General features: G+C 50.1%; 46 protein-coding genes. 24 read left to right on the forward strand and 22 right to left on the reverse strand.

Annotated elements, in window-relative coordinates; all coding sequences use genetic code 11:
* Window positions 1-233 precede the first annotated feature (233 nt).
* The 6 genes from BN1044_RS18995 (at window position 234) to BN1044_RS19020 (ending at window position 6,670) form a co-directional block, all read left to right on the forward strand.
* Window positions 234-890, forward strand: a complete 657-nt coding sequence (locus tag BN1044_RS18995; RefSeq protein WP_072309993.1) for an HAD family hydrolase — start codon at window positions 234-236, stop codon at window positions 888-890.
* Window positions 887-1,474 (forward strand): molybdopterin adenylyltransferase, encoded by a 588-nt coding sequence (gene mog / locus BN1044_RS19000; RefSeq protein ID WP_072309994.1) that lies wholly within the window; start codon window positions 887-889, stop codon window positions 1,472-1,474. The genes BN1044_RS18995 and mog overlap by 4 nt, the downstream gene beginning before the upstream one ends.
* Window positions 1,475-1,639: 165 nt before the next feature.
* Window positions 1,640-2,974, forward strand: coding sequence for an MFS transporter (locus BN1044_RS19005; RefSeq protein ID WP_072309995.1), 1,335 nt, complete (start codon window positions 1,640-1,642; stop codon window positions 2,972-2,974).
* Window positions 2,975-3,186: 212 nt separating this feature from the next.
* Window positions 3,187-3,951 (forward strand): transcriptional regulator NanR, encoded by a 765-nt coding sequence (locus BN1044_RS19010; RefSeq protein ID WP_072309996.1) that lies wholly within the window; start codon window positions 3,187-3,189, stop codon window positions 3,949-3,951.
* Between the two features lie 172 nt (window positions 3,952-4,123).
* The gene (gene nanA / locus BN1044_RS19015; protein WP_072309997.1) at window positions 4,124-5,023 is read left to right on the forward strand and encodes an N-acetylneuraminate lyase; all 900 of its coding nucleotides are present in this window, start codon (window positions 4,124-4,126) and stop codon (window positions 5,021-5,023) included.
* Window positions 5,024-5,176: 153 nt separating this feature from the next.
* Complete coding sequence (locus tag BN1044_RS19020; RefSeq protein ID WP_072309998.1) at window positions 5,177-6,670, forward strand: MFS transporter; 1,494 nt, start codon at window positions 5,177-5,179, stop codon at window positions 6,668-6,670.
* 94 nt (window positions 6,671-6,764) lie between these two features.
* Here the strand turns inward: BN1044_RS19020 and satP are convergent, their stop codons facing one another.
* Entirely contained in the window at window positions 6,765-7,364 is a 600-nt protein-coding gene (gene satP, locus BN1044_RS19025; protein ID WP_072309999.1) for an acetate uptake transporter, read from the reverse strand.
* A gap of 448 nt (window positions 7,365-7,812) precedes the next feature.
* Here satP and dnaK point away from each other — a divergent pair, with 448 nt between their 5' ends.
* The 4 genes from dnaK (at window position 7,813) to nhaR (ending at window position 13,515) form a co-directional block, all read left to right on the forward strand.
* A complete protein-coding gene (gene dnaK / locus BN1044_RS19030; protein WP_040045422.1) occupies window positions 7,813-9,723 on the forward strand; it encodes a molecular chaperone DnaK in 1,911 nt (636 codons plus the stop codon).
* A gap of 121 nt (window positions 9,724-9,844) precedes the next feature.
* Window positions 9,845-10,987 (forward strand): molecular chaperone DnaJ, encoded by a 1,143-nt coding sequence (dnaJ, locus tag BN1044_RS19035; protein ID WP_072310000.1) that lies wholly within the window; start codon window positions 9,845-9,847, stop codon window positions 10,985-10,987.
* Between the two features lie 222 nt (window positions 10,988-11,209).
* Window positions 11,210-12,394: a Na+/H+ antiporter NhaA gene (gene nhaA, locus BN1044_RS19040; protein WP_072310001.1), complete on the forward strand. Its 1,185-nt coding sequence runs from the start codon at window positions 11,210-11,212 to the stop codon at window positions 12,392-12,394.
* Between the two features lie 218 nt (window positions 12,395-12,612).
* Window positions 12,613-13,515, forward strand: a complete 903-nt coding sequence (gene nhaR, locus BN1044_RS19045) for a transcriptional activator NhaR (protein WP_025801416.1) — start codon at window positions 12,613-12,615, stop codon at window positions 13,513-13,515.
* A gap of 81 nt (window positions 13,516-13,596) precedes the next feature.
* Here the strand turns inward: nhaR and rpsT are convergent, their stop codons facing one another.
* Window positions 13,597-13,860 (reverse strand): 30S ribosomal protein S20, encoded by a 264-nt coding sequence (gene rpsT, locus BN1044_RS19050; protein ID WP_008814663.1) that lies wholly within the window; start codon window positions 13,858-13,860, stop codon window positions 13,597-13,599.
* 441 nt (window positions 13,861-14,301) lie between these two features.
* Here rpsT and ribF point away from each other — a divergent pair, with 441 nt between their 5' ends.
* From ribF to ispH, 5 genes are all read left to right on the forward strand, one after another.
* Window positions 14,302-15,240 carry a bifunctional riboflavin kinase/FAD synthetase gene (ribF, locus tag BN1044_RS19055; RefSeq protein ID WP_025801417.1) on the forward strand — a complete coding sequence of 313 codons (939 nt, stop codon included), beginning with the start codon at window positions 14,302-14,304 and terminating at the stop codon, window positions 15,238-15,240.
* 86 nt (window positions 15,241-15,326) lie between these two features.
* Window positions 15,327-18,176: an isoleucine--tRNA ligase gene (gene ileS, locus BN1044_RS19060; protein WP_072310002.1), complete on the forward strand. Its 2,850-nt coding sequence runs from the start codon at window positions 15,327-15,329 to the stop codon at window positions 18,174-18,176.
* An 11-nt stretch (window positions 18,177-18,187) separates the two neighbouring features.
* Window positions 18,188-18,679: a signal peptidase II gene (gene lspA, locus BN1044_RS19065; protein ID WP_072310086.1), complete on the forward strand. Its 492-nt coding sequence runs from the start codon at window positions 18,188-18,190 to the stop codon at window positions 18,677-18,679.
* A 5-nt stretch (window positions 18,680-18,684) separates the two neighbouring features.
* Window positions 18,685-19,155, forward strand: a complete 471-nt coding sequence (gene fkpB / locus BN1044_RS19070) for an FKBP-type peptidyl-prolyl cis-trans isomerase (RefSeq protein ID WP_038502460.1) — start codon at window positions 18,685-18,687, stop codon at window positions 19,153-19,155.
* Window positions 19,136-20,089: a 4-hydroxy-3-methylbut-2-enyl diphosphate reductase gene (ispH, locus tag BN1044_RS19075; RefSeq protein ID WP_072310003.1), complete on the forward strand. Its 954-nt coding sequence runs from the start codon at window positions 19,136-19,138 to the stop codon at window positions 20,087-20,089. Before fkpB ends, ispH begins: the two co-directional genes overlap by 20 nt.
* A gap of 189 nt (window positions 20,090-20,278) precedes the next feature.
* Here ispH and BN1044_RS19080 read toward each other — a convergent pair whose 3' ends face one another.
* From BN1044_RS19080 to xdhA, 7 genes are all read right to left on the reverse strand, one after another.
* Window positions 20,279-22,036, reverse strand: coding sequence for a putative frv operon regulatory protein (locus tag BN1044_RS19080; protein ID WP_072310004.1), 1,758 nt, complete (start codon window positions 22,034-22,036; stop codon window positions 20,279-20,281).
* A gap of 82 nt (window positions 22,037-22,118) precedes the next feature.
* Window positions 22,119-23,195 carry a zinc-binding metallopeptidase family protein gene (locus BN1044_RS19085; RefSeq protein ID WP_072310005.1) on the reverse strand — a complete coding sequence of 359 codons (1,077 nt, stop codon included), beginning with the start codon at window positions 23,193-23,195 and terminating at the stop codon, window positions 22,119-22,121.
* A 1-nt stretch (window position 23,196) separates the two neighbouring features.
* Window positions 23,197-24,642 (reverse strand): PTS fructose-like transporter subunit IIBC, encoded by a 1,446-nt coding sequence (locus BN1044_RS19090; protein ID WP_072310006.1) that lies wholly within the window; start codon window positions 24,640-24,642, stop codon window positions 23,197-23,199.
* A 25-nt stretch (window positions 24,643-24,667) separates the two neighbouring features.
* On the reverse strand, window positions 24,668-25,111 hold the full coding sequence (locus BN1044_RS19095; protein ID WP_072310007.1) for a PTS fructose transporter subunit IIA: 444 nt from the start codon (window positions 25,109-25,111) through the stop codon (window positions 24,668-24,670).
* A gap of 167 nt (window positions 25,112-25,278) precedes the next feature.
* Complete coding sequence (gene xdhC / locus BN1044_RS19100; RefSeq protein WP_072310008.1) at window positions 25,279-25,755, reverse strand: xanthine dehydrogenase iron sulfur-binding subunit XdhC; 477 nt, start codon at window positions 25,753-25,755, stop codon at window positions 25,279-25,281.
* Window positions 25,752-26,630, reverse strand: a complete 879-nt coding sequence (xdhB, locus tag BN1044_RS19105; protein ID WP_072310009.1) for a xanthine dehydrogenase FAD-binding subunit XdhB — start codon at window positions 26,628-26,630, stop codon at window positions 25,752-25,754. Before xdhB ends, xdhC begins: the two co-directional genes overlap by 4 nt.
* 2 nt (window positions 26,631-26,632) lie before the next feature.
* Window positions 26,633-28,918: a xanthine dehydrogenase molybdenum-binding subunit XdhA gene (gene xdhA, locus BN1044_RS19110; RefSeq protein ID WP_072310010.1), complete on the reverse strand. Its 2,286-nt coding sequence runs from the start codon at window positions 28,916-28,918 to the stop codon at window positions 26,633-26,635.
* A gap of 524 nt (window positions 28,919-29,442) precedes the next feature.
* Here xdhA and dapB point away from each other — a divergent pair.
* The 5 genes from dapB to kefC all read left to right on the forward strand — a co-directional run bounded on the left by dapB (window position 29,443) and on the right by kefC (window position 37,878).
* Entirely contained in the window at window positions 29,443-30,264 is an 822-nt protein-coding gene (gene dapB / locus BN1044_RS19115) for a 4-hydroxy-tetrahydrodipicolinate reductase (RefSeq protein WP_072310011.1), read from the forward strand.
* Between the two features lie 470 nt (window positions 30,265-30,734).
* Window positions 30,735-31,907 (forward strand): glutamine-hydrolyzing carbamoyl-phosphate synthase small subunit, encoded by a 1,173-nt coding sequence (gene carA, locus BN1044_RS19120; RefSeq protein ID WP_072310012.1) that lies wholly within the window; start codon window positions 30,735-30,737, stop codon window positions 31,905-31,907.
* Window positions 31,908-31,925: 18 nt separating this feature from the next.
* Window positions 31,926-35,150 (forward strand): carbamoyl-phosphate synthase large subunit, encoded by a 3,225-nt coding sequence (carB, locus tag BN1044_RS19125; protein WP_072310013.1) that lies wholly within the window; start codon window positions 31,926-31,928, stop codon window positions 35,148-35,150.
* 276 nt (window positions 35,151-35,426) lie between these two features.
* Window positions 35,427-35,999, forward strand: coding sequence for a glutathione-regulated potassium-efflux system oxidoreductase KefF (gene kefF / locus BN1044_RS19130; RefSeq protein WP_072310014.1), 573 nt, complete (start codon window positions 35,427-35,429; stop codon window positions 35,997-35,999).
* Entirely contained in the window at window positions 35,992-37,878 is a 1,887-nt protein-coding gene (gene kefC, locus BN1044_RS19135) for a glutathione-regulated potassium-efflux system protein KefC (protein ID WP_043495419.1), read from the forward strand. The genes kefF and kefC overlap by 8 nt, the downstream gene beginning before the upstream one ends.
* Before the next feature lie 42 nt (window positions 37,879-37,920).
* Here the strand turns inward: kefC and BN1044_RS19140 are convergent, their stop codons facing one another.
* A complete protein-coding gene (locus BN1044_RS19140) occupies window positions 37,921-38,535 on the reverse strand; it encodes a LysE family translocator (RefSeq protein ID WP_072310015.1) in 615 nt (204 codons plus the stop codon).
* 152 nt (window positions 38,536-38,687) lie between these two features.
* Here BN1044_RS19140 and BN1044_RS19145 point away from each other — a divergent pair, with 152 nt between their 5' ends.
* The 3 genes from BN1044_RS19145 to folA all read left to right on the forward strand — a co-directional run bounded on the left by BN1044_RS19145 (window position 38,688) and on the right by folA (window position 40,567).
* Window positions 38,688-39,464, forward strand: a complete 777-nt coding sequence (locus BN1044_RS19145) for a threonine/serine exporter family protein (protein ID WP_072310016.1) — start codon at window positions 38,688-38,690, stop codon at window positions 39,462-39,464.
* A complete protein-coding gene (locus BN1044_RS19150) occupies window positions 39,464-39,928 on the forward strand; it encodes a threonine/serine exporter (protein WP_175421628.1) in 465 nt (154 codons plus the stop codon). Before BN1044_RS19145 ends, BN1044_RS19150 begins: the two co-directional genes overlap by 1 nt.
* A 156-nt stretch (window positions 39,929-40,084) precedes the next feature.
* Window positions 40,085-40,567, forward strand: coding sequence for a type 3 dihydrofolate reductase (gene folA, locus BN1044_RS19155; protein WP_072310018.1), 483 nt, complete (start codon window positions 40,085-40,087; stop codon window positions 40,565-40,567).
* Between the two features lie 69 nt (window positions 40,568-40,636).
* Here the strand turns inward: folA and apaH are convergent, their stop codons facing one another.
* The 6 genes from apaH to lptD form a co-directional block, all read right to left on the reverse strand.
* The gene (gene apaH / locus BN1044_RS19160; protein ID WP_072310019.1) at window positions 40,637-41,476 is read right to left on the reverse strand and encodes a bis(5'-nucleosyl)-tetraphosphatase (symmetrical) ApaH; all 840 of its coding nucleotides are present in this window, start codon (window positions 41,474-41,476) and stop codon (window positions 40,637-40,639) included.
* Between the two features lie 17 nt (window positions 41,477-41,493).
* A complete protein-coding gene (apaG, locus tag BN1044_RS19165; protein WP_025801435.1) occupies window positions 41,494-41,871 on the reverse strand; it encodes a Co2+/Mg2+ efflux protein ApaG in 378 nt (125 codons plus the stop codon).
* Window positions 41,872-41,947: 76 nt separating this feature from the next.
* The gene (rsmA, locus tag BN1044_RS19170) at window positions 41,948-42,760 is read right to left on the reverse strand and encodes a 16S rRNA (adenine(1518)-N(6)/adenine(1519)-N(6))-dimethyltransferase RsmA (protein ID WP_072310020.1); all 813 of its coding nucleotides are present in this window, start codon (window positions 42,758-42,760) and stop codon (window positions 41,948-41,950) included.
* Entirely contained in the window at window positions 42,753-43,769 is a 1,017-nt protein-coding gene (gene pdxA / locus BN1044_RS19175) for a 4-hydroxythreonine-4-phosphate dehydrogenase PdxA (RefSeq protein WP_072310021.1), read from the reverse strand. The genes rsmA and pdxA overlap by 8 nt, the downstream gene beginning before the upstream one ends.
* Window positions 43,750-45,048: a peptidylprolyl isomerase SurA gene (gene surA / locus BN1044_RS19180; RefSeq protein WP_072310022.1), complete on the reverse strand. Its 1,299-nt coding sequence runs from the start codon at window positions 45,046-45,048 to the stop codon at window positions 43,750-43,752. The genes pdxA and surA overlap by 20 nt, the downstream gene beginning before the upstream one ends.
* 108 nt (window positions 45,049-45,156) lie before the next feature.
* Window positions 45,157-47,547, reverse strand: a complete 2,391-nt coding sequence (gene lptD, locus BN1044_RS19185) for an LPS assembly protein LptD (protein ID WP_072310023.1) — start codon at window positions 47,545-47,547, stop codon at window positions 45,157-45,159.
* A gap of 159 nt (window positions 47,548-47,706) precedes the next feature.
* Here lptD and djlA point away from each other — a divergent pair, with 159 nt between their 5' ends.
* Complete coding sequence (djlA, locus tag BN1044_RS19190; protein ID WP_072310024.1) at window positions 47,707-48,543, forward strand: co-chaperone DjlA; 837 nt, start codon at window positions 47,707-47,709, stop codon at window positions 48,541-48,543.
* Between the two features lie 55 nt (window positions 48,544-48,598).
* Here djlA and BN1044_RS19195 read toward each other — a convergent pair whose 3' ends face one another.
* The 6 genes from BN1044_RS19195 to BN1044_RS19220 all read right to left on the reverse strand — a co-directional run bounded on the left by BN1044_RS19195 (window position 48,599) and on the right by BN1044_RS19220 (window position 57,180).
* The gene (locus tag BN1044_RS19195; RefSeq protein ID WP_072310025.1) at window positions 48,599-48,847 is read right to left on the reverse strand and encodes a putative Se/S carrier protein; all 249 of its coding nucleotides are present in this window, start codon (window positions 48,845-48,847) and stop codon (window positions 48,599-48,601) included.
* Window positions 48,837-49,625, reverse strand: coding sequence for an acyl-CoA dehydratase activase (locus BN1044_RS19200; RefSeq protein WP_072310026.1), 789 nt, complete (start codon window positions 49,623-49,625; stop codon window positions 48,837-48,839). The genes BN1044_RS19195 and BN1044_RS19200 overlap by 11 nt, the downstream gene beginning before the upstream one ends.
* A gap of 10 nt (window positions 49,626-49,635) precedes the next feature.
* Window positions 49,636-50,787, reverse strand: a complete 1,152-nt coding sequence (locus BN1044_RS19205) for a double-cubane-cluster-containing anaerobic reductase (RefSeq protein ID WP_072310027.1) — start codon at window positions 50,785-50,787, stop codon at window positions 49,636-49,638.
* A gap of 165 nt (window positions 50,788-50,952) precedes the next feature.
* The gene (rluA, locus tag BN1044_RS19210; protein ID WP_072310087.1) at window positions 50,953-51,606 is read right to left on the reverse strand and encodes a bifunctional tRNA pseudouridine(32) synthase/23S rRNA pseudouridine(746) synthase RluA; all 654 of its coding nucleotides are present in this window, start codon (window positions 51,604-51,606) and stop codon (window positions 50,953-50,955) included.
* 83 nt (window positions 51,607-51,689) lie between these two features.
* On the reverse strand, window positions 51,690-54,596 hold the full coding sequence (gene rapA / locus BN1044_RS19215) for an RNA polymerase-associated protein RapA (protein ID WP_072310028.1): 2,907 nt from the start codon (window positions 54,594-54,596) through the stop codon (window positions 51,690-51,692).
* A 229-nt stretch (window positions 54,597-54,825) separates the two neighbouring features.
* On the reverse strand, window positions 54,826-57,180 hold the full coding sequence (locus BN1044_RS19220; protein WP_072310029.1) for a DNA polymerase II: 2,355 nt from the start codon (window positions 57,178-57,180) through the stop codon (window positions 54,826-54,828).
* Window positions 57,181-57,671 lie beyond the last annotated feature (491 nt).

Consider the following 57,671-nt stretch of genomic DNA (forward strand, 5'->3'; position numbering starts at 1 on the left):
TCGCTCACGCCAGTAATTTCATGAAAATGTAGATGCTAACCGGCGAACGAAACCTTACTCCGCGGTGCATATATTTGTGACCGAAACCTGACATTTATGTAATCCAGATAACTCCTGTCACCAGTGCTTGCCACTAACCCCCCCACAGTTTATTCCGAATCTTTGATTCACAAACCAGACAGATCTACCGTAACTCTTATACTTGGTTAATCGTTCTCTAAGAGGAATTCGCTATGTGGAAAAAACAATTTGCCGCCGTTTTTCTAGATATGGATGGCGCTCTTTTGGATTCAGGTAACCATGCTCAGCAGGTGTGGATGCAGTGGGCGCAGCAACACGGCATTGATGGGGCATTGCTGGGAGAACAGGTTCATAGCCAACGCGTGCAGGAAATTGTGCGCCGTTTAGCCCCTCACCTAGATACCCAGCAAGAGGTGAATGCGTTGGAGGCGGCGTTGTTGCAAATGACCCAGCGTCATCGAAGCCAATTACAGCAAGGTGCTTCTGAGCTGCTACAGGCGCTAGGCGAAACGCCGTGGGGCGTGGTGACGCAGTCCCATCGCGCACGCGCTGAAGCACAGTTGCAGCAGGCCGGTATGCAGCGTCCACCGTTGATGGTGGGAGCCGAACAGGTATCGAGCGGTCGGCCCGATCCAGAACCTTACTTACTCGCCGCCAGTTTTTACGGCGTAGATCCGCGTGATTGTCTCGTTTTTGAAAGCGATGAGGCCGGAATTAAAGCCGCGCAGGCCGCAGGAATGACGGTTATTGCCATCACCAATCGCCATCAACGACATCATTTACAGCGTGCAGATGTGATTATTAGCGGCTGGCGTAGTATTATTCTGCATCCCCAGCGTCAAGGAATAGTCATAGAGGTAGTTGCATGAATGCATTGCGTATAGGTCTGGTCTCGATTTCCGATCGTGCTTCCAGCGGTGTTTATCAGGATAAAGGTATTCCAGCTTTACAAGAGTGGTTGGAGCAGGCGCTCACCACAGAGTTTATGCTGGAAACGCGGTTAATTCCCGATGAACAAGTCATGATCGAGCAGACTTTGTGCGAGCTGGTTGATGAAATGGGCTGTCACTTGGTGCTGACCACCGGTGGCACCGGCCCTGCTCGCCGCGATGTAACGCCGGATGCAACGTTAGCAGTCGCCGACCGTGAAATGCCGGGCTTTGGCGAACAGATGCGCCAAATCAGTTTGCACTATGTACCGACGGCGATTTTGTCGCGCCAGGTGGGCGTGATCCGCAAGCAGGCGTTGATCATCAATTTGCCGGGGCAGCCTAAGTCGATCAAGGAAACGCTGGAAGGCGTTAAGGATGAAAGCGGAAAGCCGATTGTGCACGGGATTTTCGCTAGCGTGCCTTATTGCATTCAGCTATTAGACGGGCCGTATGTAGAAACCGATCCGCGCGTAATAGCAGCTTTTCGTCCTAAAAGTGCGCGTCGCGAAACAATCGACTGAAATTGAACTCATTGCGGCATAAGATTCAGTACGACTAGCCAGTCACCCAGTAACGTTATATTAATTATTTTGCATTACAACTTTGTAACACTAAGCCGTGATGCCGGTTTATAACCACACAACATCGCAAAATAATATGAAAAATAACGTACTGGGCTGGATCTTATGGAACAAAATCATAATCGCCGTTTAAATCGGCAGGACTACAAGACTTTGACGTTGGCAGCCTTGGGCGGCGCGTTAGAGTTCTACGATTTCATCATTTTTGTGTTCTTCGCGGCGGTTGTCAGCGATCTCTTCTTCCCAGTCGATATGCCTGAGTGGCTGCGTCAAGTGCAGACCTTCGGGATTTTTGCCGCCGGTTATCTGGCTCGTCCGCTTGGTGGGATCATCATGGCGCATTTTGGTGACAAGGTCGGGCGCAAAAAAATGTTCTCCCTGAGTATCTTGCTGATGGCATTGCCAACGTTGGCGATGGGGATGCTGCCGACTTATCAAAGTATTGGTATTGCCGCACCGCTATTGCTGCTGCTGATGCGCGTGCTGCAGGGCGCGGCGATTGGCGGTGAAGTGCCGGGCGCTTGGGTATTTGTGGCCGAGCATGTGCCGCGCAAACGCGTTGGATTTGCCTGCGGCACCTTAACCGCGGGATTAACCGCCGGTATTTTGTTGGGATCGCTGGTGGCCACCTTGCTCAATACGGTAATGAGCCAAGACGCTATTTTGGCCGGTGGCTGGCGTATTCCGTTCTTCTTAGGTGGGATCTTTGGCCTGTTTGCCATGTACCTGCGTCGCTGGTTACAAGAAACGCCGATTTTTATCGAAATGCAGGCGCGTAAGGCGTTAGCCGAAGAGATGCCGTTGAAAACGGTGGTGAAAAATCATCGCACCGAAGTGGCTATTTCAATGCTGCTCACGTGGCTGTTGTCGGCCGGTATTGTGGTGGTGATCCTGATGACGCCAACCTATTTGCAAAAACAGTTTGGCATTTCACCGGCGCTGGCATTACAGGCTAACTGCTTGGCGACGATAGCGCTGACGATTGGCTGCGTGATTGCTGGGCGTTTAATTGATCGCTTTGGCGCGAGCAAAACCTTTATCGTTGGCAGCCTATTTTTAGCCGTGTGTAGCTGGACGTTTTACCACTCGGTAGCCGCTGGCGTCAGCGCCGAGCAGTTATTCTTGGGCTATGCGCTTGCCGGATTCAGCGTGGGTATTGTGGGCGCGGTGCCTTATGTCATGGTAAGAGCGTTCCCCGCCGAGGTACGTTTCAGCGGAATTTCATTCTCCTATAACGTGGCCTACGCCATCTTCGGGGGATTAACGCCAATTTTTGTTACGCTAATTATGAAAGTGACGCCGATGGCTCCGGCATATTACGTGTTGGCGCTGTCACTGGTTGGATTGCTGCTGGGGCTTTATTTACAGCGTGATTTAAATAGTGAGGCTCATGCTGAAAATAAGCCGTTAGTGCCATCGGGGCACCAAGAACACAGCTAAATCATTATCGTAAACGCTCTGCCGCCTTGGCAGGGCGTTTTTGCTTAGGGTAAACATCACGCTTTCAACATTCCTGCTTGCTTAGCCGTCTCTCTTTTCCTATGTTATGCTTCAAGCGAACTTTCTCTTATCAGCCCAGTGGGTTTATTGAAATATCATAGACTTCCTGCGATTGGATTTATCACTGACGGAACCAGCCAGAACGTTAATTTATGAGCACATCAGACGATCGTCCTGTTGAAAATTCTGAAGCCATCGGGCATGCAATGCGCCGACGCCCAGTACCTCGTAAAAAGCTGTCTGATGTGGTTGAAGAAGAGTTAGAGCAAATGATCCGTCGGCGTGAGTTTGCAGAAGGTGAGCAGTTGCCTTCAGAGCGTGAACTGATGGCCTTTTTTAATGTGGGTCGACCCTCCGTGCGAGAGGCGCTGGCCGCGCTAAAGCGCAAAGGGCTGGTGCAGATTAATAACGGCGAACGCGCTCGTGTTTGTCGCCCATCCGCAGATACCATCATTTCTGAACTTTCAGGCATGGCCAAAGACTTTCTCACCAAGCCTGACGGTATCGCTCATTTTGAGCAGCTGCGTTTGTTCTTTGAGTCCAGCTTAGTGCGCTATGCCGCTGAATTTGCCACCGATGAGCAGATTGCGCGCTTGGGCAAAGCGTTGGAAATGAACAGCCAGTCGCTTGACGATAACGATCTGTTCATTCGATCCGATATCGAATTTCATCGCGAGCTTGCGGAGATCCCCGGTAATTCGATCTTCATGGTTATCCATGTGGCGCTGTTGGATTGGCTAATTGCCGCACGCCCCACGGTGTCGCTGGCAGAATTACACGCCCACAATAATATAAGCTATCAGCAGCATATCGAAATTTATCAAGCGATCTGTAAGCGAGATCCTGACGCTGCGGATAAGGCTCTCAAATCCCATCTCAATAGCGTTTTTGCTGCCTATTACCCTGCCAAAAAATAACGATCTTTTTATTTCTTGTCGAGAATGGTCGAAACGAGATCTTCTTCACCCTGCTTTATCTGAGATTGATCACATATCAAAGCGAATATCGCCTTAGTTCGTTTTTTAGTCTGGTATAACAGGTATAAAGGTATATCTTTGTGTTTATCAAATAAACAAATCAGAGGGTCTTATGTCGAAAAATCTCCATGGGGTGATGCCTGCGTTACTGACGCCGTTTAATCCACAACAGCGGTTGGATATCCCCAGCCTGCGTCGATTGGTACAGTTCAATATTGCTCAGGGCGTAGATGGCCTCTATGTGGGAGGGTCTACCGGCGAAGCATTTATCCAAAACTTGCAGGAGCGTGAGCAGGTATTAGAAGCCGTGGCGCAGGAAGCCAAAGGTAAGCTGACGCTGATTGCCCACGTGGGTGGGATCAGCACGCATGAAAGCCAGATCTTGGCGGGCGCGGCAAAACGCTATGGCTTTGACGCCGTATCTGCCGTGACGCCGTTCTATTATCCGTTCAGTTTTGGCGAACACTGCGATCACTACCGCGCCATTATTGATGCGGCTGAAGGGTTGCCGATGGTGGTGTATAACATCCCGGCATTAAGCGGCGTGAAGCTTTCACTCGATCAAATCTCAACCCTGATTACCTTGCCTGGCGTTGCGGCGTTGAAACAAACTTCCGGTGATTTATATCAGATGGAGCAAGTCCGTCGGGCGCATCCAGATAAAGTGATTTACAACGGCTATGATGAAATTTTCCTGTCAGGGCTGTTAGCCGGTGCGGATGGTGGGATCGGTAGTACCTATAACGTGATGGGCTGGCGCTATAAGGGCATTATGCAAGCCCTCAAAGAAGGCAATATTTCTCAGGCTCAGTTACTGCAAACCGAGTGTAATAAAGTGATTGATGTGCTGATTAAAGTCGGCGTGTTCCGTGGATTGAAAACGATACTGCATTATATGGATGTTGTTGATACGCCGATTTGTCGTAAACCTTTTGCACCGGTTGAAGAGCAATATTTGCCTGAGCTTCGCCAATTAGCCGCACAGCTGAGTGCAGAAAGAGCAGCACAATAACGCTGAACTTATTCTTATGCCTGTTAATTTCAAGATGTGGGCCATCGGCTTCATCTTGAAATTTCAGGTATATCGAAAAAACTCTTACCCTACGATATAGAGTGCGGGCAATTTATAGACCTTAAATAATTAGACCTGCGCCGGGAGTGCTTTATGAATAACACTACCCAAGATCTTCCGTGGTACCGACATATCAGCAAGTCACAATGGAAAGCGTTTTCAGCCGCGTGGATTGGCTATTTGCTTGATGGTTTTGATTTTGTATTAATCGCTCTAGTATTAACTGAAATCCAAAGCGAATTTGGATTAACCACCGTGGAAGTGGCAAGTCTTATTTCAGCCGCTTTTATATCCCGATGGTTTGGCGGGTTATTATTAGGTGCCATGGGCGATCGCTACGGACGAAAATTAGCGATGATCACCAGCATCGTTTTATTTTCCGTAGGCACATTAGCCTGTGGTTTTGCTCCCGGTTTCACCACCATGTTTATTGCTCGACTCATGATTGGCATGGGCATGGCGGGCGAATATGGTTCTAGCGCAACCTATGTGATCGAGAGTTGGCCAAAACATTTGCGTAATAAAGCCAGCGGCTTTTTGATCTCAGGGTTTTCCATCGGGGCCGTTATTTCAGCGCAGGTATATAGTGTGGTTGTTCCTGAATGGGGGTGGCGTGCGCTGTTCTTTATAGGTATTTTACCGATTATCTTTGCGCTTTGGCTGCGTAAAAATATTCCTGAAGCTGAAGATTGGGAAAAGAAATTTGGTGATAAACAACCAGTGAAAACCATGGTGGATATTTTGTACCGTGGCCCGCGCAAAGTGCTGAACGTCATGATGACCATTACTGCATCGTTAGCGCTCTATTTATGTTTTACCGGAGATATTGGTAATCCATTTATTATCACGGTACTTGGTTTGATTTGCGCGGCTATCTTTATCAGTTTTATGGTGCAAAGCAGCGGCAATCGTTGGCCAACGGGCGTGATGCTCATGGTGGTTGTGCTGTTTGCCTTCCTTTACTCATGGCCGATTCAGGCACTGCTGCCAACCTATTTAAAAACTGAGCTGTTATATGACCCATCCACCGTGGCGCATATCCTGTTCTTTAGCGGATTTGGTGCCGCGGTTGGCTGTTGTGTCGGTGGTTTTCTCGGTGATTGGTTGGGGACGCGTAAAGCCTATGTCTACAGTTTGCTGCTTTCCCAGCTTTTAATTATCCCGGTATTTGCTATCGGTGGCGGAAGTTTGTGGACGCTGGGCATTCTGTTGTTCCTACAACAAATGTTAGGGCAGGGGATTTCTGGGATTTTGCCTAAGCTGATTGGTGGATATTTTGATACTGAACAGCGCGCGGCGGGGCTTGGTTTTACCTATAACGTTGGGGCACTAGGCGGAGCTTTAGCACCGATTCTTGGCGCAACGATAGCTCAGCGTTTGGATCTGGGTACCGCGCTGGCTTCGCTTTCCTTTAGCCTGACCTTTGTCGTTATTCTGCTGATTGGTTTGGATATGCCATCGCGCGTGCAGCGCTGGATTAAGCCGGAAGGAATAAGAACGCATGATACGATTGATGGAAAGCCGTTTAGCGGTGCTATTGGGCGTACGGCAAAGAAAGTTTTAGCTGTGCCGGTTCCGCATAAGTAATTTGATATAAATCATGATGATAAAAAAAAGCCCCGTATTCATTACGGGGCTTTTTGTTTTCTCGCGTTCTTTATATCAAGAAACGCGCTGAAGATTACAGCTCAGCAGGATGTGCGTTGGCTTTCGGGCATTTGCATTCGCCGATTGGTAGCACGGTGCGTCCAGCCTGTTCGTTGATCACTTCAGCCATGGCTAAGTAGATTGCGCTTGCGCCACAAACGATGCCTTCAAAACCAGCAAAATGCAGAACCGCTGCGTTGCCGGTGATGTTGCCGTAGGCCAGCAGGAAGAACAGCACGGTCAGGCTCGCAAATACGAATTGCAGAACGCGGTTAGCACCCAAAGTGCCGCAGAACATGAACAGGGTGAAGATGCCCCACAGCGCCAGATAGGTGCCGAGGAAGCTTGCATCGCTGGCATCGGCCAGACCCATTTTTGGCAATACCAGAATACCGACCAAAGACAGCCAGAAAGCGCCATAGGACGTGAATGCGGTTAAACCGAAAGTATTGCCTTTTTTGTACTCAAGCAGCCCAGCTAAGATCTGAGCAAACCCTCCAAAGAAAATCCCCATAGAGATAATCACGGAAGTTAGAGGGAAAAAGCCTGCGTTGTGCAGGTTCAGCAAGACGGTGGTCATCCCGAAGCCCATCAGGCCTAAAGGACCGGGATTCGCCAACTTGTTGGTGTGCATAGAGCCTCTGTAATAAGAGAAGTTTAATGTAGAAACAAATAATCCAATGAAATTGATGTTGATATTTGTATATTCAGCGTCAATTAATTAAGCATGGAAATTCATTGGTACGTGCTCGAGAACACAATGGGTTATGGCATTGTGGCTGTTTTCAACGATCGAGCGCGCGGCATAATAATGAGGAGTTGGAACATAAACAATGATCTTGTAGGTTAAAAAATCATATTTTTTTTAATCTCCCCCCTTGTTGTCCGCTTGAGCGACCCCATCTTACTTACAACGCAGTTGGTTACCGAGTAACCCTGTTTTAATTCAAGCTGTATGAGCCTTGGCCGCAACTTGAATGATTTAGGGAGTAGGTAGAAAAAAAGGCGGTTGAAAAGCAAAATATCGCCCCCACCTACGGTAGCAACGAGATTAATAACAAAATTCTTAGTGGAGATGTTCGATGGGCAAAATTATTGGTATCGACCTGGGTACAACTAACTCTTGTGTAGCTGTAATGGATGGAACTACCGCACGTGTGCTGGAGAACGCCGAGGGCGACCGCACCACTCCTTCTATTATTGCTTATACTCAGGACGGCGAAATTCTGGTTGGTCAGCCAGCAAAACGTCAGGCTGTGACTAACCCGCAAAACACTTTGTTTGCGATCAAGCGTTTGATTGGTCGTCGTTTCCAGGACGAAGAAGTTCAGCGCGATAAAGGCATCATGCCTTTCGGTATCGTGGGCGCTGACAACGGCGACGCATGGGTCGAAGTTAAAGGTCAGAAAATTGCTCCACCACAGATTTCTGCTGAAGTTCTGAAAAAAATGAAGAAAACAGCAGAAGACTTCTTGGGTGAGCCAGTAACCGAAGCGGTTATTACCGTTCCTGCATACTTCAACGATGCTCAGCGTCAGGCAACGAAAGATGCTGGCCGTATCGCAGGTCTGGAAGTAAAACGTATTATCAACGAACCAACCGCTGCTGCTTTGGCATACGGTTTGGATAAAGAAGTCGGCAACCGCACTATTGCCGTTTACGACTTGGGTGGTGGTACTTTCGATATCTCTATCATTGAGATCGACGAAGTTGACGGTGAAAAAACCTTCGAAGTTCTGGCTACCAACGGTGATACCCATCTGGGTGGTGAAGACTTCGACAGCCGCCTGATCAACTATCTGGTTGACGAATTCAAGAAAGAACAGGGCATGGATCTGCGCAATGATCCCCTGGCGATGCAGCGTCTGAAAGAAGCTGCTGAAAAAGCGAAAATTGAGCTGTCTTCTGCTCAGCAGACCGACGTTAACCTGCCGTACATCACTGCAGATGCGTCTGGTCCAAAACACATGAACATCAAAGTGACCCGTGCAAAACTGGAATCACTGGTTGAAGATCTGGTTAACCGTTCTATGGAACCACTGAAAGTGGCTCTGAAAGACGCAGGCCTGTCTGTTTCTGACGTACAGGACGTTATTCTGGTTGGTGGTCAGACTCGTATGCCTATGGTTCAGAAGAAAGTTGCTGATTTCTTCGGTAAAGAACCACGTAAAGACGTTAACCCAGACGAAGCAGTGGCTATCGGTGCTGCGGTTCAGGGCGGTGTATTGACCGGTGAAGTGAAAGACGTTCTGCTGCTGGACGTTACCCCTCTGTCTCTGGGTATCGAAACCATGGGCGGCGTGATGACTTCTCTGATTTCGAAGAACACCACGATCCCAACTAAGCACAGCCAAGTGTTCTCAACCGCTGAAGACAACCAGTCTGCCGTGACTATTCACGTCATTCAGGGTGAGCGTAAGCGTGCTGCGGATAACAAATCTCTGGGTCAGTTCAACCTAGATGGTATCCAGCCTGCACCACGCGGTATGCCGCAGATCGAAGTCACCTTCGACATCGATGCCGACGGTATCCTGCACGTGTCTGCTAAAGACAAAAACAGCGGTAAAGAGCAGAAGATCACCATCAAGGCTTCTTCTGGTCTGAACGAAGAAGAAATCCAGAAAATGGTTCGTGATGCCGAAGCTAACGCTGAAGCTGACCGTAAGTTTGAAGAGCTGGTACAGACTCGTAACCAAGCCGATCAGCTGGTTCACGGTACTCGCAAACAGTTGGAAGAAGCGGGCGATAAACTGCCAGCAGAAGACAAAACTGCGATCGAAGCTGCTTTGGCTGAGCTGGATACTGCAGCGAAAGGCGAAGATAAAGCTGACATCGAAGCGAAAATCCAGACTCTGGTTCAGGCTTCAAGCAAACTGTTAGAAATGGCTCAGCAGCAGGCTCAGGCCGGTGGTGCTCAGCAGGCAGATACCAGCGCTCAGAAAGATGACGACGTGGTAGATGCTGAATTCGAAGAAGTGAAAGATAAAAAATAATCGCCCTTAGCGGGCTAGGTAAAGACGGTAGTGGTTAACCATTAAGCGTCGTTACTATTAACCGGCACGGGCGTCGAGGAAACTCAACGCCCGTGCAGTTATGTTAAGGGCAGGATAGAAAATGGCGAAAAGAGACTATTACGAGGTTTTGGGCGTATCCCGCGACGCGGAAGAGCGCGAAATCAAAAAGGCTTATAAGCGCCTAGCGATGAAGTTTCACCCTGACCGCAATCAGGAAAAAGACGCTGAAGAAAAGTTTAAAGAGGTTAAAGAAGCCTACGAAATCTTAACCGACGCGCAGAAACGTGCAGCCTACGATCAATATGGTCATGCAGCCTTCGAGCAAGGTGGCATGGGCGGCGGTGGCGGCGGTGGCGGCGGATATGGCGGCGGCGGTGCAGACTTCAGCGACATCTTTGGTGACGTGTTCGGCGACATCTTCGGCGGCGGTCGCCGTCAGCGTGCGACCCGTGGTGCAGATCTCCGTTATAACATGGAGCTGACGCTGGAAGAGGCGGTGCGCGGTGTGACCAAAGAAATTCGCATTCCAACCTTGGTTGAGTGCGAAGTTTGTCACGGCAGCGGCGCGAAAAAAGGCACTGAGCCTGTCACTTGTCCAACCTGTCATGGTGCAGGTCAGGTACAGATGCGTCAGGGCTTCTTTACCGTGCAACAGCCGTGTCCACACTGTCACGGCCGTGGTCAGATTATCAAAGACCCATGCAACAAATGTCATGGACATGGCCGTGTAGAGAAATCTAAAACGCTGTCGGTGAAAATTCCTGCGGGCGTTGATACCGGTGACCGTATCCGTTTAAGCGGCGAAGGTGAAGCCGGTGAGCATGGCGCTCCAGCGGGTGATTTGTACGTACAGGTTCAGGTTAAAGCGCATCCAATCTTCGAACGCGAAGATAATAATCTGTTCTGTGAAGTACCAATCAACTTTGCGATGGCTGCACTCGGCGGTGAGATTGAAGTTCCAACGCTGGATGGTCGCGTTAAGCTGAAAATCCCTGCTGAAACTCAGACCGGCAAGATGTTCCGTATGCGGGGCAAAGGCGTTAAATCTGTACGTGGTGGAAGTCAGGGCGACCTGCTGTGCCGCGTTGTGGTTGAAACACCGGTTAACCTGAACGAGAAACAGAAACAGCTGCTGCGCGAACTGGAAGAAAGCTTCGGTGATTCTTCGAGCGCGAATAACAGCCCGCGATCTAAAAGTTTCCTCGACGGTGTAAAGAAATTCTTCGACGATTTAACCCGTTAAGATTTTCTTTTAAAATAAGCAGTTAATAAAAATCCCCGCCTAATACGTGGGGATTTTTTTACATTATTGTGTGACGAAACTCATAAATAACTCGGTTTTATCTACGTTAATAGCACTTATAAACTACTTTTGCCGAAATAAAGTAATCCGTAAACTAACTGCATTAATTCGTTCTCTCGCCCATTATTAACGAATGTGTGTAAGGAGTTTCTGAGAGTGACTATGGTAACCCGTGCAATCCGCCAGTTTCTGCGCCTTGAGGCCGCTGGCGGTATTATTCTCATCATGGCCGCAATTGTGGCTTTAGTATTGGCAAACAGCCCACTGCACGATCTCTATCAGCAGTTCTTAAACTCACCGGTTCAGTTCCGTTTTATGGCGCTGGATATCAATAAAACGCTGCTGCTATGGGTGAACGATGGCCTGATGGCGATATTCTTTTTAGTGGTAGGGCTAGAGGTTAAGCGCGAGCTGATGTGCGGATCGCTTGCCAGCCGCGAGCAAGCTATTTTCCCAGCTATTGCCGCGTTAGGCGGAATGCTTGCACCCGCGTTGATTTACCTCGCGTTTAACCATGCCGATCCTGTGACGAGCCAAGGCTGGGCAATTCCTGCGGCAACGGACATTGCTTTTGCTTTAGGCGTTATGGCTTTGCTGGGGAATCGCGTTCCAACCAGCTTGAAGGTGTTCTTGCTGGCGCTGGCCATTATCGATGACTTAGGCGTTATCGTTATTATCGCGTTGTTTTATACCCATGAGGTTTCTCTGCCTGCATTGGGGGTTGCCGCAGCATCCATTGCGGTGCTGGGATATCTTAACTGGCGCGGCGTTGGCAAAACCTCGGTCTACCTGCTGGTCGGTGCGGTGCTGTGGACTGCGATTTTAAAATCAGGCGTTCATGCCACCTTGGCCGGCGTTATTGTTGGCTTTATGCTGCCGATTAAAGCGAAAAACGGTAAGCGCCCGGCTGAAAAATTAGAGCACAGCCTGCATCCGTGGGTGGCGTATTTGATTCTGCCATTGTTCGCTTTTGTGAATGCTGGCGTATCTCTACAGGGCGTTTCGCTGGAAAATCTGACGGGCATTCTGCCTTCCGGAATTATGCTGGGCCTGTTTATTGGGAAGCCGCTTGGGATCTTCCTGTTTAGCTGGGTGGCGGTAAAAATGGGCGTGGCTCGTTTACCAGAGAACATTAACTTCCAGCATATTTTTGCTGTTTCGGTGCTGTGTGGTATCGGCTTTACGATGTCTATCTTTATTGCTTCGTTGGCGTTTGCTGGTGGAGCGCCAGAGCTGGCAACGTATTCAAGATTAGGCATTTTGCTGGGGTCTACTGCGTCGGCTGTTGTGGGATATATGCTCTTGAGCCGCGTGCTGCCACGCCGAGCGGCTGTCGAGAATTCGTAGTTTTTAATGGGCGCTCTTGGTGAAAATGGAGCGCCTTTTGTAATCTGGCTCCCGTTGGGGAGGCTTCATCATAGGTGCTCAGCGGTTTTAGTGGCAAGATAAGTCATACGCCGCTGCGCCTTCTTGGTCGCACTGTTTGTGTCGCCTTTTGGATTTAAACACCGCAGCAATGTTCGCATCGTTTTTCACTATGCGAAAGGGAATAGGAGAGCACTATCGTGCGTCTGGCACATATCAATTTTAACCACCTGTATTATTTCTGGCAGGTTTGCAAAGAAGGGTCTGTCGTCGGCGCAGCTGAAGCGCTGTTTTTAACGCCGCAGACGATTACCGGACAGATTAAAGCCTTGGAAGAACGCTTGGGCGGAAAGCTATTTAAGCGTCAAGGCCGCGGATTAGTGCCTTCTGAGCTAGGACAGTTGGTTTTTCGTTATGCCGACCGCATGTTTATGCTTAGCCAAGAAATGCTCGACATTGTGAACTACCGCAAAGAATCCAACATGCTCTTTGACGTTGGCGTTGCCGATGCGCTGTCTAAACGCTTGGTCAGCCAAGTATTGGAAACCGCGGTTGCCGATCACGAGCAAATTCATTTGCGCTGCTTTGAATCCACACATGAAATGCTGTTGGAACAGCTAAGCCAGCATAAGCTGGATATGATTTTATCGGATTGTCCGGTGGATTCTAGCCAGCAAGAAGGGCTGTTCTCGGTAAAGCTGGGTGAGTGTGGCGTGAGTTTCTACTGTCGCCAGCCGTTGCCTGAGCAGCCGTTTCCTGCCTGCCTTGAGCAACGTAAGCTGTTGATCCCAGGCCGTCGAACCATGTTAGGACGTAAATTATTAAACTGGTTCAATAGCCAAGGGCTACAGGTGCAGATCCTCGGCGAGTTTGATGATGCGGCTTTGATGAAGGCGTTTGCTCAATTCCACGATGCTATTTTTGTTGCGCCGTCGATTTATGCACAGGATTTATACGCGAACGACTCAGAAAACATCAAGGAAGTGGGGCGGATTGATAACTTGCAGGAAGAGTATTACGTGATTTTTGCCGAGCGAATGATTCAGCATCCGGCGGTACAGCGTGTCTGTAACAAAGATTTCTCAGCGTTGTTTAGCCGATAGGCGCCTTAGTTGAGATGTAACGTTGAGACGTAAAAAAACCGGCCTAGGCCGGTTTTTTTCAAAGCTTTCAACGTAAAGCAATTACTGCATTGCGTTGATTTGCGCTACCAAGTTTGACTTATGGCGTGCAGCTTTGTTTTTGTGGATCAGGCCTTTACAAGCCTGGCGATCCACGATTGGTTGCATTTCGTTAAATGCGTTTTGTGCAGCGGCTTTATCGCCGGTTGCAATCGCCGCGTATACTTTCTTAAGGAAAGTACGCATCATGGAGCGACGGCTAGCGTTGTGCTTGCGGCGCTTCTCAGATTGTACGGCGCGTTTCTTAGCTGATTTGATATTAGCCAAGGTCCAACTCCCAAAATATTCTATGAGGACAATTCAAAGGCCGAGAAATATGCCTTTTTAGCCCTCTGTTGTCAATGGATTTGTGCAAATAAGCGTCGCTTGTACGAACGACACTTTCGCGTTGTGATGGCGCGGGATTTTACCAGCTTTGTCCCTTGGAATACACCCTTTCGAGAGTTTTTTCCTGTGCGGTTGCTGATTATATCAGCGTTTGTAATAAAAGCGCAGGTTTATACCCTAGCATCTTGAAAGGTGATGAGGTGATCAACGGATATGATTTTATCGAAAGACAAATAGAGTGGTAGAAATCATGCGTAATGTATTTAACCGGCGGCTTATCTCCGGTATGGTGGCAGAATCCCTTTAAACTCTCTAATCGCTGGTTAACCTTAGTCTCTGTACAAGGTATAATCCGCCGATTTCCACTGTTTTGAGCCTGATATGGAGCTAATTCGCGGCATTCACAATCTACGGGCGCGCCACCATGGCTGCGTGCTGACGATCGGTAACTTCGATGGTGTGCACCGCGGTCATCAGGCCTTGCTGGCCCGTTTGAAGCAGGAAGGGAAGCGCTTGGGGCTGCCCGTCATGGTGATGATCTTTGAGCCCCAGCCGTTAGAGCTGTTCAGCGCAGATAAAGCGCCGGCTCGCCTGACTCGGTTACGCGATAAATGTCACTATCTGGCAGAAGCAGGAGTTGATTATCTCCTGTGCGTACGTTTTAACCGTGATTTTGCGGCGAATTCAGCTCATGACTTTGTTAAAAAGTTACTCGTTGAAAAGCTCGGCGTAAAATATTTGATGGTCGGTGATGATTTTCGTTTTGGCGCTGGGCGTCAGGGCGACTATGAGTTGTTGAAACAGGCCGGGGAACAGTTCGGCTTTACCGTGACCAACTCTGACAGCTTTTGCGAAGGGAATAAGCGCATTAGCAGCACCGCCGTTCGACAGGCATTGCAGGAAGATAAGCTTGAACTCGCGGAAAGCCTTTTGGGCCATCCATACAGCATTTCTGGGCGCGTTGTGCACGGTGATGAAGTTGGGCGCACTATTGGTTTTCCAACCGCCAACCTACCGTTGAAACGGTTGGTTGCACCGGTAAAAGGCGTATACGCCGTTGATGTTTATGGGTTGGGAGCAACACCGTTGCCCGGTGTGGCTAATATTGGTACCCGCCCAACAGTCGCTGGCATACGTCAGCAGCTAGAAGTTCATCTGCTGGATACCACGATGGATCTCTATGGACGCCACATTGATGTGGTGCTCCGCGCAAAACTGCGCAATGAACAGCGTTTTGCTTCGCTTGATGCACTTAAGCAACAAATCGCCAATGATGTGGTGACGGCCCGGGAATTCTTTGGGCTGGCGACACCGGTTTAATCTATATACATATGCCCAAAGTCATAAAAGCTGCATGAGCAGCTTATTGAGCCAAGGGGATAGCCGAAAACGGAACCGAGAATCGAATGAGTGATTATAAGAATACCCTGAACTTGCCGGAAACAGGGTTCCCGATGCGCGGCGATCTCGCCAAGCGCGAACCTGGCATGCTGCAACGTTGGTATGAGCAGGATCTGTACGGGATTATCCGTAACGCGAAGAAAGGCAAGAAAACTTTCATTTTGCACGATGGCCCTCCTTATGCGAACGGCAGTATTCATATTGGTCACTCAGTAAATAAGATTCTTAAAGACATTATTATTAAGTCCAAAGGCCTGAGCGGTTTTGACTCACCGTACATCCCAGGCTGGGACTGCCACGGTCTGCCTATTGAACTGAAAGTTGAGCAGCTGATTGGTAAGCCAGGCGAGAAATTCAGCGCCGCTGAGTTCCGTGCTAAATGCCGTGAATACGCCGCCGAACAGGTTGAAGGCCAAAAAGCTGACTTCAAACGTCTGGGCGTGCTGGGCGATTGGGATCATCCTTACTTGACGATGGCGTTTGATACCGAAGCTAACATCATCCGTGCGCTGGCTAAAATCGTTGATAACGGCCACCTAATGAAAGGTGCTAAGCCGGTTCACTGGTGCCCAGACTGTGGTTCTTCACTGGCTGAAGCCGAAGTTGAGTACTACGACAAAACATCTCCGTCTATTGACGTGCGCTTTGCCGCGGTCAATAAGAACGAAGTATTGGCCAAATTTGGCGTTAAAGAAGCCGAAGGCAACGTTTCTGTTGTTATCTGGACCACCACACCGTGGACAATGCCAGCTAACCGTGCGGTTTCATTACATCCTGAGTTTGAATACCAACTGGTTCAGGTTGACGGCGAATGCCTGATTTTGGCGGCTGATCTGGTTGAAAGCGTGATGAAGCGCGCCGGTATTACGTCTTGGACCGTGCTGGGAGGCTGCAAAGGTGCCGATCTGGAACTGATGCGTTTCCAACATCCATTCATGGGCTTTGATGTGCCTATCGTTCTGGGCGAGCACGTTACGCTTGAAGCCGGTACAGGTGCGGTACATACCGCGCCGGGTCATGGTCCAGATGACTATGTCATCGGTCAAAAATATGGTTTGGAAACCGCAAACCCAGTCGGCCCGAACGGTTGCTATTTGAAAGGCACCTTCCCAGGTCTGGATGGTTTGTTTGTATTCAAAGCCAACGACGTTGTGGTTGAGCTGCTGAAAGAGCACGGCGCTTTGCTGCACGTTGAAAAAATGAATCATAGCTATCCATGCTGCTGGCGCCATAAAACGCCGATCATTTTCCGTGCGACCCCGCAGTGGTTTATCAGCATGGATCAGAAAGGGCTGCGTAAACAGTCTCTGGCTGAGATCGACGAAATTGAACAGGTTGGCCTGAAAGAAAACGGTATGAGCGGCTGGATCCCTGCATGGGGTAAAGCACGTATCGAATCAATGGTGGCAAACCGTCCTGACTGGTGTATCTCTCGTCAGCGTACGTGGGGGGTGCCAATGTCGATGTTTGTGCATAAAGACACTCAGGAACTGCATCCACGCACCATCGAATTGATGGAAGAAGTGGCGAAGCGTGTTGAGAAAGACGGCATTCAAGCTTGGTGGGATCTGGATCCAAAAGATATTTTGGGCGCAGACGCTGACCAGTATGAAAAAGTGCCAGATACCTTGGACGTATGGTTTGACTCCGGTTCAACCAGCTTCTCCGTGGTTGATGCACGCCCTGAATTCCATGGCAACACCGCAGATATGTATTTGGAAGGCTCTGACCAGCATCGTGGTTGGTTTATGTCTTCTCTGATGATTTCTACCGCGATGAAAGGCAAAGCGCCTTACCGTCAGGTACTGACTCACGGCTTCACCGTTGATGGTCAGGGACGCAAAATGTCCAAATCTATCGGTAACACCGTGAGCCCTCAGGATGTGATGAACAAACTGGGTGGCGATATCCTACGTCTATGGGTGGCTTCTACCGACTACACCGGTGAAATCGCGGTTTCAGATGAAATTCTGAAGCGTTCTGCCGACTCTTATCGTCGCATCCGTAACACCGCACGTTTCTTACTGGCTAACCTGAACGGTTTCGATCCGAAACAGCACATGGTGAAACCTGAAGAGATGGTAGTTCTTGATCGCTGGGCGGTAGAGCGTGCGATGGAAGCACAGAAAGAAATCCTGGTTTCCTATGAAAACTATGATTTCCACGAAGTGGTTCAACGCCTGATGCAGTTCTGCTCGGTTGAGATGGGTTCCTTCTATCTGGATATCATCAAAGATCGTCAGTACACCACCAAAGCCGACAGCATTGCGCGTCGTAGCTGCCAGACTGCGTTGTTCCACATTGCCGAGGCACTGGTTCGCTGGATGGCACCGATCATGTCCTTTACCGCCGATGAACTGTGGGGCTACTTGCCGGGCGACCGCGCCGAGTATGTCTTCACTGAAGAGTGGTATCAGGGCCTGTTCGGCTTAGGCAACGCAGAGTCTATGAACAACGAGTTCTGGGCCGAGCTGCTGAAAGTACGTGGTGAAGTGAACAAGGTCATTGAGCAGGCACGTAACGACAAACGCGTAGGCGGCTCTTTGGAAGCCAGCGTAACGCTGTATGCGGATGACGATTTGATCGCCAAACTGAACAGCCTAGAAGATGAACTGCGCTTCGTGCTGATCACCTCTGCGGCTCAGGTTGAACCATTGGCAAACGCACCGGCAGACGCCGTACAAAGCGATGTGCTGAAAGGTCTGAAAGTTGCGTTGCGCAAGGCTGATGGTCAGAAATGTCCTCGCTGCTGGCACTTCTCTACCGAGATTGGTCAGAATGCTGAGCATCCAGACCTGTGCCCACGTTGCATTACGAACGTTGCCGGTCACGGCGAAAAACGTAAGTTTGCATAATGGCTGACGCGATGAAACGACCAATAATGTCTACGGGACTGCGCTGGCTTTGGCTGGTGCTTGTCGTGTTAGTGATTGATTTAGGCAGCAAGTATTTAATTTTGCAGGACTTCGCCTTGGGTGAAACCAAAGCACTGCTGCCATCGCTAAATCTACACTATGCACGCAACTACGGCGCCGCTTTCAGCTTCTTGGCTGACAGCGGTGGCTGGCAGCGCTGGTTCTTTGCCGGTATCGCCATCGCCATCTGCGTGGCGTTGTTAGTGATGATGTATCGCTCTCGGGCGACACAAAAACTCAATAACATCGCCTATGCGCTGATTATCGGTGGGGCACTGGGCAATCTGTTTGATCGTCTGTGGCATGGTTTTGTTGTCGATATGATCGACTTCTACGTGGGAGATTGGCATTTTGCCACCTTCAACCTAGCTGACTCGGCGATCTGTATTGGTGCAGCACTCATTGTTTTGGAAGGTTTCCTTCCCGCGAAGAAAAAGGGATAGCAGGTATGACTCAGCAAGTGCAAAGCAACAGCGCAGTGTTAGTGCATTTTACCTTGCAGTTAGAGGATGGCACGCAGGCCGAGTCAACGCGCAGCAGCGGCAAACCTGCGTTGTTCCGTTTGGGCGATGGCAGTTTATCCGACGCGCTGGAAGAGCACTTGCTGGGACATCAGGCGGGCGATAAGTTCCAGTTCACCTTGCAGCCGCAAGACGCGTTTGGTGAAAATAGCCCCGATCTGGTTCAGTTCTTTACTCGCCGTGATTTCGCCGACGTTGGCGTGCCGGAAGCGGGAACCATTATGATGTTCACTGGCCGAGACGGCAGCGAAATGCCGGGTATCGTGCGTGAAGTTGCCTGTGACTCAGTGACCGTTGATTTTAACCATCCGCTTGCGGGACATCCGGTAACCTTTGATGTAGAGGTGTTGGAGATTGACCCGCAGCAGGGAGACGTTGATGCAAATCCTGCTGGCTAATCCGCGCGGCTTCTGCGCGGGTGTCGACCGAGCCATAAGTATCGTTGAACGCGCGCTAGAGATTTATGGTGCGCCGATTTATGTTCGTCATGAAGTGGTACATAACCGCTATGTGGTCAACAGCCTGCGCGAACGCGGGGCGGTGTTCATTGAAGAAATCAGTGAAGTGCCCGATAACACGATTCTGATTTTCTCGGCTCACGGTGTATCCCAAGCCGTTCGCGCTGAGGCTAAAGCGCGCAATCTCACCATGCTCTACGATGCGACCTGTCCACTGGTCACTAAAGTACATATGGAAGTTGCGCGTGCTAGCCGTAAAGGAACCGAGGCCATTTTGATTGGCCATGCGGGGCATCCAGAAGTTGAAGGCACGATGGGGCAATACAATAATCCTGAGGGTGGGATGTATTTGGTTGAGTCGCCGGAAGACGTTTGGAAGCTACAGGTGAAAAATGAAAATAACCTGTGCTTTATGACTCAGACCACGCTTTCCGTGGATGATACGTCAGACATCATTGATGCTCTGCGTGAGCGATTCCCTAAGATTGTCGGCCCGCGTAAAGATGATATCTGTTATGCCACCACCAACCGTCAGGAAGCCGTGCGTAACCTTGCTAGTGAGGCTGAAGTGGTGTTGGTGGTGGGGTCGAAAAACTCATCCAACTCTAACCGCTTGGCAGAACTGGCCCAGCGTGCAGGTATCCCCGCATTTTTGATCGACTCGGCGGAGGATATTCGCGAAGAGTGGCTGAAAGATGTGAAGCGTATCGGCGTCACCGCAGGTGCTTCAGCCCCTGATATCTTGGTTCAAGACGTGATTAAACGCCTTCAAGCGTTAGGCGGCGAAGGTGCCGTTGAGATGCAAGGGCGTGAAGAAAACATCGTCTTTGAAGTGCCTAAAGAATTGCGCGTGGATGTGAAGGTGGTTGACTAACCTTCAACCATTTGAGTGCATGAGAATATAATATTATCAATGCCTGATGAGTTTCATCAGGCATTTTTTTATCTTTTTTATCGTAGAAAAACTCAAAAAACAGAAAGCAAAAAATATTCGATGAGCCGTTGTAAAACGATACTGCTTTACGAACTGAAATATCACCGCGTGATGTTAGGTATTCGATATCTAAGATTTAATCAGTTCAATAAAATCAGCATGATCGTTGATCTGCATAATTTGGTTTTTATCACAGGCATTTAATGTAAAAGCCAAATAACTGAATATCTGTAACTCATGGGTTGCGGTAGGATTAGTACAGGTAAGTAGCACGTGATAAACCCATTCGCCATTGAGCATAAGCGGCATGGCTAGACGGACAAATACGGCGAAAAATGATTTTTTATCTGCGCTGATGCAGTGTGGAATCGCGATGTGATTCACAATCAAATTTTCGCCTTCTGTTTCTCGCTGATAAATACGCTCGGCATCCGCTTTGCTGATGATTTTTCGGCGTTGCAACAGTTGGCAAATGCTGCTAATGATACTAAGCCAACTTTGGTTCGGCGCATTGTCATAGCTAAATGCAGGCTCGGCAGGAATAAACTTATTTAGATTGTTACGGATGGTGATATGACTAATATAATCTTTAATTTTCTTAATTCCAGATTCGGAAATGATACTTTTTAATGTGATAGTTTTAATATCAACAAGTTCTGGAAGTCTGTTTTGGCTGTTATTGATGATTAAAATTGGGGAGGTATCATTAAGCAATGCATAAAGTTCATTTACATCGTTGACGATAAACACCGTTGTGTCGGCGATTTCACGTTCAATTGCCATTCGGTTAATGTTAGCGATAGCATATTGAGAAGAAAATAAAATTATTTTTTGTTCAACCCTATTTTGTCTTTCAATAGCACAAGAAAAATAAAGCCCAATAAGGTCGATGTCAAAAATTTCCACACCAAAGTGTTCTTTTATTTTGCTGACTAACTGGATGCTTAAATCAAAAGCTACGGGGTATGTGGCTTTAATATGATTAATACTACTATTTCTATAGTCGGGTAAATAGTCAGGATAGGCAGCATAGCGAGATATATGTTGGTTGAGGTCGTTAATAAGCTCATTATCTACAAAACCTTCGCGGTGCTGTAGACAGAGTGAATGTAATAGCGGTTGTAACGTGGTAGGACTAATCCGCGACTGATTTTGCTTTAAAATATTAATCACGTTTGTGGCGCACTCCACAAGCGCATAAGTTATAGGCAGATCGGCGGCAGCATAGATCTGTGAATAATAGGGATCTTGCGTAGTGCCAGCGGTAGTTTCACGTGGCATGTGATATACAGCGAGCAGCAGGCTTGCCAAATACTCACCGTTCTTATAATGATAGTCGATGTGAGGCTGAACACGCTCAGCTGCTGCGCTCATCGCACGATAACTCTCGAGCGTGCTTTTGAGCAACGGGCAGACTTCGGCCGGATTCTTTTTTATCAGATTTGCTAAAATAAGCGTTTTTTTTAGCAGTGGTTCATCAATGTAATGACCTGCATTTGGTTTAGAGCTAATACACAATGATTTTTCATAACGTGCTCTGAGCTGATTAACTTTTTCAGCCACAATTGTCGCTGGCAGTTTTAGGATATTTGCAAAGCCAGACAGCGTGACGTAGGGCTGGGTTAATAGTTCAAGAAGAATTCTGTCATCGTTATCATGCTTGCTTAACGCACGGTAAAACGCCTCACGTTCTAATATGTCTAGTGTATAACCTATACTATTGAGTGGAGAGCGTATGATAGCTGCTGAACCTAGTGTGAAATTAATGTAGTCGATATCACGCATAATAGTGCGTGTGGAAACGTTTATTTTTTTAGCCAACGCTAAACCGCTTATATTTTGGTGTTCCAATATATCAATGATGGTTAACTGGCGGTTATTTAGCATAGAGTATCGGCTTGGTTATTTATCTAATGTGTTTAAATAGCGATTAAAAGAAAGATCTCTGCATGAGATCTTTCACGCTGTGCTAAAGATAGCGGCTCAGTTCTAAATGTTTTGCTGCATTATAATTCTGCAAGAATTCATTTAAAATTTGGCTGAGGGCGCGATAGTCCTGAATAGAAATCATCGATGAGTTGGCATGCAGGTAGCGCGTAGGTAAGCATAACGCGACAACGGGGCGACCACCACCCATTACGTTATAGCGGCCAGCGTCGGTAGCACCTGTTTTCATAGTGCATACTTGTAGTGGTTGCTGTGCAGTTACCGCGCAAGATTTTATTTCTGCCGTGAGTTTCTGGTGAGGGAAATAACGTTTATCAAACAGCATCACAGCGGGGCCTGCATCTAGGCGAAGCGGAAATTTGATGGTGTTGATACCGGGAATATCTCCTGCCACCGCAGTATCTATCACGATGACTATATCTGGTTTGATTGTTTCAGCAGAGGCCTGAGCACCGCGTAGCCCCACCTCTTCTTGTACTGTAGCAACTGAATATAGCGTGATATCTGGATTACTGACTTGTTTAAACAGCTCTACAGCTAATGCGCATCCCGCGCGATTATCCAATGCTTTAGCCAAAACGCGGTTTGCCCCTAATAAACTATAGTTTGGCTCAGGGCAGATAAAATCCCCCACCGCAATGCCCATAGCTTCGACTGCTTTGGCGGATGAAGCCCCAACGTCAATAAACATGTCGTCGAGCTCAATCGGGCTTTGCTTCTGTTTTTCGTTCAGGGCATGGGGAGCAATAGAGCCAACGATACCGAGTATTTTATTTCCGCTGCGGGTGCGGATTTGCATTCGGTGGTTAAGCATCGATTGATTCCACCATGAACCGATGGTGTCGAAGTAAAGATAGCCTTCATTGCTGATAAACTTCACCATCATGCCGACTTCGTCCATGTGAGCGACAATCGCCACCTTTGGCCCTTTGCTACCTTTTTTAGCAATAAAACTGCCCAAACCATCGAAAGTGATTTCATCGGCGTGATCTTGCAACTCGTGATGCAAAATTTCACGGATCTCGTGTTCATCACCGCTCACGCCATGTGCGTTGCATAGGGTTTCGAGCAGTGCCGTGCTGAGCGGATTTATGTTCATGTCACACCTTTAAATTTGTTATTTGTTTGGCTGCCTGACGCTTCAGCCATGCACCTTTCAGTACCACGATAAGAAAAATGTTAAGTGCTAATCCGCAAGCTAAAACCAAATAGAACGATAATCCCGGTGACATCAGCCCAATCAGCGGATCAAAAATGCCTAATCCAGGCGCTAATCGTTTAATACCAAATGCAATGACTAGCATGCCGGTTATGCCACCGCTCAGCGTATTGGCGGTGATCATCGGTAGCGGAGCGGCAAGTGCGTAGGGGATCGCGGGTTCAGTCGCCACGGTTGCACCTACCACAATGGCACTGCCAGCGGCGTCTCTTTCCTGTTGAGTAAACAGTTTAGGGGTGATAAACGTAGCCAGTCCTGCGGCCATCGGTGGCATTAGTGCCACCACGCCGACAATCGCATACCAGTCGTAAATATGTTTGTCCAACAGCGAGAAGCAGAAAAACCAGGCTGTTTTATTGATTGGGCCACCCATATCAAAAGCCAGCATTGCACCGACGAGGAATGCGGCCAATAGCTTCATGGAGGTTGGAATCGTGTTTAGGAAATGCAGTAGATAATCCATCATGCTGCCCATAACTGGGCCGATGATGTAATAAGTTAGGATGCCAAAAACTAGCAGCGTAACAAATGGGATTAACATTGAACCCAGCAGAGGTTGCAGCGCTTTGCCCAACTTTACCCTGCGGAAGTATTTCACAAAGTATCCGATACTTAGACCTAAAATCACCGCGCCGAGAAAACCCGCGCCGGATTGCGTACCTAATAGCGCATTGTCGTTTGCCAAATAGCACACTAAGAAAGCCGGTGCGAAGGCAGGTTTATCGCTGATCGAATAGGCAATGTAGGCACCCATTATCGGGATCATAAATTTAAACCCGAGGTAGCCGATTGACTCCATCACCCACGTAAATGACGGGGAGCCCTTGGTCATGTCGTGATAGGGCAAGCCGAGTTGGACCAGCATATTTGCTACAGCAACCAATAAACCCCCGCCGATGACAAACGGTAGTGCGGCTGAAACACCAGCCATCAGGTGGCTCATCAGGCTGTCCGGCTCAACATCCTGCTTGCCTAGGCGTACTGCGCTTTCCATGCCCAAAAGCAGTGAATTCTGTTCCAACTGTTGGTAGATCTGGTCAATATTTTTTAGCGCCTGCGAGATCTTTATTTCAAATACTTTTTTGCCTGCAAAGCGTTGGCGATCTTCTTCGCTCAAACCACGGCCGATAGCTAAAATTACATAGTCTGCGGCATGGATTTCATCCGGCGTGAGGCGATTTTCAACCCCGCTGGAGCCTTGGGTTTCAACCTTTATTTGATAACCTAATTCTCGGGCTTTATTTTCTAATGCTTCGGCAACCATGTAGGTATGCGCGATACCTGCTGGGCAGTTGGTGATAGCGACTATCTTCAGAGCAGTTTCCATTGTTCTGTCCTTGACGGCGATAGGATTAAGCTAGGGTAGCGTTCAGTAATGTGACAATACCTGCGCTATCTAGGCTTTTTATCTGCGCAATAAAATCAGGGTAAATTACCTTGCGGCACAGCTTAGATATCATGCCTATCTGCTCGCTGGCACTGGTCTGGGGAACACCTAAGCAGATCCAACACGATGCTAGTTCACCGTCTTCGGCCTGCCAGTCCACGCCTTGGGCGCTTCTGGCAAATAACACAAAAGGCTGGTGAACAACCGCAGATTTGCCATGAGGAATAGCGACACCGCAGCCAAAACTGGTGGAGGACTCTTTTTCTCTTAGCAACAAGGTTTGTAGATAGCGGGCTTGATCGTTCACGAATCCCCGTGCGACAGCCATTTGACTGAGTGATTTCAGCACCGCGTATTGGGTATTTCCACTGATGTTCAGATCAATGTCTGCGTAGGTAATAAGCGCCAAAGTGCCCTCCTTATGCGAGTTATGCGGGCAATACGAATGCGATACGTAAATATAATAAGGCGCATGGCGGAAAGGAGTAACGGCGAAGATGTCATTGAGAGGGTGACGTTTTCGCCGTCAATGGTGGCTAAAAATTGCGAGCAGTTTCACATTGTGCTGTGACCGTATTACGGTTTACTACACGCTTCCACCGCACGGATCACCATTTGATAGCCAGTGCAGCGGCATAGGTTTCCTGCTAATCCTCGGCGAATTTCTTCATGAGTTAACGGGCGGGACGGGTGTTTGGCGAGCAGCGCCGTGGTTGCCATCACCAGACCCGGCGTGCAGAAGCCACACTGTACGGCACCGGCATTCACATAGGCCTGCTGTACCTGCGAGAGTTGGCCGTTTTTTACTTCACCTTCGGCGGTGCTGATACGTTTTCCATCGGCCCATACGGCGAGGTATAAACAGCTATCGGTTGCGACGCCGTCGATAAGCACGGTGCAGGCTCCGCATTCTCCTACCCCACAGCCCTGTTTCACGCTGGTTAGCCCTTCATCTCTAAGAAGCTCCATCAACGACAGCGCGGGAGAAATCGTAAAGGGATAACGCTTTCCATTTATTTCACATTCAATATCAACCCAATGCTTACGATTCATGCGATTTTACCTCCAGCACGTTCGACGGCGAGTGAAATAGCACGCTGAGCCAAGGTGCGAATAAGATGCAGGCGAAACGATTTTTCTGCGCGCCATGATGAACGCGGAGAAACATCCTGAGCTACGGCTTCACAGATAGCCGCCAGCGTTTGTTGATTCAGCGGTTGGCCAATGGCGCTTTGCTCGGCATATGGGCAGCGAATAGGTGTAGGTGCTGCAACGCCATAGGTGAGACGTAGATCGGTGAAGCGGCCTTGAGCGATGCGGCATACCGCCGAACAGCCAATCGTGGCGATATCCATTGCACCGCGCATGGCGTATTTAATGTAGCTGCTGCCAATATCTTGGTAATACTCAGGCGCAAAATAGAAGGCAACCACAATTTCGCCTTGCTGTAGCGCGACTTTTCCAGGACCCGTGTGGAAACCTTCGATAGAGCGCCGATAACAACCGTGAGCGGTCGCAATTTCTAGTTCAGCTTTCAGCGCCAAGGTGGGAGATGCTGAGTCCGCGCTTGTTGCTCCGTTGCAGATATTGCCGCCATAGGTCGCAACGTTACGTACCTGAGGGCCCGCTATTGTTGCCGCTGCCTCGGCAAGCAGTGGCAGATGCTGCTGAATTAGCGGATGTTCAATGAGTTCAGTAAAGGTGGTTGCCGAGCCGATCCGTAAATGATGATGGCGATCGATGCCGATCCCCTTTAACTCGGGTAAATCATGAACATCAACAATGTGGCGGTATTTGGGGTTTAGGTGATGAAGCTGGATCAGCACATCGGTGCCGCCGGCTAAAAGCCGTGCTTGTGGATATTCAGTGAGTAGCTCACAGGCATGCAGCACGCTGCGAGCACGGTAGTAGTTTTCGATATCGTACATGATTACTCCCTGATGAGTCCGGCCTGAACGAATTCAGCAAACAGCGTTTTAGGCGTGATGGGCAGCGTGTTGATGGAGATGCCGGTTGCCATACGAATAGCGTTTCTAATTGCGGGAGCGGGCGAGATAATTGGCGGTTCGCCGAGCGCCTTATGCCCGTACGCTGACTGAGGTTCATAGGTTTCAACAAATGCACAGTCCAGATCGGGCAGATCCATAATGGTGGGGAATTTATAATCCAACAGGTTTGGATTACGGACTACGCCGGTTTTCTCATCAATGATCATCTCTTCGAATAAAGCCCAGCCGATCCCCATGCCCATCCCTCCATGCACTTGGCCTTCGGCAAGCTGTGGGTTAAGAATTCGGCCTGAATCATGCAGGTTGATAATCTTGTTGATGGTGACTTTGCACAGTGGAATATCGACGCTGAGATCGACAAACGTGCAGCCAAAAGCCGGTGGGTTAGTGGTGGTTTTATGGGATATTTCAGCTAGGAGCTGGGCGCCGATTTCCTGATGATAGTAAGCGTGCATCGAAACCTCCGCCACGCTCATGAGCACCATCTCAGGCTGGGCTGCCATCACGACATTTCCGTTGAGTAACGTGAGTCCCCACTGTGGCTGGTGGCTAATTAATTCGGCATGAGCCAGTATTTTACTGCGTAATTCGCTTGCCGCCTGCATCACCGCAGGCGCGGCAACATAGCTTTGCCGAGACGCAAATGCCCCGGGATCGTAGGCCGTGATATCGGTGTCTTGGGTGGATATCACGCGAATATGTTCAAAGGGAATACCTAACGTTTCGGCGGCCATCTGGGCGAAAACGGTATCTGAACCTTGGCCGATCTCCGTGGCGCCAATTTGCAGGTTTACCGTGCCGTCTTGGTTGAGCAACATGCGGGCTCCCGCAATTTCAACGCCGACGGGATAGGTATTAGAACCGTAGCTGAAACACGCGACGCCGATGCCGCGGCGCAGATCGCCAGTTTGATTTTGGCAGGCGGCTTTACGGGCGTTCCATTCGAACAGATCGCGCCCTTTTTCAAGGCATTCAATAAGTCCTGCGCTATAAATCTTTTTGTGGTTAACCGGATTGATATCACCGCTGCGTGCGGCATTAAGCAAACGTACATCGACGGCGTCGAGTGACAGTTTTTCTGCCGCGTCATCTAATAAGCATTCAAGCGCAAAAGCCACCTGCGGCGCGCCATAGCCACGCATGGCGCCTGCGGCAGGATAGTTTGAATAATGCGTAAGAGCAGAATAGCCGAAGGCGCTACGGGGATAGAGATAGCTGATTTTGTTGGCACCGGCGGAAGCGATGGAATGCCCGTGCGAAGCATAAGCGCCCGTGTTTGACAGCACGTCCAACTGATAGCCCGTTAATATACCATCGTGATTAAGTCCCAATTCCGCGTCGATACTAAAGGCATGACGCGTGCGTGAAGCAAAAAAACACTCTTCACGGCTGAGTTCGACCTTCACCGGAATGCCACCCATCTTTTGGGTGAGAAATGCGGCCATCGGCTCTTCGAGTACGTCCTGTTTATTGCCGAATCCACCGCCAATATAGGGTTTTATCACGCGTATGTTTGACCAAGGCATACCTAGTGCTTGAGCGACGGTGCGACGCACGATCTGTGGGATCTGGGTGCTGGACACAATCACAATATGATCTGGCTGTTCCATATAGGCAAAACAGGTCACGCCCTCCATATGGCAGTGCTGGATCACCGGCGTTTGAAAATGTGCAGAAAGCTGCAGATCGGCCGATGAAATCGCTTCTTTAGGCTGATTCGCGCTGATATCACTTTTTTTCAGCGTATTCCCTTCTGGATGAATCAGCGGGGCATCTTGCGCTAAAGCGCCCTGCGCCGTGGTTATCACCGGCAGCTCTTGATACGCCACCTCAACCAGCGCGGCGGCTCGTTCTGCGGTTAGCGCATCACGCGCGACCACAATCGCGACACCGTCGCCATAATGGCGCACATGCTGGGTGAGTAGCTGACGATCGGCAACGTCTCGCTTAGCGGGCTCCAGTGACCAAGCATGTCCCGCGGTGGGAAATCGTAATTCAGGCACGTCTTGATAAGTAAATACGGCTTCAACACCCGGCAAAGCCAGCGCCGCATAAGTATCAATGGCCGTGACGTAAGCGTGGGCGAGAGGGCTACGTACATATTTGGCGTAACGCATGCCGTGCATTTGATGATCGTCGGTGTAGCGAGCGTGGCCGGTAACCTTAGCTTCAGCGTCCACTCGCTTGAGTGGGGATCCTAACGACATAGCTTTCTCCTTAGAGGAGCGTGGGATTTTTAATTTGAATGAAGTGAATCGTCGGAATATATAAATCAGCACCAAAGCAGCAAGATGCACGCCATAAGGCGTTGAGCCGTAAGGTGATTGGTGGAAACGTGAAGGGGATCGAGCGTTTTTTCTTAGATGAATTACAGAATGTGATGGCTGAAGGTGGCATGACGGCGATGGAGAGCAGATGACTATCAAAATGGGAATCTTGGTATCAAATTGAGATCGAAGTTATCGTAATGAAATGCTTAGTCTCTTTGCGCTAACTGATTGGTTTTGCATGATTATGCGTAAGCTGATTTTTTGTTCTTAACGTGCATCGACGCGTTTTTTTAGTGCGTAAAACTGATGATAATCGGCGTTAATCGCAAATTTCTAATTACCGTGTATTTACTCTGGCAGTGGGGGAGAAGAGTCGTTAACCTGAAACTAACATTGTAAGCCTTTGGCTATCTTGCTGAGTGAAATTAGCCGAGTGAAATTAAATAATTAAGAGAGGGAAGATGTCTAATTCTCATATCCGTATTGCTATCGCCGGTGCCGGTGGCCGCATGGGAAGACAGTTAATTGCTGCGGTTGCAAATGCAGAAGGTGTGGTGCTCGGTGCTGCTTTTGAACGTGAAGGCTCTTCATTGCTAGGCGTAGATGCAGGTGAGTTAGCGGGTATTGGCAAAACAGGCGTAAAAGTCAGCTCAAGCCTACAGGATGCCGCCGCTGGCTTTGATGTTTTGGTCGACTTTACGCGCCCAGAAGGTACGTTAGCGCATTTAGCATTCTGCGTATCTCAACGCAAAAATATGGTGATTGGTACCACTGGTTTTGATGATGCGGGTAAAGCCGCTATCAACAAAGCGGCTGAATCTATTGGCATTGTGTTCGCTGCCAACTTTAGCGTTGGGGTTAACGTGATGCTCAAGCTGCTAGAGAAGGCGGCAAAAGTGATGGGGGATTATACGGATATCGAAATCATTGAAGCCCATCATCGTCATAAAGTTGATGCGCCGTCTGGCACGGCTTTAGCCATGGGAGAAACCATTGCTCAGGCGTTAGGGCGCGATCTGAAAGAGTGTGCGGTATATGCCCGCGAGGGATACACCGGAGAGCGCGACCCTAAGAGTATCGGCTTTGCCACTATTCGCGCGGGCGATATTGTCGGTGAGCACACCGCGATGTTTGCCGATGTGGGGGAGCGAATCGAGATTACTCATAAAGCATCAAGCCGCATGACGTTTGCTAGCGGCGCTGTGCGAGCTGCTGCATGGGTAGGCAATCAGCCTATTGGTCTTTACGATATGCGTGATGTTCTTTCTCTCAATGAACTCTAAGAAAAAAACAGTAATTACTGGTTTTTAATTTGTTTTTTAAAATTAAAAATACAATGGATAACAATGCGTTATCCATTTTTTTTTATATTAATGTTGGCTTTGGTTGTATTTTTCTATGAGTATCTTGTTAGTCGCCTTATTTTACTTTTTATTAACCTGAGTGGAAACTGTGATTGACCTTTGCAGAGGAAAATTGCATCATAAACCTATTGCCGCTAATTCACGACACTGGCAACCGTTTTCTATTTCTAGTTAACATCTATTTTTAGCGACTTCGTTGTAAAATCTCTCCTTAAGCCTTAAAAAATACAAAAAAATCATCTTTTCAGGTAGACAAGCATTCACCACGTCTTTAGAATGCGCGCAATTTGCCGGAAATTAGTCAAGAAGGCAGTTTTTTGCATTGATTTAGAACGAATGATCTGCATTAATATGCAAATAATGTGACTGAATATTCTTTGGAGGGTGTTTTGATTAAGTCAGCTATATTGGTTCTGGAAGACGGAACCCAGTTTCACGGTCGGTCGATTGGTGCAGATGGATCGGCGGTGGGCGAGGTGGTCTTCAATACGTCAATGACCGGTTATCAAGAAATCCTCACTGATCCTTCCTATTCCCGCCAGCTAGTCACTCTTACTTATCCCCATATCGGCAATGTCGGCACTAACGCCTCTGATGAAGAATCCTCCGCTGTTCATGCTCAAGGCCTGATAATTCGCGATTTGCCTCTGATTGCTAGTAACTACCGCAGCACCGAATGCCTCTCTGATTACCTCAAACGTCACAATGTTGTGGCTATCGCCGATATCGATACCCGCAAACTGACGCGCTTGCTGCGTGAAAAAGGTGCTCAGAATGGCTGCATCATCACCGGTAGCATTGACGGCACGCTGCCAGATGTTCAATTGGCGCTGGAAAAAGCGAAAGCGTTCCCAGGCTTAAAAGGTATGGATCTGGCAAAAGAAGTCACTACCCGCGAATCTTATGCTTGGACACAAGGCAGTTGGACGCTGATGGGTGATTTACCTGCGGCGAAAGAAGAGTCAGAGCTGCCATTCCACGTGGTTGCCTATGACTATGGCGTGAAACGCAACATCCTGCGCATGCTGGTTGATAGAGGCTGTCGCCTGACGGTGGTTCCGGCGCAAACGCCGGCAGAAGATGTATTAAAGCTTAATCCTGATGGTATTTTCCTATCCAACGGTCCCGGTGACCCAGAACCGTGTGATTACGCGATTCGTGCCATTAAAACCTTCTTAGATACAGAGATTCCAGTATTTGGTATCTGCTTGGGCCACCAACTTTTGGCGCTGGCCAGCGGAGCCAAAACCATCAAGATGAAGCTTGGCCATCACGGCGGCAACCATCCAGTGAAAGACCTCGATAAAGACATCGTGATGATTACTGCGCAAAACCACGGTTTTGCCGTTGATGGCGATAATCTGCCAGATACGCTGCGCGTGACGCACAAGTCCCTGTTTGACCACACGGTTCAAGGGATTCACCGCACAGATAAAGCCGCGTTTAGCTTCCAAGGCCACCCAGAAGCAAGCCCTGGGCCGCACGATGCTGCGCCGCTGTTTGACCACTTTATCGATTTGATTCAGACCCACCGCGACACAATGACAAGAACAGCCAAATAATCAGGAGCAATAAATAAAATGCCAAAACGTACTGATATAAAAAGCATCCTGATTCTGGGCGCAGGCCCGATTGTTATCGGCCAAGCATGTGAATTTGACTACTCGGGTGCGCAAGCGTGTAAAGCGCTGCGCGAAGAAGGTTACCGCGTCATTTTGGTGAACTCGAACCCCGCGACCATTATGACTGACCCAGAAATGGCCGATGCGACCTATATCGAGCCGATTCACTGGGAAGTGGTGCGCAAAATCATCGAAAAAGAGCGCCCTGATGCCGTTCTGCCTACCATGGGTGGCCAGACCGCACTGAACTGTGCGCTTGAGCTAGAGCGCGAAGGGGTGCTGGCAGAGTTTGGCGTAACCATGATTGGTGCGACCGCTGACGCCATCGATAAAGCCGAAGATCGCCGCCGTTTCGATATCGCGATGAAGAAAATTGGCCTCGACACCGCACGCTCAGGCATCGCTCACACCATGGAAGAAGCCTTAGCCGTCGCGGCTGACGTTGGTTTCCCATGTATTATTCGCCCTTCATTCACCATGGGCGGCACCGGCGGCGGTATTGCGTATAACCGTGAAGAGTTCGAAGAGATTTGCGAGCGTGGTCTGGATCTCTCCCCCACCAAAGAGCTGCTGATTGATGAGTCGCTGATTGGTTGGAAAGAGTACGAGATGGAAGTGGTGCGTGATAAAAACGACAACTGCATCATCGTTTGCTCAATTGAAAACTTCGATGCGATGGGCATTCATACCGGCGACTCCATCACCGTTGCACCGGCCCAAACGCTGACCGACAAAGAATATCAAATCATGCGTAACGCCTCGATGGCGGTGCTGCGTGAAATCGGCGTAGAAACCGGTGGTTCTAACGTGCAGTTTGCGGTGAACCCGAAAAATGGCCGCCTGATCGTCATTGAAATGAACCCGCGCGTGTCGCGCTCTTCTGCGCTGGCCTCTAAGGCCACAGGTTTCCCAATTGCGAAGGTCGCAGCCAAACTGGCGGTGGGTTACACCCTTGATGAGCTGATGAACGACATCACCGGTGGTCGTACTCCGGCTTCGTTTGAACCGTCTATCGACTACGTTGTGACCAAAATCCCTCGCTTTAACTTCGAGAAATTCGCGGGCGCGAACGACCGTCTGACCACCCAAATGAAATCCGTCGGCGAAGTAATGGCGATTGGCCGCACTCAGCAAGAATCTTTGCAGAAAGCTCTGCGTGGTTTGGAAGTGGGCGCAGCAGGCTTCGATCCTAAAGTGAGCCTCGATGACCCAGAAGCGCTGACTAAAATTCGTCGCGAGCTTAAAGATGCAGGCGCTGAGCGTATTTGGTACATCGCCGATGCTTTCCGTGCTGGCCTGTCCGTTGACGGCGTGTTCAACCTGACCAACATTGACCGCTGGTTCTTGGTGCAAATCGAAGAATTGGTGCGCTTGGAAGAACAGGTTGCCGAAGTAGGGATTAATGGCCTGAGCCATGCGTTCTTACGCCAACTGAAACGCAAAGGCTTTGCTGACGCTCGTTTGGCTAAGCTGGCTGGCGTGGCGGAAACTGAAATTCGCAAACTGCGCCACAAGTACAATCTGCATCCGGTTTATAAACGTGTGGATACCTGCGCGGCAGAATTTGCCACCGATACGGCCTACATGTACTCCACTTATGAAGAAGAGTGCGAGTCGAATCCAAACAGCGACCGTCCGAAAATTATGGTGCTGGGCGGTGGTCCAAACCGTATCGGCCAGGGTATTGAGTTCGACTACTGCTGTGTGCATGCATCTCTTGCGCTGCGTGAAGACGGTTACGAAACCATCATGGTGAACTGTAACCCTGAAACCGTTTCTACCGACTACGATACCTCTGACCGTCTGTACTTTGAGCCGGTTACGCTAGAAGACGTGTTGGAAATTGTGGCGGTGGAAAAACCACAGGGCGTTATCGTACAGTACGGCGGTCAGACGCCGCTGAAACTGGCTCGTGCATTGGAAGCCGCCGGTGTGCCGGTTATCGGTACCAGTCCAGATGCGATTGACCGCGCTGAAGACCGTGAGCGCTTCCAGCAGGCCGTTGTGCGTTTGGGCTTAAAACAGCCCGCTAACGCCACGGTTTCAACCATCGAGCAGGCCATTGAGAAGGGCGCTGTCATCGGTTATCCGCTGGTTGTTCGCCCATCCTACGTGCTGGGTGGCCGCGCAATGGAAATCGTGTATGACGAAATCGACCTGCGCCGTTACTTCCAAAATGCGGTGAGCGTGTCTAACGATGCGCCGGTGCTGCTGGATCACTTCCTCGATGATGCGGTTGAAGTTGACGTTGATGCAATCTGCGACGGTGAGCGCGTATTAATCGGCGGCATTATGGAGCACATTGAGCAGGCGGGCGTTCACTCCGGTGACTCGGCATGTTCACTGCCAGCTTATACGCTGAGCCAAGAAATTCAGGATGTGATGCGCGTACAGGCTGAAAAACTGGCGATGGAGCTCGGCGTTCGTGGGTTGATGAACGTGCAGTTCGCGGTTAAAGATAATGAAGTGTATCTGATTGAAGTGAACCCGCGTGCAGCACGTACCGTACCGTTCGTGTCTAAAGCGACGGGAGTTCCGCTGGCGAAAGTTGCGGCGCGTGTGATGGCCGGTCAGACGCTGGCACAGCAGGGCGTGACTAAAGAAGTTATCCCGCCGTACTACTCGGTGAAAGAAGTGGTGCTGCCGTTCAATAAATTCCCTGGCGTTGACCCAATCTTAGGGCCTGAGATGCGCTCAACCGGCGAAGTGATGGGTGTTGGCCGCACCTTTGCGGAAGCTTTCTCTAAAGCGATGTTAGGCAGCCAGTCTAAGGTGAAAACGCCGGGGCGCGCGCTGCTGTCTGTACGTGAAGGCGACAAACACCGCGTGGTTGATTTGGCGGCAAAACTGCTGAAGCAGGGCTTTGAGCTGGATGCGACCCACGGTACCGCAATCGTGTTGGGCGAAGCAGGGATTAATCCACGCTTGGTCAACAAGGTGCATGAAGGGCGTCCTCATATTCAAGACCGTATCAAAAACGGTGAGTATTCCTATATCGTGAACACCACCGCAGGTCGTCAGGCGATTGAAGACTCCAAGCTGATTCGCCGCAGTGCGCTGCAATACAAAGTGCATTATGACACCACGCTGAACGGTGGTTTTGCGACTGCGATGGCGTTGAACTCCGACCCAACCGAGCAGGTTACGTCGGTGCAAGAAATGCACGCGCGCTTGAAAGGATAATATCGGCGCCAAAAATTTCTGCGTTGAAATGCTAAGCCTGACTTCGGTCAGGCTTTTTTTGGCTAATTTTTTCTTCATTCCAAAAAACTTGAGCAACTTGTTAAAAATTTTCGGATTTTATTTGTTTTTAAAACTGTCATGCTATGTCGTAGAAAATTCCCTAAGTTTTTTGATGCCTTAACCGATTAATATTCCTGTTAGCACCGCTTGCATTGCTGCCATGACATCAATATTTGGGTCTAAGATAAATTAAGGCTTTCGCACAACGAGAAACGCATGATCCTGATTATATACGCCCATCCTTATCCTCGGCATTCGCATGCCAATAAGCGTTTGTTAGACGCCGTTATCGATATTCCTGAGGTTGAAGTTCGCTCACTGTATGAGCTCTATCCTGATTTCAATATTAACGTTGCTGCCGAGCAGCAGGCGTTGAGTCAGGCCGATCTGATTATCCTGCAACACCCGATGCAGTGGTACAGCATGCCTCCGCTGTTAAAACTGTGGATCGATAAAGTTCTGGAACACGGCTGGGCTTATGGACATAACGGCAAAGCGTTAGAGGGAAAAGATTTTATGTGGGCGGTAACCACCGGTGGCAACGATCATCATTTTGATTTAGGCGACCATCCGGGCTTCCCGATTCTTTCTCAGCCGATTCAGGCAACGGCAATTTATTGCGGCATGAACTGGCTGCCATATTTTGCTGAACATAATACGTTTTCATGCGACGAAGCGGCGTTAGCTCGAGCCAGTGAAAGCTATCGTCGGCGTTTAATCAACTATATTGCGCTTCATCCGCAGGCAGAATTACCGGCATCCGACGTTGAGGAGCCAGCGCATGGATAACCACGGCATGATGATTGAAGGGCTGATTTATCTCGGCTCTGCGGCGCTGTTTGTGCCGATTGCGGTGCGTCTTGGTTTGGGATCGGTGCTGGGGTATTTGATTGCCGGCTGCATTATTGGCCCGTGGGGGCTAAAGCTGGTTTCAGATGCGGAGTCCATTCTGACTTTCGCCGAAATCGGCGTGGTGTTGATGCTGTTTGTGATAGGCCTTGAGCTTGATCCTAAGCGCCTTTGGACGCTACGCGCCTCGGTATTTGGCGGTGGCAGTATTCAAATGGTCGGCTGTGGACTGGTATTGAGCCTGTTCTGCTATTTGCTGGGGCTGAGTTGGCAAGTGGCTATCTTGATTGGTTTAACGTTGGCTCTTTCTTCTACCGCCATTGCGATGCAGGCGATGAACGAGCGCAACTTGACCCCGTCGCCGATTGGTCGCTCCTCCTTTGCCGTTCTGCTATTCCAAGATATTGCAGCGATACCGCTGGTGGCGATGATCCCTCTGCTGGCAAGCAGCGGGGCAACGACCACCATGGGCGCATTTGCGCTGTCAGCGGCGAAAGTGGTTGGTGCTTTAGCTATCGTTATTTTGCTTGGCCGTTACGTGACTCGTCCGCTGCTGCATTTCGTGGCGCGTTCAGGCATGCGTGAGGTTTTCAGCGCCGTGGCGTTATTCCTCGTATTTGGATTTGGCGTGCTGCTAGAAATGGCCGGTATGTCGATGGCGATGGGGGCATTTTTAGCCGGTGTGTTGCTGGCCAGCTCTGAATATCGACACGCGCTGGAAAGCGACATTCAGCCGTTTAAAGGTCTGTTGTTGGGGTTGTTCTTTATCGGCGTAGGGATGTCGATTGATTTTGGCACTTTGTTTAGCCATCCGTTGCTGATTGCTACGCTGTTGTTTGGATTCTTAATCCTAAAAGCGGCTTTGCTGTGGCTAGTTGCACCGATTCTAGGCGTACCGCGCAAGCAGAGAACGCTGTTTGCGGTGCTGTTAGGACAGGGCAGTGAATTTGCATTTGTGGTGTTTGGTGCGGCTCAAATGGCCGGGGTATTACCCGGTGAGTGGGCAAAATCATTAACGCTGGCGGTTGCGCTTTCCATGGCAGTAACGCCGATCCTGCTGGTGATATACACGCGCATGGAGAAAAACGTTAAACAGGATGAACGCCCGCAGGACATTATTGATGATGACAATGCTAGCGTGATTATCGCCGGTTTCGGCCGATTTGGTCAGATTGCGGGTCGTTTGCTCTTAGCCAATGACGTGCACACGGTTGTACTGGATCACGATCCCGACCATGTTGAAACGCTGCGTAAGTTTGGCATGAAAGTTTTTTACGGCGATGCGACCCGCGTTGATCTGCTGGAGTCGGCGGGCGCTGCGAAAGCAAAAGTGTTGATTAACGCCATTGATGACGTGGATGCCAATCTGCAGTTGACCGAGTTGGCGCAAGAACATTTTCCGCATTTGAAGATTGTCGCGCGCGCGCGCGATGTCGATCACTACTATCAATTGCGGCAGCGCGGCGTGGAGTTCGTTGAACGAGAGCTGTTTGAGGGCTCGCTGCGTGTAGGGCGTAATGTACTGGAACATTTAGGCTGCGGTGCCTACGAGGCTCGCGAAAAGGCAGATATTTTCCGTCGTTATAACCTGCGTATGCTGGAAGAAACGGTGCCAAACTACGAGGATGCCGAATTCCGTCTTGCCAGTTTGCAACGGGCTAAAGAGATGCTGAGTCAGGCGATTGAGCAGGATAAGGCGCGCTTAACCATTGCCCAGCAAAGCGGCTGGCGCGGAAGTATTGACGGCAAATCTCCCGATCTTGACCCTATGGTTACGATCCACGAAGAGGATGTGCCAGAACTGCAAAAAGACGCTTAACCTTTTCGCCCTCTTTCATGTACGGAAAGAGGGCGTTTAGCCTTAGCTTAAGGCCACTTTCAGACCTAACCCAATCAGCATCACACCTAAAAGGCGGTCGATGATCTTTTGTGCTTTTGCCAGCGCTAGTCGAACAGGCGCGCTTTGAATCAGCACAACCAGCATTGGCCACCAAATGAAAGATAAACCTAAAATTATCCCCGCATACCACAGTTTTTCACCCACGCCTGAGTTAACCTCTAATACCTGAGTGAATACCGCCAGAAAGAATAATGTCGCCTTAGGATTGAGTAAGTTACACAAATAGCCTTGTAAGAATGCGCTTTTGAGGCTGACTTGCTGAGGTGTTTGGTTATCGACGTTTATCTTGCTGCCGCCACGGGAAAAGAGGGCATGAATGCCAATCCAGACTAAATAGGCAGCACCGGCATATTTCAGAATATTAAACAGCCACGGTGTGGTGGTGATTACCACGGCCAGACCAGCGACACAATACGACATATGGGTTGCTACGCCGCCGATCACGCCAAGTGCGGTCATCATGCCGGCCTGACGCCGATATCGTGCGGCATTTTTGATCACTAAGAAGAAATCGGGGCCGGGCGATAACATCCCCAGCGTTGCGATAGACGCAACAAACAGCGTGGTTTCAAACATGATGAGATCCGTGGTGAGAAAAAATAATAACGCCTCTATGAGGCAAGGACATCACCTCTATTGGGGTTATTGAAGCAATATGATAAGAATATGAAAGCACTATTTTTAATCGAAAAATGAACGCATAACAACCAAAAAAATCAGGAAAAACCATGGATGTGGACTCTCATAAGCAGAGGGAAATAACCCGGCTCTGTATACAATGTGCCCTTTTTTTGTTGCAGCACGGCGCAGAAAGCATGCTGGTCGAACAGCTTTCATCTCGGTTAGGCATTGCACTTGGCGCTGAAAGCGTTGAAAGCTCAATCTCGGCAAACGCAGTGGTGTTGACGACGATCATTGATGGTCACTGCATGACATCAACGCGCAAAAATGTGGATCGCGGGATCAATATGCACGTTGTGACCGAGGTTCAACATATTGTGATTATGGCTGAGCACCATTTGTTGGATATCAAAGATGTGCACCGGCGTTTTGAGCATATCAAGCCGTTACGCTATCCGCGCTGGTTACTGGTTTTGATGGTTGGACTTTCCTGTGGGTGTTTCTGCAAACTCAACGGTGGCGGTTGGGATGGTTCTTTGGTGGCATTTATTGCCAGCGCCGTGGCGATGTATGTGCGGCAGGTACTGACCCAGCGCCAAATGCATCCGCAGATTAACTTCTGTATCACTGCTTTTGTTGCCACCACGGTATCGGGTTTACTCATCCAATATGACCCATTTAAAGAAACCTCCACCATCGCTATGGCGGCGAGTGTTTTGCTACTGGTGCCCGGTTTCCCTTTGATTAATGCCGTGGCGGATATGTTCAAAGGGCATGTGAATACCGGCTTGGCTCGCTGGGCAATGGCGTCGTTATTGACGCTGGCGACCTGTATTGGCGTGGTGATGGCGATGTCGCTGTGGGGGCTCAGAGGATGGATATAATCGATTTATTGTTGGCATTGTTGCAGGACATGGTTTTAGCCGCAGTGCCTGCCGTAGGTTTTGCGCTGGTATTTAATGTTCCCGTCCGTGCGCTACGCTACTGTGCATTGCTGGGGGCTATTGGTCACGGTTCACGCATGTTGATGATGCACTTTGGGATAAACATCGAGTGGGCAACGCTAGGCGCCGCGATATTGATTGGAGTGCTGGGGATTCAGTGGTCACGTAGGCTGCTTGCTCATCCTAAGGTGTTTACCGTCGCCGCCGTGATCCCTATGTTCCCTGGGATCTATGCCTACACGGCGATGATTTCCGTGGTGAAAATTTCGCACCTTGGCTTTAGCGATGCGCTGTTTGAAACCATGGTAACCAATTTCCTAAAAGCGTCGTTTATTGTGGGGGCGCTTTCCATCGGCCTATCTCTTCCGGGACTGTGGTTATATCGCAAACGTCCAAGCGTCTAGTTTGTGTGAGTCTAAGAGGCGAAAAATCGAAGTAGAAATGCTGTTTTATCTGAGAGTTAGTTTAAGTGGGTGTAAATGACTCTATCTGGCTATCGACACCCGTTAACCCTTTACTTATAGTGTGCGCAATTTTTCTACTTGATAGGATCGACCAACATGTATATCAGCCTAATTGCTGCGCTTGCAGCAGATCGTGTTATTGGTATGGAAAACGCGATGCCGTGGCATTTACCGGCCGATCTCGCGTGGTTTAAGCGTAATACTTTAGATAAGCCCGTTATTATGGGACGCAAGACGTTTGAATCTATTGGCCGACCTCTGCCTGGGCGTCACAATATCGTACTAAGCAGCCAGCCGGGCAATGATGACCGCGTGACATGGGTTGCTTCACCCGAGGCTGCAATTGCCGCTGCGGGCGATGTTGAAGAGGTAATGGTTATCGGTGGTGGCAGTATTTATTCCCAGTTCCTGCCGCTGGCTCAACGGATGTATTTAACGCACGTTGAGGCTGAAGTGGGCGGAGATACCTACTTCCCAGACTATGAACCTGATGAGTGGGAAACCTCATTTAGCGAATTTCATGATGCCGACAGCGCAAACTCTCACGGCTATTGCTTTGAGATCTTGCATAAGCGCTAAGTAACCGCATGATAAAAAAAGCCCGCATATGATTGCGGGCTTTTTTGTTTTGAAATCATTGCACGCTAATTATGCCGACTCTTCTATCGATTTAATACGCAGAGAGGGCTGAGTGAAATACTGTTTGTCTTCCCAGCGAAGCATGGTTAACTCACCTCCCCAACAGCATCCAGTATCCATCGCATAGACCTGCGGCGGAGTGCCTTTTCCTTCCAGTGATGCCCAATGTCCAAAGGCGATTGAGTAACCTTCATCCAATACTTTGCTAGGCAAATTAAACCATGGCTTTAGCGGTGAGGGCGCTTCGCCCGGCGCATCTTTGCAGATCATATCCAGCTCGCCACCCGGAAAACAGTAACGCATACGCGTTAAGGCGTTGGTTGAAAAACGCAGACGTTGTAATCCGGTGAGGCCATCAATCCAGCTGTTTGGCATATCGCCATACATAGCGTTTAAAAACAGCGGATAGCTGTCGCTGCTTAGCACGGCTTCAACTTCTCGCGCACAAAGCTGCGCGGTCTCTATGTCCCACTGAGGGCTGATACCCGCGTGCGCCATCACCAGCTTTAGCTCGTTATCAACCTGAAGTATGGGCTGGCGCCGTAGCCAATTAATCAGACTATCGGCATCAGGTGCGTCGAGCAGCGGGGTAATCTTATCTTTCGGCTTGTTGCGACTAATGCCTGCATACACGGCGAGAAGATGCAGATCGTGATTCCCTAGCACCATCCGAACGCTATCGCCCAGCGACTGTACATAGCGGAGAACTTCCACCGAGTCTGGGCCACGAGCCACCAAATCTCCGGTTAGCCACAGCGTGTCTTTAGCCGGATCAAAATCAACCTGCGCCAATAAAGAACGAAGCTCTTCATAGCAACCGTGGACATCGCCAATCAATAATGTAGACATAGATGAGTCAGTTTTGCTCAGTTAATGAGTGTCGGGATAGCTAAACGAAATACGGGTATGGCGATACGAAATTCCTGACCGGCATGATCGATCATTTCATAATGTCCTTCCATGGTGCCGCAAGGCGTTTCAATAATGGCTCCACTGGTATATTGGAACTCATTATTGGGCAGAATGAGCGGCTGTTCGCCAATCACGCCTTCGCCCTGAACTTCAGTCTGACGCCCGTTACCGTTGGTAATCAGCCAGTAACGTCGTAGGAGCTGCACATTGAATCGTCCAAGATTCCTAATAGTGATGGTATACGCGAAAACAAAACGCTCTTCATCGGGAAGAGATTGGGTTTCTGCATAGGCACTTTGTACCTGAATACACACACGAGGTGAATCAATCATGATGTACGGCTCCCGTTATGACGTTGTCAGCGAGACTTATACCCTAACTGATAAACAGAGAGGGTATATTGCACAACTATTCTGCTGATTTCTCACACAGCCAGTTGGCAAGTTTGCAATAGTTCTCGACAGAGATGCTCTCTGCACGCAGGGCAGGATCGATACCCAACTCGGTCAATTGTTCTGGCGTGAACAGATGGCCCAAGCTATTGCGCACGGTTTTGCGGCGCTGATTAAAAGCTTCTGTGGTGATACGGCTAAGTACGCGGATGTCTTTGACCGGATGCGGAATCGTCGCATGAGGGATCAAACGAACCACGGCTGAGTCCACTTTTGGTGCTGGACGAAACGCCGTTGGCGGAACTTCCAGTACAGGAATAACCTGACAGTAGTATTGCGCCATAACGGTCAAACGACCATAGGCTTTACTGTTCGGTCCTGCAACCAAACGGTTCACCACTTCTTTTTGCAACATGAAATGCATGTCGCTGATAGCTCCAGTATAGGTGAACAGATGGAACATCAACGGCGTTGAAATGTTGTATGGCAGATTACCAAATACGCGTATCGGTTGACCCAGTTCACGTGACAGCTCGCCAAAATCAACGGTCATCGCATCTTGCTGACGAATGTTAAGCTTGCTGCTGATAAACGGATGGGTTGCTAGTCGCGCGGCTAAATCACGGTCGAGTTCGATAACCGTCATCTTGTCCATGCGGTCGGCAACAGGCTCGGTTAAAGCACCCAAACCGGGGCCGATTTCAACCACGGCTTGGCCTGGCATTGGATGGATAGCGGACACAATGCTGTCGATCACATATTGATCGGTCAGGAAGTTTTGTCCAAAACGTTTACGAGCCAGATGGCCTTGGTGAACTCTGTTATTCATTACTGTTATTTATCATTTTAATAGCGAGATTTAATGCTGTTCTGAAACTACCCACATCAGCGATGCCAGTAGCAGCCAGATCCAGCGCGGTGCCGTGATCGACGGAGGTGCGAATGAACGGCAGCCCCAACGTAATATTCACAGCGCGGCCGAAGCCTTGGTATTTTAGCACCGGTAGGCCTTGATCGTGATACATCGCCAAAACGGCATCGGCGTGTTCCAGATACTTAGGCTGGAATAGCGTATCAGCGGGCAGGGGCCCAATCAGGTGAATACCCTTTTGACGCAGTGACTCAAGCGTCGGAATGATCACATCAATTTCTTCACGTCCCATATGACCGCCCTCACCCGCGTGGGGATTAAGGCCACAGACGTAAATTTGCGGTTCATTAATACCAAATTTGGTACGTAAATCATGATGAAGGATCGTGATAACTTCAGTCAGCGTTTGTGGCGTAATCGCCGCCGGCACATCAAGTAGTGGAAGATGGGTAGTGGCTAATGCAACACGCAACTCTTCCGTCGCCAACATCATCACCACACGATTGCGATGGCTACGTTCAGCGAAGAACTCTGTATGGCCAGTGAAAGGCACGCCCGCGTCGTTAATAATGCCTTTGTGAACCGGACCGGTAATGAGCGCCGCGAATTCGCTGCTCAGGCAGCCATCACACGCTCGCGCCAGCGTTTCAACCACGTAGGCACCATTATTGGCATCAAGCTGCCCTGGCAACGTTTTACCGTGCAGCGTGATTGGCAGAATAGTGAGCGTTTTTTCTGCCTGTGCCTGCGCGGGGGCATCAGGCTGATATTCTCGCAGCGTAAGCGGCAGTTGCAATAACGCGGCACGTTCAAGCAACAAAGCCGGATCGGCGCACACTACCAGCTCAGCAGGCCAAGCCTGTTGAGCAAGAGCGATAACCAAATCCGGCCCCACCCCGGCAGGTTCACCGGGGGTTATAACGACACGAAACGTGTCATCTGTATGATTACTGGGCATTGCTACCATCAATAATTTTTACATAAGCGCTGGCACGCTCTTCCTGCATCCAAGTCTGTGCTTCTTCCGCAAACTTGCGGTTGAACAGCATGCGATATGCGCGATCTTTCTGTGCATCATCGGTGCGGTCAACTTGGCGTGTATCCATCAGTTGAATCAAATGCCAGCCAAATGAAGAGTGAACCGGAGCGCTTAGCTCGCCTTTTTGCAGCTTCATTAACGCATCGCGGAAAGCAGGATCGTACATGGTTGGAACTGCCCAACCGAGGTCACCACCTTTCAGCGCGGAACCTGGATCCTGAGAGATAGCGCGAGCAGCTTCATCAAAGGTGATCTGCTTGCTCTTAATTTGCTGGGCAATGTCCTGCAGTTTGGCTCGAGCCTGATCGTCGGTCATTACCGGAGAAGGGCGCAGCAAAATATGGCGAGCGTGTACTTCGGTTACAGACACATTAGCCTGACCGCCACGAACGTCATTCACTTTTAGAATATGGAACCCAACGCCAGAGCGGATTGGACCAATGATGTCACCTTTTTTAGCCGTTTGCAGTGCAGCCGCAAACAGTGAAGGCAGTTCTTGAATTTTTCCCCAGCCCATTTGGCCGCCTTTCAGCGCCTGAGAGTCTGCGGAATAACTGACTGCCATCTTGCCAAAATCAGCACCTTTGTTCAGTTGATCAGTCAACTGACGAGCCTGTTGTTCTGCGTCGTCCACCTGCTGCTGCGATGGGTTTTCCGGCAGAGCAATCAGGATGTGGCTGAGATTAAGCTCGGTATCAGCACCGTTCTGCGATCCAACCTGTTTAGCTAACGCTTCAACTTCTTGCGGAAGGATAGTCACGCGGCGGCGAACTTCATTGTTACGAACTTCAGAAATAAGCATCTCTTTGCGGATCTGCTCACGATAGGTTTTATAGTTAATCCCATCGGCGGCCAAACGGCTGCGCATCTGATCCATCGACATGTTGTTTTGCTGGGCAATGTTACCAATTGCACGATCGACGTCAGCATCGGTCATATTGATGCCCATCTTTTTCGCCATCTGCAACTGGATGTTATCCATGATCAGACGCTCAAGGATCTGGTGACGTAGCGTGGCATCATCAGGCAGTTGCTGACCGGCTTCACGCGCGTTCAGTTTTACGGATTGCATCAGACCATCGACGTCACTTTCCAGCACCACACCGTTATCAACCACAGCGGCTACTTTATCAACGACTTGAGGGGCTGCAAACGCAGTGTTGGCACAGAATGCTACACCGAGTATCAGCGTTCTCCAGTTCTTCATACCTTTTCCATTTATCCAATCCGCATCGCTGCGGGTTAATGTCAAAACTCTGCTTTTACTAATCGAGCTACAACTAGGTAGTGATTAGACCACAAAAATCGCAAAATGTTAGAAAGCACGCTGGTAAGGCAAGATACCTTTTTGCAGCATGTCTGCCGTACCCAAGCTGTAATTCGTGCCCAAACCACGCAGTGCGAAGGTGAACGAGAACTTGTTGTCGTACTTACTGTTTGGCTGCGAGGAGGTGGAATCCCATGAGGTAATTTTACGCTCGTAGTTTACACCAACAGACCAGCAACAGGTGTTGTATTGAAGGCCGACCAGTGAATCCGCGGTTTGATTCGCATTGGTGTCGTAGTAATACGCCGCCACTAACGCCCAGCGATCTGCGACAGGAATACTCCCCGTTGCGCCCACTTGGCTAATCCCTTGGTTATACAGATCGTTATTGGCATATTGCGGGATCATCGCCGTAACATACTCAGGGCTGGCGTAGCGATAGCTGAACTGGACCATTGTCTCAGCATCTTTACGATACTCCATGACCGCATCGCCTAGCGCTACGTTGTTTAGGCGGGTGTCATACTGCAAGCCACCACGGATGCCCCAGTGATCGGTAATTTTCCAGTAAGAATCACCAGCCCAAACGAGGCTGCCGGTGTCTTTGTCTTTATCGGTAGATAGGGTTTCATCACCGGTACGTGAGCGTTCGAAGTAGTAGATTTGTCCCAAGGATGCGTTAAAACGTTCGACCAGCGCATCATCATAGACACGCGTGGTTAAACCGGTCGACATCTGGTTGGCTGAGGCAATACGGTCCAAACCACTGTAGATACGGTCACGGAACAGGCCGGTATAGTCCATCTGCAGCAGCGTTGAGTCATAAACGCCGATTTCGCTTTGATCGCGATACGGGATATACAGGTACTGAGCACGAGGCTCCAGCGTTTGGGTATAGCCTTCTGCCCAATCCATGTCGCGATCGAAAGTGACTTTTCCGTCAACTTTCAACTCTGGCATAACGCGATTTACCGAATCTTTAAGATCGCTAAAGTTGCTATTGTTATCTGGCAGCGTCTGTTGGTAGTGAGTTGCCAATAGCTTGGTTTCGGTATTCACACTGGCCCAGCCGTTTGACCAAGGAAGGTCAAGGGTTGGTTCGAAGTGATAACGATCGGCTTCAGGCTGATTATCGCTTTCGTTAGTGAATTTAACTGCTTGGCCATATAAATGCAGGTCAAACGGTCCGATATCGTTTTTATAGTAGTTCAAATCTAACTGTGGTTCGGCACGGTAAGAGTTTGAGTTACCGGCATCAGCAAACACTTGGAACTGCGTGGTGGATAGCTTCGCATTCCAGTTTTGCTCAGCATAGCCCACGCTGAATTTCTGCGTTGCGTAGCCATCTGTGCTGGAACCGTGGGTCGAATCCAGATCGTTAAAGTAGTAAGGATCGCTTACTTTGGTGTAGTCGACGTTGAATCGCCACACCTTGTCCATCACGCCGCTGTGCTGCCAGTAGAACAACCAGCGTTTTTTATCTTTTTCCGCGTCAGAGATATTGTTTTTATCCAGACGGTCATCGGCGTACTGTTTGTCTTTGTTTAACCAGTCCAGCTCCATCAAGCCGGTACCCGCCACGGTTAGATAGCGGAACTCGTTCTGCAGTTGCAGACCGCGGTTTTCCATGTAGTGTGGGGTAATGGTGGCATCGACCTGAGGGGCGATGTTCCAATACCATGGCAGGCTAAACTCAACGCCGTCGTTGCTGGAGTATTTAAAATCGGGTAGCAAGAAGCCGGAGCGACGTTTGTCACCGATTGGGAGCTGCAGATAAGGGCTGTAGAAAACCGGAACGGGGCCTATTTTAAAGCGCGCGTTCCAAATTTCCGCCACTTCTTCCTGCCGATCCTGAATGATTTCAGAACCTGCAACGCTCCAGCTATTATCGCCAGGCAAACAGGACGTAAAGGTCCCGTTTTCTAAAATGGTGTAGCGGTTCTCGGCGCGGGTTTTCATTAAATCCGCCGTGCCTCGACCTTGGCGACCGACGAACTGATAATCACCCTGCCACACGTTAGTGTCTTTGTTATTCAGATTTGACCACGCGTTCGGGCCTTTCAGTTTGACCTGATTATCTGAATAGTTAACGTTGCCGGTTGCAGTGACCGTGCGCAGCGGATCGGGTTTATCTTTAAGAAACTTCTGATCGAGCTGAACCTGATCGGCTGTCAGCGTGCTATTACCCTGCTCAATGTTCACGTTTCCGCTGAACACCGCATTATCTGGATAATTTGCATCGCTTTTATCGGCTTGAATATGCACCGGTAAATCATTTGGATTGCCGGATACCAGTGGTTTGTTATACATAGGCACGCCGAGCAAGCATTGCTCAGCAAGATCGGCCAGAGCGTTCTGGCTATATAGTGCCGACCAAACCAAGGTGGCAACCAGTGTTGGAATACTTTTTTTCATACGCGGTTTCAGAAGTTCCGTCATCAGAGGCGTCGAGCAGCGAACGGTCAGAGACTATATCACCCCTAAGCGTTGCGCTAGTGTTAAATTGACGCATTCTTGGTTGCTGTCGTTAGGCGTCAGAATAAATGACAGGTATGATAAAGCAAATTATGTCCCTCGGCATGATGAATTGAGGACGATATGCAGTATTGGGGTAAATTAATCGGATTAGTTCTTGGTCTAATGTCAGGAACAGGCTTTTGGGGCGTTGTGTTAGGGCTACTTATTGGCCATATGATAGACAAGTCGCGTCAGGTGAGAAGTAGTGGCTACTTTTCTAACCAAGCGCAGCGACAGGCTCTATTTTTTAGCACAACGTTTCAGGTGATGGGGCATTTAACCAAGTCAAAAGGGCGTGTAACCGAAGCAGATATTCACGTTGCCAGTGCGCTGATGGAAAGAATGCAGCTGCACGGTGCGGCAAGAACGGCGGCGCAGCAGGCGTTTCGCGAAGGTAAGCAGGCTGATTTCCCCCTGCGTGAAAAGCTGCGAGAATTGCGCAGCATCTGCTTTGGGCGTGTCGATCTCATCCGTATGTTCTTGGAGATCCAACTACAGGCCGCATTTGCCGATGGTTCGTTGCATCCGAATGAGCGAGCGGTGCTGTATGTGATCGCCGAAGAGCTTGGCTTCTCTCGCATTCAGTTTGATCAGTTCCTGAGCATGATGGAGGGTGGGCGCCAGTTTGGCGGTGGCTACCAGCAACAAGGACAGTATCAGCAGCAAGGCGGATACGGTGGCGGCTATCAGCGCCAAACGGGGCCAACGTTAGCGGATGCTTGCAAAGTGTTAGGTGTTAAGCCGAACGACGACGCCACGACGATCAAACGAGCGTACCGCAAGCTGATGAGCGAGCACCATCCAGATAAACTGGTAGCGAAAGGTTTGCCGCCGGAAATGATGGAAATGGCCAAACAGAAAGCGCAAGAGATTCAGGCCGCTTACGATTTAATTAAGAAGGAAAAAGGATTCAAGTAATCCTTTAGCCGATAAAAAGCCCGCAATAGATTACTGCGGGCTTTTTTATGTCGATTTACGCGTTCAGCGAGACAGCGTGATACGTCTCATCCTCGCAGCGAAAAATCGCCGATGTTTCACCGTCAACCCACCATTGCGACAGTTCAGGCTCGGGACAGCATAGCCGAATACTCAATCCGCAGCCGCTGCTCAGCTGGCGTGGAATATCTGCGACTTTAAATTCCACGTTTTGTGCCTGAAGCCGTTTTTTCAAACGTACAACCCCTAGCGTGCTGTGGAACAAAAAAAGATATTCATCCTCCATGCAGGCCTCTCTTTTTCTGCCGTCTACCGAGGAGCGCAGCGCCTAATGCCCCTGCAAACTGAGCATCAGGATGCGTTTTTACCTCGGTGTCTAGCGCTTCACTAAGATGCAGGCGAAACGCGTCACAATGGCTTACGCCGCCGGTAAATAAGATCGTCGGGCGCACGCCGAGTCGGCCAATAAAGTTGGCGCTGCGGCGTGCCATGGCATAAACGATGCCGGATAAAATAGACTCAGGCGCCACACCGGCAGAACGCAGGCTGATGACTTCTGACTCGGCGAATACCGTACACATGCTGGAAATTGGATGTGGAGCTACGCCGGTAACCAGTTTATCCAGCAGACTGACCTCAGTCCCAAGCGTGCGGGATATCACTTCGAGAAAGCGCCCGGTCCCCGCGGCACACTTATCGTTCATCAGAAAGTCAGTGAGGCTTCCATCCGTATCCAGATGGATAACTTTGCTGTCTTGCCCGCCAATGTCGATAACCGTATGAGCGTTAGGACACAAAAAACGCGCACCTACGCCATGGCAGGTAATCTCTGTCACCTGCTTATCGGCGTAGTCCACCAAGGCACGTCCGTAGCCGGTGAGCGTGAGCATGGGTCGTTCACTTAGATCTGCACTCAGCTGTAACCACGCCTCATCAATCGTGTCCTGCGGGCGAAACGACGTGGGCCCGAGAAAACGGCGCAGGATCTCACCGCCGTTAGCGTGGCTCATTAAGATCCCTTTGGTGGCCGTAGAGCCAGAATCTATGCCAATACTTAAACTCACGCGCTGCTCCTCACATCATTTCGATAAACGCACTCACGCGAGTATTAAGCTGGCCAATATCCGAGTTGGAGTAGTCCGTTTCGATTGCCATGTAAGGAATATCATGTTGCTGGCGCACATGCCGTTTGATGGCAAGAGACTCCACCGCGTAGGTATGGCAGGCCTGAAGAATAACGTCGATAACGCCGTCGGCCTGATACTCGTCAATCATCTGGCTAAGCAGATTCAGGCGCTGGGTATTGGGGGAAATGCACGAACAACCAATCGCCAGATATTTGTCGGTCAATGCGTCGTACACGTCGCCTTCTTCGCTAACCTGCATTTCAGTGGCTTTCGCGCCGGTGCAGTTTTCGTAACCCACCACCCAACCACCGTTTTCTTCTATGGCGCGAACCACTTTTTCTGCCGCGCCGCCGATTGGGCAGCCAGTTATCAAAATGCGTGGTCGTGGCTCAAGGCGTTTGCCTTGCTCATATTCCTGCCGCACTTTTGCTGTTAAGGCGTTGAGTTCGTCGATCAGCGCATTTTTATCGAATTTGAAGGTGGCGCCGTATACGACCTTAAGGATCTCTACCCCAGAAAGTGCGGGAGGATTAAGCTGGCCCAAACGATAAAAAGAGGACAGCGCCGCACGTTCTTGGTTTTTTAGCGCAATGGCTGTACGCAGATCGTGCTCGCTAATTTTACGGCCAAACTGCTGTTCAAGCGTGCTCTGCAACCGCAAAATCTCAGCGCGCCATAGCGCACGTGAAGCGTCATCGCTGGCGCTGTTCGGCAGTTGCATCACATGTACCGGTTTGAACTCAGCCATGTACTCATACATTTTTTTCTTTCCGTCGCAGGTAGTTTCTCCCACAACCAGATCTGAAAAATAGAAATAGGGGCATTTATCCGTTTTGCCAAACCCGTAGCTGCTCTTGATCAGCGGGCAGAGATTACGCGGCAGATCTTTCTCTGCTTCTTCAATGGTTTCATCGCTGGTTGAGCAAAGTGAAACCACCACCGCGCCGGCGGCTAAGGCAATTTCTTGTGGCATAAAGGTGCAGTAGGTACCCACCAGCGGGATGTTTTGTTCTTTGAGTTCTAAAACGGTGAGAAATCCCTGACGGCGTGCGTCGGAGAAGCTATCGAAAATGGCGGGTAATTCATTGATGAGTGACATGGCTATTCCTTCCCCGGACCCGGGCGAACGATGATTTAGGGTTTAGATAGAAAACGTACGGTCACGATGTACCGTAGAAAAACTAAACGATCGTAGGGGACTATAGCCTTAAGAAGATAATGGTTATAGGAGGTGGCTCACAGAGCCACCTTATTGGGAAAGGCTTTAGAAATCAGGCTCGCAGCTAAAATGCATCGCGGTGCCAAACTCAGGATGGGTAATACGCAGTTCTTGAGCGTGCAGCTGAAGGCGTGGAGCCATCGCTTTGGCTTCGGGATGTGCGTAAAACTTATCACCGAGAATAGGATGGCCTAGCGCCAGCATGTGTACACGCAGCTGGTGTGATCGACCAGTGATGGGCGTCAGTTTCACTCGCGTGGAACCATCGGCATCGCGGCTTAGGACCAGATAACCGGTTTGCGCCGATTTTCCGTGCTCAAAGCACACTTTCTGCTTAGGCCGATTGGGCCAATCGCAGATCAAAGGTAAATCGATCAGGCCTTCGTCATGCTCCATATGACCCCATATGCGGGCAATATAGCTTTTCTTCGGCTCGCGTTCGCGGAACTGGCGCTTAAGCTCGCGCTCGGCGGCTTTCGTCAGCGCAACGACCATAACGCCGCTGGTCGCCATATCTAACCGATGCACCGATTCGGCTATGGGGAAATCAGCCTGAACGCGGGTCATCACGCTGTCCCTGTGCTCTTCAGCACGCCCCGGAACAGACAGCAACCCGCTTGGCTTATTAACCACGATGATATGCTCATCTTGATATAAAACATGCAGCCAAGGCTCACGCGGGGGATGGTATTCCCCCAGCGGCGGCGTTCCTCCCGACAGCGCAGGATCTACGCCGCCAGCGACCGGATTGATTAGGGTATTATGGAGCAGGGGAGTCGTCATTATTGATGAGACACCACGATGAGGCGAATCGCATCCAAACGCCAGCCGGCCTGATCCAGGTTCTCTAGCACCTGACGGCGGTTGAATTCCAGCGTTTCCAGCTCGTCATCACGAATGTTCGGGTTAACGGCTTTCAAGGATTCCAAGCGCGCCAGTTCAGCGCTGAGTTTTTCGTCGGCTTCACGTTTCGCTTCGTTGATGAGCGCAGTCGCTTGCTCGCCAATCAGCGCCTCGCCTGCTTGCAGCATGGCGTGGACGTTCGGCTGAACGGCGTTCACCAGCTTGCTCGAAGTGTGGCGGTTGATGGAGTTCAACTGACGGTTAAAGCTCTCAAACTCAACCTGAGCGGCTAAGTTGGTGCCTTTCGCGTCCAACAGCATACGTACCGGCGTTGGCGGCAAGAAACGGGTCAGTTGCAGGTGTTTCGGTGCCTGAGCTTCCACCACGTAAATGGCTTCTAACAGCAGCGTGCCCACTGGCAATGCCTTGTTTTTCAACAAAGAAACTGCGCAGCTACCGGTATCGCCAGACAAGATCAGATCCAAGCCGTTGCGAATAATCGGATGTTCCCAGCTAATAAACTGTGCATCTTCGCGTGACAGAGCCTGTTCACGGTCGAAGGTGACGGTGCAGCCATCCTGCGGCAGACCTGGGAAATCAGGCACCAGCATATGTTCTGACGGCGTCAGGATAATCATGTTGTCGCTCTGATCGTCCTGATTGATACCCACGATATCAAACAGATTCAGCGCAAAGTTCACCAAGCCAACGTCGTTATCCTGATCGGCAATGGCTTCAGCCAGTTCTTGCGCGGCTTCGCCGCCGTTTGAATGCATTTCTAACAGGCGATCGCGGCCCTGTTCCAGTTGAACTTTCAGAGTATCGTGCTGAGCGCGGCACTCTTTGATGAAGTCATCAAAACCGTCCAACTGAGACGGTGCAGCCAAATAGCCCAGTAGCGTTTGATAGCTGCTGTCATAGATGGTGCGTCCGGTTGGGCAAGTATGCTCAAACGCATCCAGACCTTCGTGATACCAGCGAACCAAGACCGACTGCGCGGTGTTTTCTAGGCAAGGAACGAAAATCTTGATGTCGTGATTCTGGCCAATACGGTCCAGACGGCCAATACGCTGTTCCAGCAGGTCAGGGTTGAATGGCAGGTCGAACATCACCAGATGGTGAGCGAACTGGAAGTTACGCCCTTCAGAGCCGATTTCGGAACACAGCAATACCTGTGCGCCATCTTCCTGCGAAGCAAAATAGGCCGCCGCACGGTCGCGTTCAATAATGGTCATGCCTTCGTGGAATACCGCACCGCGAATTGCTTCGCGCTCGCGCAGTACCTGTTCCAAATTGACTGCCGATGCCGCCTGAGCGCAAATCACCAGCACTTTCTCATCGCGATGTGAGGTCAGGAAATTCATCAGCCATTCAACGCGTGGATCGAAGTTCCACCACGTGGCATTTTCGCCTTCAAATTCTTGGTAAATACGCTCTGGATACAGCATATCGTTGGCGCGCGCTTCAACCGTTTTTTTGCTGCCCATAATACCGGACACTTTAATCGCGGTTTGATACTGCGAAGGCAATGGCAACGTAATCTGATGCAGTTCGCGCTGCGGGAAGCCTTTCACGCCCTGACGGGTATTACGGAACAGCACGCGGCTGGTGCCGTGGCGATCCATCAGCATTTTGACCAGCTCATTACGGGCGTCAACGCTGCCGGTGCCGCCAGCGTTAGCCGCTTTCAGCAATGGCTCAATATCTTGCTCGGCGATCATTTCGCTCAGCATATTGAGCTCTTCGTTGGTCAGATGACCATCGTTGAGCAGCAGCGTCACCGCGTCGGCGACCGGACGATATTTCTGCTGTTCGCTGACAAACTCTTGATAGTCATGGAAACGGTTTGGATCGAGCAGGCGCAGGCGGGCAAAGTGGCTCTCTTGGCCTAATTGCTCTGGGGTGGCGGTTAACAGCAGCACGCCGGGGATATGCTCGGCTAATTGCTCGATCACTTGGTATTCGCGGCTTGGCGCGTTTTCGCTCCATGCCAAATGATGTGCTTCATCGACGACTAACAGATCCCATGCGGCATCTGCCATTTGCTCTAAGCGCTGACGGTTGCGGCGCACAAAGTCCAGCGAGCAAATCACCATCTGTTCGGTTTCGAACGGGTTGGTTGCATCCAGCATGGCTTCGGCGTAGCGAGCATCGTCAAACAGCGAGAAGCGCAGATTGAAGCGACGCAGCATTTCTACCAGCCACTGATGCTGCAAGGTTTCTGGAACCACAATCAGGATACGCTCAGCGCGACCCGCCAGCAGTTGCTGGTGGATAATCATCCCTGCTTCAATGGTTTTACCCAAACCCACTTCATCGGCGAGCAGAACGCGAGGCGCGTGGCGCTGACCCACTTCATAAGCAATGTGCAACTGATGCGGGATCAGGCTGGCGCGCATACCGCGCAGGCCGCTCCACGGAAGACGGAACTGTTCGCTTTGATATTTACGCGCACGGAAACGCAGCGCAAAGCGATCCATACGGTCGATTTGCCCGGCAAACAGGCGGTCTTGAGGTTTGCTGAAGGTCAGTTTGCTATCGAGCAATACTTCGCGCATCACAACGTTAGCTTCTTCAGTATCCAATCGGGTGCCGATATACGTCAGCAGACCATTTTCCTCTTTGACTTCATCTATCTTTAACTGCCAGCCATCGTGGCTGGTGATAGTGTCACCCGGATTAAACATGACGCGGGTAATTGGGGAGTCATTACGTGAGTAAAGGCGGTTTTCGCCGGTCGCAGGGAAAAGCAATGTCACCATGCGGGCATCGATCGCCACAACGGTTCCTAATCCTAATTCGCTTTCCGTATCGCTGATCCAGCGTTGACCTAAGGTAAATGGCATAGATTATCGACTCAACTTTTATGTATTGAACACTGATGATTGAACAACTACTGCATGGGCAGCAGGCGCTGCCGTGGGTAAGTGATTTTCACTTGGCCTACATTATTAGCGATAGCGGGCCGCTTCGTTGCTTGAATTAAGCAATGAAGTAAATGTTTTAACTGAGGGAAGGGCGCTATGTTAAAGGATGAAGGCGCTTTCGTCACCCCCAAACATGGAATTGTCTTAACTAAAATAACCCGAGCTGGCCTGCGACCAGCGTGGTGAAGTCATCCTGCATGAACGGCAAAATAGCGTCGGCAACCGGTTGTAGCTGACGTGAAAGGTAATGATCGTAGTCAATAGGGGCACGTTGGCGCTCTAATGGCTCAGGGCCTGCGGTGGTAATCACATAGCTAATCCAACCGCTGTTTTGATACTGCAATGGACGATTAAGCTCACGATTATAGTCATCGGCAATTTTCGCCGCGCGAGCATGGGGGGGAACATTGCGCTGATATTCACTCAGCTTGCGTCTTAGCCGTTTACGGTAAACCAAGCGGTCGTCAAATTCTCCCGCTAACAGGCGTTGGGTGTAATCGCGGATAAACTCTTGGTAAGGCTGGTTTTTAAATATGCGCGCATACAGCTCTTGTTGAAATTGCTGCGCCAGCGGCGTCCAGTCACTACGCACGGTTTCCATGCCTTTGTACATCATTTCGTCGCCTTTCAGACCCGCATAGCGCTTTTTGCTGCCAAGTTCGGCACCACGGATAGTCGGCATTAAAAAGCGCCGATAGTGGCATTCATATTCCAATTCTAACGCGCTGTCTAAGCCATATTCGGCTTGCAGGTGATCTTTCCACCATTGGTTTATCAGGGCGATCAGGCGTTGTCCGATAGCTTCAGCCTGTTTTTCATCGTGCGCATAATTGAGCCACACAAAAGTTGAATCCGTATCGCCGTAAATCACCGGATAGCCCTCTGCTTCAATCAACTCTCGCGTGCGGCGCATAATCTCATGGCCACGCATCGTTATGGATGATGCGAGGCGTGGATCGAAGAATCGACATCCGCTTGAACCCAATACGCCGTAAAACGCATTCATAATAATTTTGAGCGCCTGAGAGAGTGGGGCGTTTTTTTCGCGCTTAGCGGCCTCGCGGCCTTGCCATATTTGGCTCACGATATCCGGCAAACAGTGCTGCTCGCGGGCAAACCGTGCGCCGCGAAAACCGGCGACGGAGTGTTCATCGTCAGGCTGGCGCAGGCCCTCGATAAGCCCAACGGGGTCAATTAAGAAGGTACGAATAATCGAGGGGTACAGGCTTTTATAATCTAGCACCAGCACAGAATCATACAGGCCGGGGCGCGAATCCATCACGAAGCCACCGGGGCTGGCCTCTTCGGGTAAATCGCCTTGATTCGGTGCGACAAAACCGACGCGGTGCATGCGTGGTAAATAAAGATGCGTGAACGCGGCAACCGAACCGCCGTTGCGATCGGCATTTAAGCCCGTGACCGTGGCGCGTTCGAGTAAAAACGTCATCAGATGGGTATGCTCGAATATGCGGGTGACGAGTTCGCAGTCTTTCAGGTTGTAGTGTGCCAGCGCGGGTTTATCTTCGCGGAATCGACGATCGATTTCAGACATTCGGCTGTAGGGATCGTCCATCGCCTTCCCTTCGCCTAACAGCGTTTGAGACACATTTTCTAAGCTGAAAGAGGGGAAGTTCCAAAACGCGCTTTTTAGGGCTTCAATGCCGTCGATAATCAGGCGTCCGGTGGCAGCGGCGAAAAAGTGTCCTTGTTTAAAGCCATGCTCGCGCCACTCTAGCGCATCGCCCCCGCGGCCTAAACGCAAGGGAACGCCGTAACGCTCGGCGTGTTTTTGTAGCACGCGCAGATCAAACTGGATCAGATTCCAACCGATGATGGCATCAGGATCGTAATGCGCCATCCACTGATTTAAGGCTTCGAGCAACAGTGGGCGACTGTTCACGTAAACCAGATCGAAATCGAGCTGGCTAGCATCTCCATTTTCAGGGCCTAACATATACACCACGCGCTGGCCGCAGCCATGCAGACCGATGGAATAAAGCTCGCCGTGCATGGTGGTTTCGATATCCAGTGATACCAGCTTAAGCGTTGGGCGATAGCTGGGGTTCGGTTTTAGCTGCGTATTGCGCCAAACGCCTTGTGTATCCTGCTGGCCTGAAAACCACACCGGAGCGCAGATAAAACGCTCCATCAAATAGCGATCTGGCGGGCGGATATCCGCTTCATACAGCGTCATGCCTTGTTCCTTGAGGGTTTTCTCAAGGTTCATTAATTGGCGATAGCTACGGCAATAAATCCCCACGACGGGACGCTGATGAAAATCCTTCATCGGCAGCGGTTTTATCTCAATATTGCGCTCGTTTTTCAGCACCTTCTCTGCCTGTGGCAGCTGTTCTGCGGGTAAAAACGCAACGGCTTGTTGCGGCGCAATAGAGACTTTCTGTGGGCCGTTATCGGTCGCCAGCCACAGCTCCACCGACACGCCAGCCGGTGTATCCCGCCAATGACGGGTGAGGACGAAGCCTTGCTGTGGGGTATTTGCCATCGCGGTGATTTTTACCGATTAGGTTGCTGAGAACATAGCTAGTATGAGTATTTATACAGTGGTTGTCTATTATTAGGCTTAAGGCTACGTGTGGTGATTGTTTATGATGGAGTGGTGTTAGGTTTCGTACGCTTATAGGCATCGAACTTCACAGTGACATTGTGCAAGCGTCCGAGCAAGGCGGCTCAGTCGCCGCCGCCTTGCATCCGGGCTTGGCACCACCTTCCAGCCCGCTGCGCGGGTTCCCTCTCTACAAACTATGGGTTTAACCGCACCGTCGCAGAGGCGCTCCCGGCGCCCCTACGACTCTCGCCACATCCCTGTGGCTCGTGCTGACCCGTCGTTTTTCGTTCGGCTGTACGGTAACGTGCCGGAGAAGGTCAACAGCCATAACTAAAAGCTAAAAATCCAAAGCTAAAAGAGTTGATGGGCAATGTTATCTTTTGACGTTGACCTGATGTGGCACGTTGTCCTTCAGCTGAATTGAGGAA

Source organism: Hafnia alvei (genome assembly GCF_900095695.1).
Taxonomy (GTDB): Bacteria; Pseudomonadota; Gammaproteobacteria; order Enterobacterales; family Enterobacteriaceae; genus Hafnia; species Hafnia alvei_B.

What these genes read in the sequence shown, in the direction of transcription:
- ileS (WP_072310002.1), top strand. Translation starts at nt 15,327, where the DNA reads ATGAGTGATTATAAGAATACCCTGAACTTGCCGGAAACAGGGTTCCCG.
- lptD (WP_072310023.1), bottom strand. Translation starts at nt 47,547, where the DNA reads ATGACGGAACTTCTGAAACCGCGTATGAAAAAAAGTATTCCAACACTG.
- surA (WP_072310022.1), bottom strand. Translation starts at nt 45,048, where the DNA reads ATGAAGAACTGGAGAACGCTGATACTCGGTGTAGCATTCTGTGCCAAC.
- ispH (WP_072310003.1), top strand. Translation starts at nt 19,136, where the DNA reads ATGCAAATCCTGCTGGCTAATCCGCGCGGCTTCTGCGCGGGTGTCGAC.
- satP (WP_072309999.1), bottom strand. Translation starts at nt 7,364, where the DNA reads ATGCACACCAACAAGTTGGCGAATCCCGGTCCTTTAGGCCTGATGGGC.
- ribF (WP_025801417.1), top strand. Translation starts at nt 14,302, where the DNA reads ATGGAGCTAATTCGCGGCATTCACAATCTACGGGCGCGCCACCATGGC.
- kefF (WP_072310014.1), top strand. Translation starts at nt 35,427, where the DNA reads ATGATCCTGATTATATACGCCCATCCTTATCCTCGGCATTCGCATGCC.
- BN1044_RS19220 (WP_072310029.1), bottom strand. Translation starts at nt 57,180, where the DNA reads ATGGCAAATACCCCACAGCAAGGCTTCGTCCTCACCCGTCATTGGCGG.
- carB (WP_072310013.1), top strand. Translation starts at nt 31,926, where the DNA reads ATGCCAAAACGTACTGATATAAAAAGCATCCTGATTCTGGGCGCAGGC.
- BN1044_RS19080 (WP_072310004.1), bottom strand. Translation starts at nt 22,036, where the DNA reads ATGCTAAATAACCGCCAGTTAACCATCATTGATATATTGGAACACCAA.
- lspA (WP_072310086.1), top strand. Translation starts at nt 18,188, where the DNA reads ATGAAACGACCAATAATGTCTACGGGACTGCGCTGGCTTTGGCTGGTG.
- BN1044_RS19010 (WP_072309996.1), top strand. Translation starts at nt 3,187, where the DNA reads ATGAGCACATCAGACGATCGTCCTGTTGAAAATTCTGAAGCCATCGGG.
- xdhC (WP_072310008.1), bottom strand. Translation starts at nt 25,755, where the DNA reads ATGAATCGTAAGCATTGGGTTGATATTGAATGTGAAATAAATGGAAAG.
- rapA (WP_072310028.1), bottom strand. Translation starts at nt 54,596, where the DNA reads ATGCCATTTACCTTAGGTCAACGCTGGATCAGCGATACGGAAAGCGAA.
- rsmA (WP_072310020.1), bottom strand. Translation starts at nt 42,760, where the DNA reads ATGAATAACAGAGTTCACCAAGGCCATCTGGCTCGTAAACGTTTTGGA.
- BN1044_RS19005 (WP_072309995.1), top strand. Translation starts at nt 1,640, where the DNA reads ATGGAACAAAATCATAATCGCCGTTTAAATCGGCAGGACTACAAGACT.
- BN1044_RS19195 (WP_072310025.1), bottom strand. Translation starts at nt 48,847, where the DNA reads ATGGAGGATGAATATCTTTTTTTGTTCCACAGCACGCTAGGGGTTGTA.
- dnaJ (WP_072310000.1), top strand. Translation starts at nt 9,845, where the DNA reads ATGGCGAAAAGAGACTATTACGAGGTTTTGGGCGTATCCCGCGACGCG.
- BN1044_RS18995 (WP_072309993.1), top strand. Translation starts at nt 234, where the DNA reads ATGTGGAAAAAACAATTTGCCGCCGTTTTTCTAGATATGGATGGCGCT.
- BN1044_RS19145 (WP_072310016.1), top strand. Translation starts at nt 38,688, where the DNA reads ATGGATGTGGACTCTCATAAGCAGAGGGAAATAACCCGGCTCTGTATA.
- kefC (WP_043495419.1), top strand. Translation starts at nt 35,992, where the DNA reads ATGGATAACCACGGCATGATGATTGAAGGGCTGATTTATCTCGGCTCT.
- pdxA (WP_072310021.1), bottom strand. Translation starts at nt 43,769, where the DNA reads ATGGTAGCAATGCCCAGTAATCATACAGATGACACGTTTCGTGTCGTT.
- dapB (WP_072310011.1), top strand. Translation starts at nt 29,443, where the DNA reads ATGTCTAATTCTCATATCCGTATTGCTATCGCCGGTGCCGGTGGCCGC.
- apaH (WP_072310019.1), bottom strand. Translation starts at nt 41,476, where the DNA reads ATGTCTACATTATTGATTGGCGATGTCCACGGTTGCTATGAAGAGCTT.
- xdhA (WP_072310010.1), bottom strand. Translation starts at nt 28,918, where the DNA reads ATGTCGTTAGGATCCCCACTCAAGCGAGTGGACGCTGAAGCTAAGGTT.
- BN1044_RS19090 (WP_072310006.1), bottom strand. Translation starts at nt 24,642, where the DNA reads ATGGAAACTGCTCTGAAGATAGTCGCTATCACCAACTGCCCAGCAGGT.
- BN1044_RS19140 (WP_072310015.1), bottom strand. Translation starts at nt 38,535, where the DNA reads ATGTTTGAAACCACGCTGTTTGTTGCGTCTATCGCAACGCTGGGGATG.
- xdhB (WP_072310009.1), bottom strand. Translation starts at nt 26,630, where the DNA reads ATGTACGATATCGAAAACTACTACCGTGCTCGCAGCGTGCTGCATGCC.
- nanA (WP_072309997.1), top strand. Translation starts at nt 4,124, where the DNA reads ATGTCGAAAAATCTCCATGGGGTGATGCCTGCGTTACTGACGCCGTTT.
- BN1044_RS19020 (WP_072309998.1), top strand. Translation starts at nt 5,177, where the DNA reads ATGAATAACACTACCCAAGATCTTCCGTGGTACCGACATATCAGCAAG.
- BN1044_RS19085 (WP_072310005.1), bottom strand. Translation starts at nt 23,195, where the DNA reads ATGAACATAAATCCGCTCAGCACGGCACTGCTCGAAACCCTATGCAAC.
- folA (WP_072310018.1), top strand. Translation starts at nt 40,085, where the DNA reads ATGTATATCAGCCTAATTGCTGCGCTTGCAGCAGATCGTGTTATTGGT.
- djlA (WP_072310024.1), top strand. Translation starts at nt 47,707, where the DNA reads ATGCAGTATTGGGGTAAATTAATCGGATTAGTTCTTGGTCTAATGTCA.
- BN1044_RS19205 (WP_072310027.1), bottom strand. Translation starts at nt 50,787, where the DNA reads ATGTCACTCATCAATGAATTACCCGCCATTTTCGATAGCTTCTCCGAC.
- apaG (WP_025801435.1), bottom strand. Translation starts at nt 41,871, where the DNA reads ATGATTGATTCACCTCGTGTGTGTATTCAGGTACAAAGTGCCTATGCA.
- fkpB (WP_038502460.1), top strand. Translation starts at nt 18,685, where the DNA reads ATGACTCAGCAAGTGCAAAGCAACAGCGCAGTGTTAGTGCATTTTACC.
- dnaK (WP_040045422.1), top strand. Translation starts at nt 7,813, where the DNA reads ATGGGCAAAATTATTGGTATCGACCTGGGTACAACTAACTCTTGTGTA.
- nhaA (WP_072310001.1), top strand. Translation starts at nt 11,210, where the DNA reads ATGGTAACCCGTGCAATCCGCCAGTTTCTGCGCCTTGAGGCCGCTGGC.
- mog (WP_072309994.1), top strand. Translation starts at nt 887, where the DNA reads ATGAATGCATTGCGTATAGGTCTGGTCTCGATTTCCGATCGTGCTTCC.